The organism is Paraburkholderia heleia NBRC 101817, assembly GCF_000739775.1.
Taxonomy (GTDB): domain Bacteria; phylum Pseudomonadota; class Gammaproteobacteria; order Burkholderiales; family Burkholderiaceae; genus Paraburkholderia; species Paraburkholderia heleia.
In genome coordinates this window covers 1-55,791 of the sequence record NZ_BBJH01000031.1, presented here as the reverse complement: position 1 = coordinate 55,791, position 55,791 = coordinate 1, and the positions used below count along the sequence as shown (strand labels likewise).

Sequence of the window (55,791 nt, the reverse complement as noted above, 5' to 3'; positions counted from 1 at the left end):
AGCGCGGAATTCGCGCTCGAAGGCATCGCGGTCGGCCTGATCCGCCCCACCGAATTCTAAGCAATCCGTCTGCGCGCAGTTTCCAGCGCAGTTTCCACATTGTTTGCGCATCGCCTGGAGAGAGTCATGGAACGCCTTGCCCGCCTGCTGCCCTTCCGCCAATTCGGCCGTCTTCGCCATCTCCGTGGAATCGCGTCGTGCGCGGTCCGCGAAGTCCGCGATTCGGCTGTCGCACTGAACGGCTCGCTCTTCGACGACTCGCCAGAGATGGTGGCGGCCAGCACGGCCGACCTGCCCGTGCTGCCGTCGGCCCAGCCGGCGTTTGCGCGCGTATCGCTCAACAGCACGCTGAACACCGAACAGCCCATGCGCCGTGCACCCGTGCGCGTTTATCAGGGCCCGTCGCGGCTCATCCTCGTCGGCACGGTCGACGCGGTCTGCCGCGCGATCGACCGCTGCATCGCCGAGCAGCACAGCGACCTGCCCGGGGCACTCGCCAGGTAAGCGGCAACGTTGCGCAAATGTGAGAAGTGGTTACGGGCGGGATCGTTTGGCCTGGTTTGCGGTCAACACCCTGTTTGAACGATTTGCCCTATGCCGATGACGGAAAATCCCTCTACCCCGCGCAAGACCCACGGCTGGAAAAAGCCCGTAGCGATCACGGTTGCTGTCGCAATGGTGGTTGCCGCGCTCGGTTACGCCTATGCGTCGCCCTATATCGCGGTGAAACACATGAAAGCCGCCGCGGACGCGCGTGACGCCGTCGCGCTCGACGAATACGTCGATTACCCTGCGCTGCGCGTGAGCCTGAAACAGCAGGTGGGCGAAATGCTGCAGCGGCGCGTCGAGGGGCAGCACAGCAGCAACCCGTTGCTGATCCTCGGCGCCGTGATTGGCGCAGCACTGATCAGTCCACTCGTGGATGCCTACGCCACACCTGAGGGCGTGGCCGCCCTGCTCGATGGCATGCCGCCGACAGGCAAGCCCGGCGACCGGCCGCACGCGCCGCCGCCGGCGGAATCCGGCACGCAATCCGCCGAGCCGGCACAACCGACACCCGCCCCCGCCGCGCCACCGGCCCCGGCCGCATCCGGCAACCCCGCACCGGGGGCTCGGCCGGTTACCACGGCCGGCTATCGCGGCCTCAACGAGTTCGCGCTCACGTGGGACCGCGGCAGTACGGGCGAGCACTACGCCGCCATTCTGCAGCGTCACGGGCTCTTCTCGTGGAAGCTCTCGGCAGTCGAGCTAAACGAAGGAAACGTCTCGAACTGAGACAGGCCGGAGGCGACAGCGGATACAGGCCGGTTCTGTGCGAGCCGGCCTGCTTGATCCTGCTTGATCCCGCTTGGTCCCCTACGCAGCGGCCTGCTGCTGCTTTTCCTCGGCCGCCGACGAACACGCCACGAGAATGCTGCACGATACGCGGTCGAGCAGCGGTGTATTGCCCGCGCCCATCCACCAGCGCGAGAGTCCCGTGCGACAGCGATGGCCCACCACCACGAGGTCGGCATTCAGTTCGTTGGCCAGATTCGCGATTTCGTCGATCGGATGCCCGAACGCGAAGTGCCCCTGGGCGCGCACACCGCGCTCAGTCAGCCAGTCCACGCCTTCCTGAAGAATTTCGCGCGCCGTTTCCTCAAACCGGCCGCAGGCCACATCGGTCAGCAAGCCGGCGCTCTGGGCGATCGTCGAGCGCATGTCGACGACCGAGAGCAAGTGCGTTTCGGCCTTCAGATCGAGCGCAAGGTCGGCGCCGCAACGCAATGCCTTGCGGCCTTCGCGCGAGCCGTCGTAACAGAGCAGAATTTTTTTATAGCTCGCCATGATCGCTTCTCCCCGCCCGCGTGATTTGCAGGCTGTGCGATTCTCATGATGGTGCGCCGCAATTCCGCACGCAAGGGCTGGAAAACGCCAGGTGGGCATCGAAAAACGCCAGACGCATCGCGAACGGCGCACGTATCTTGCGCAGTGCCGGATGCTTGCCGCGACATGCATTTGCCCCCCATCGTCAAACCGCTTCGAAGCGCGGGCCGCCTCGCCACGCGGCAATGCACTAAAATGGGCCGCCTTGATTCGTGCGATTTTTCGATCGCTTTGCGTTCGACCCGCGCGATGCCCGTTCGACTCACGTTCAACCGGTCCATGCCCGCACCCGCCATCGAATTCGAGCAGGTCATCAAACATTACGGAGACAGGACGGTCGTCAACGGCCTGTCGTTCGACGTCGTTCCCGGCGAATGCTTCGGACTGCTCGGTCCGAACGGCGCCGGGAAAACCACGACGCTGCGCATGTTGCTCGGCATCGTTTCGCCCGATGCCGGGCGCATCAGCCTGTGCGGCGAGCCCGTACCGGCACGCGCACGCCACGCCCGCCGGCGCGTGGGCGTGGTGCCGCAGTTCGACAATCTAGACCCCGACTTCACCGTGCGCGAGAACCTGCTCGTGTTCGGCCGCTACTTCGGCTTGTCCGCGCGCGAAACACGCGATCTCGTCGCGCCGCTGCTCGAATTCGCGCGCCTCGAAAGCAAGGCCGACGCGCGCGTGGGCGAACTCTCCGGCGGCATGCGCCGTCGTCTCACGCTCGCGCGCGCGCTCGTGAACGACCCCGACGTGCTCGTGATGGACGAGCCCACCACGGGCCTCGATCCGCAGGCGCGGCATCTGATCTGGGAGAGGCTGCGCTCGCTGCTCGCGCGCGGCAAGACGATTCTCCTCACCACGCATTTCATGGAGGAGGCCGAACGGCTCTGCAATCGCGTCTGCGTGATCGAGGAAGGCCGCAAGATCGCCGAGGGCGCACCGAAGGCGCTGATCGAATCGGAAATCGGCTGCGATGTGATCGAGGTATACGGGCCGGACCCGGTCGCGTTGCGCGACGAACTCGCGGCCGATGCCAAGCGCACGGAGATCAGCGGCGAAACGCTGTTCTGCTATGTCGACGATCCCGCGCCCGTGCATGCGAAGCTGCGCCATCGTTCCGATTTGCGCTATCTGCACCGGCCCGCGAATCTCGAAGACGTGTTCCTGCGGCTCACGGGCCGCGAGATGCAAGATTAACGGCGGCGTACGAATCGCCAAGGACACCATGCAGACACGCACCAACAACCCGGCGCCCTCACGCCCCGTGCATGCGAGCGCGCGCGAGCCGCGCGCCGCGCTGCCCTCGAACGCCACGCACTGGGTGGCCGTGTGGCGGCGCAATTATCTGGTCTGGCGCAAGCTCGCCCTCGCGTCGATGTTCGGCAATCTCGCCGATCCGATGATCTATCTGTTCGGTTTGGGCTTCGGGCTCGGGCTGATGGTCGGACACGTCGACGGCGTCTCGTACATCGCGTTTCTCGCGGCGGGCACAGTGTCGTCTTCGGTGATGATGTCGGCGAGTTTCGAGTCGATGTACTCGGGCTTCTCGCGCATGCACGTGCAGCGTACGTGGGAAGCGATCATGCACACGCCGCTCACGCTCGGCGACGTCGTGCTCGGCGAAGTAATGTGGGCCGCGAGCAAGTCGATGCTCTCGGGCGCGGCGATCATGGTGGTGGCGGGCCTGCTCGGCTACGCGAGCTTTCCTTCCATGCTGCTCGCGCTGCCCGTGATCGCGCTCGCGGGTCTCGCGTTCGCGAGCTGCGCGATGATCGTCACCGCACTCGCGCCGTCCTACGACTTCTTCATGTTTTATCAGACGCTCGTGCTCACGCCCATGCTGCTGCTCTCCGGCGTGTTCTTTCCGATCGCGCAACTGCCCGCCGCCGCGCAGCACATCACGCTGATGCTGCCGCTCGCGCATGCCGTTGCGTTGATCCGCCCCGCCATGCTCGACCGGCCTGTCGAAGACGCCGGCCTTCACCTGCTCGTGCTCGCGATCTACGTGGTGGTGCCGTTCGCGATCGCATCCGTGCTGTTTCGCCGGCGCATGATGCGCTGAAGCCGCGCCGCGCGGCGTTCAGTCCTCGTCGTCTCCCCAGGGAATATCGACGTCCGAAATAAACGCGACCGTCGCGAACGGGCCGCCTTCCTGGCGGCCGACCTTGCCGTCGGCGCGATGCCATTCCACGCGGAACATCGTCGATTGGGTCTGGGCGAGCAAGCGCACCGTGCGGATCTCTTCGGGATCCGACTCCTCCACCGGGCCATCGAGCGATACCAGCAGCGACTGCGGCCAGAGACCATCGGCCGGGTCGTAGATGCGGTCGCCGTCGGGAATCGAGGTATCCGCCTCGACGCCGATGGTGGCCGAGGCCTCGACGATCATCTTGCCGAGCGCGCGCAGCACCGCCGTGGCGCGGGCCGAATTGGCCTGGCGGATGGCGAGATCGCCGCGCGTGAGCGCCTGCTCGAGTTTCGGATTGGTTTTTTGCTTTGCCATGCTGGTTTCGGGCCGCGGCCCGCTCCGTGGCGGACGGCGAACCGTCCGCGTTTTACAAGAATGCCAACGCTGAACGCATGGCGCCTGCCTGTGCCGGCGTCCCTAGAAGCCCAGGGCCACCGCCGCGAGCCCGGCGGCGATGCCGAAGAACACCACGGTCGTGCCCACGACGGCGAGCATGCGCGGCCGGAACGAGCCCGCCAGCATCGCGAACGACGGCACGCTCACGGGCGGCAGCGTCATCAGCAGCGCGCCCGCGGGACCCACGCCCATGCCGAGCGCGAGCATCGCCTGGATGATGGGGACTTCGCCGGCCGTGGGGATCACGAACAGCATGCCGACCACGGAGAACGTGATGATCCAGCCAAGGCTGTTCGTGAGCTCCGGGCCGATGTGCGGAAAGAGCCACGCGCGCGCGGCGCCGAGCAACAGCACCAGCACGATGTATTCCGGCACCAGCCGCACGGCCATGCGCACGAAGATACGCGCCCAGCGCACGAAGACGTTGCCGCCTTCGGCCTGCTGCTGGGCGAGTTGCGCGAGGCGGTCGTCGGCGGCACGCGATTCCTCGGGTGTCACGAGCCGGTTGCAGACCCAGCCGAGGCCGAACACCATCAGCAGGCCCAGCGTGAAACGCAGCGCGCTCCACTGCCAGCCGAGCACGAAGCCCATGAACACGAGCGTGGCGGGATTGAGCACCGAGTTGCCGAGCCAGAACGCAATCGCGCCGCCCGCCGATGCATTGCGCGCTCGCAGGCCCACGACCACGGGCGCGGCGCAGCAGGTGCACATCATGCCTGGCACCGCGAGCAGGCCGCCCGCGGCCACGCTGCCGAAGCCGCGCCGGCCGAGCACGCGCGCGACCCATTGCACGGGCAGCAGCGCCTGCACGCCGGAGCCGAGCAGCAGGCCGAGCACCATGGCCTGCCAGATCGCCTTGCCGTAGGCGTAGGCGTAATCGAGCGCGGCGGAAAACGAGGGATCGGGAGCCGTGGCCGAGCCGCCCATCAGGATCGATTTGCCGATCGAATGCGTTTGCTCGGCGGTGAATGCGCGATGATAGTACGGGAACCACTTCACGTAGAAGAGGCCGGCCACCGCCAGCAAAATGAAAATGGGCCAGCCGTAGGACGGGGGCGATTGCGCTGGACGTGCGCTCGTCATTGTGAATATTCTCCGGGATTGAGCGTAGGGACGACCGGCGGGGCGCCGTCACGCGAGGCGCGATGGCGCCCGGGCGGCGCATGCTGGATCGTAGTGTATGGCTTGCGAATCGCCAACGACTTTGCTGCGTTGGCGACTCGCGCGGCCCGGCAGGGGGCAGCGCAGTTCCCTCGCGTTCCCTTTAAGGGGCCGGGTTAGGCTGCTGCTCGTGCAGCGCGTCGATCTGCGCGAGGAGTTCGGGGGTGAGCTTGACGTCGGCGCTGGCGATATTTTCCTTCAACTGATCGAGCGAGGTCGCGCCGATCAGATTGCTGGTGAGGAACGGCCGGCTGTTGACGAACGCGAGCGCGAACTGCGCGGGCGTGTAGCCATGGGCCCGGGCGAGTTCCACATAACGCGTCGTCGCGGCCACCGATTCCGGCTTGCTGTAGCGCTTGAAGCGCTCGAACCGGGTAATGCGCGCGCCTTCCGGACGCGCCCCGCCCTCGTACTTGCCCGACAGCCAGCCGAACGCGAGCGGCGAATACGCAAGCAGGCCCACGCCTTCGCGGTGCGCGAATTCGGACAGGCCGCTTTCGAACGTGCGGTTGAGCAGGCTGTACGGATTCTGGATGCTGACGATGCGCGGCAGCCCGAGCTTTTCGGCCGCGCGCAGGAACTGCGCGACACCCCACGGCGTTTCGTTCGACACGCCGATATGGCGAATCTTCCCGGCCTTCACGAAATCGGCGAGCACGCTCAGCGTTTCCTCGATCGGCACCGTGTACGCATCTTCGAGATACGGATACATGCTGCGGCCGAACGTCATCGTGCTGCGATCGGGCCAGTGCAGCTGATACAGGTCGACGTAATCGGTCTGCAGGCGCTTCAGGCTGCCGTCGAGCGCTTCGGTCAGATTCTTGCGGTCGAACTGGTTCTGCGGCCCGCGAATGTGCTGCGGGTTGTGCGGCTGACGCGCCGGGCCCGCGATTTTGGTGGCGAGTACGATGCGCTCGCGCGCCGCGCGATGCTGCGCGAGCCACGTCCCGATGAAGCGCTCGGTCTGTCCCTGCGTCTGCGGGCGCGGCGGCACGGGGTACATTTCAGCGGCATCGACGAGCGTGACGCCCTGGTCGAGCGCGTAGTCGATCTGCTCGTGCGCCTCGCGCTCCGTGTTCTGCTCGCCCCACGTCATCGTGCCGAGCCCGATCAGGCTCACCTTGACGTCGGTATCGCCGAGTGTGCGGTATTCCATGGAAACGTTGTCCATCAGTTCGGTTAGGGGGAGCGCCGAAACTACCACGGCGCGGGAATTTTTTCAGGAGTTGCAGAATACGGCCGTATTTCCAGCGCAAGCGGCCGCGCATGGGCCGCGGCCGGTCACGGCGCCGCTCGGCGGCGGACGTGCCAGAATCCGCGCATGCGCCTATGAGGAGGCAGCGACATGGAAAACCGACGCAGCTACGAATATATGGGTTTCGACATGACAGCCGGCGTGGACGGCAGCCACGAAGCCGGCTTTTTCGTCTCGACGCAGATCATCCAGAGCCTCACGGATGCCGAAAACGGCAACGTGCCGGTCGACGGCATCGCCGCGGGCCGCTTTCCGACCCAGGACAATGCTTTCGACGCGGCCTTCGACCGCATTCGCGAGGCCATCGACAATCGCCTGCGCGCCGCTTCCTGAGCCTCGCCCCAGGACGAAACCAGAACGGACGCGGAAAAGCAAAAAGCCGGACGTCGCAATGACATCCGGCTTTCAGGCCGCCCGTCTCGCGGGCGGCTGGGCAATGAATCGGAAACTTCGGCGCGACTTACTGGCCGAAGAAGACCGATTGCGGGCCCGTGGCCTTCGCGTGGGTGCCCGACTGCGAAGCCGAGCCGGCGACACCGCCGTACGCCGTTTGCGCGCCTTGTTCCTCGACGCGTTCGGCGGCCACGGTCTGGACGCTCTGGCCACGCTGCGAAGCCGGCGCGCCGACGTCCGGGCGATAGAACGGGGCCGGGCCGTAGCCGCTGGCGAACGCCGGAGCGGCAACAGATGCGGTAGCGGCAACCAGCAGCGCTGCGATGAGTTTGGTCTTCATGGTGGACTCCAATATCAGGTTCAGTTGCGGATCGGGAAGGCGCCGCGCCTGGGAGGTCAGTGCCCATGAGCTGCGTCAACGAAACTCAGTGTATACACCTACTATCGGAAAATAATCGCGATAATCCGAAATTACTATTCTTCGTTCAACAACAATCCGCTCAGGCAATTCTGACAGGGCTGAGCGACGAACAGACCCTAAAAGTGCGCTCAAAAAAATTTGCGCGACGCAGCAAAATGCCCATGGATTACATAATGCGGGTAGGGTTTTTCGGCCAAAAATGGCTCTTTGGCGCGCTTCCTGCGACGGTAACCTGCATATTTGCGCGGTGCGCAAAGGGTACGAAGAGCGAGGCCCGTATGCGTTAAAATGCAAGGTTGATCCACGCCAGCCGTTATCCCCGGTTTCCCATCGCCATGTCCGCCAACCGTCAAGCCAGCCCCCGCCGCGTTTCTGTCGCGCCGATGATGGACTGGACCGATCGTCACTGCCGTTCGCTGCATCGCTTCATTTCCCGGCACGCGTGGCTGTACACGGAGATGGTGACGACGGGCGCCCTCCTCCACGGCGACGTGCCGCGTCATCTTGCGTTCACGCCGGCCGAGGCGCCGGTTGCACTCCAGTTGGGCGGCAGCGAACCCGACGACCTCGCGCGCGCCGCGAAGCTCGGCGAACAGTGGGGCTACGACGAGATCAACCTGAACTGCGGCTGCCCGTCCGAGCGCGTGCAGCGCGGCGCGTTCGGCGCGTGCCTGATGAACGAACCGCAACTGGTGGCGGACTGCGTGAAGGCAATGCGCGACGTCGTCTCCGTGCCCGTAACGGTCAAGCACCGCATTGGCGTGGATACGGTCGAGGACTATGCGTTCGTGCGCGACTTTGTCGGTACGATCGCCGAAGCGGGCAGCGAGGTGTTCATCGTGCACGCGCGCAACGCGATCCTGAAGGGCTTGAGCCCGAAGGAAAACCGCGAGATCCCGCCGCTCAAGTACGACTATGCGTACCGGCTCAAGCGCGACTTCCCGCAGCTCGAAATCATCATCAATGGCGGCATCAAGACGCTCGACGAAGTCGAGCAGCACCTGCAGCATGTCGATGGCGTGATGCTCGGCCGCGAGGCTTACCACAACCCCTACGTGCTCGCCGACGTCGATGCACGTTTCTATGGCGCAACCGGCGCCGCGCTCACGCGCGAGGAAATTGAAGCAAGGCTCATCGAGTACTGCGCGAGCGAAATCGCGCGCGGCACTTACCTGGGGGCGATCGTGCGCCATGCGCTGGGCCTCTATCGCGGCGTGGCCGGCGCGCGCGGATGGCGCCGCATCCTTTCGGACAACCGCAAGCTCGCGAAGGCAGATCTCGCGATCTTCGACGAGGCACGCGAATATCTGCGCGTTCCGGACGAAATTCTTGAGTAAAGGACTAGGCAAGCAAGCTTTGATATGTATATAATCTTGCTTCTTGATTGACGCCGCTTTCGAAGCAGCGTTAGTTGAGGAAAACAGCGGTGGCTGTAGCTCAGTTGGTAGAGTCCAGGATTGTGATTCCTGTTGTCGTGGGTTCGAGTCCCATCAGCCACCCCAAAGAATTCAGCAGTGAACAAATGAGCCCGCACTGGTTGCGGGCTTTTTTGCGTCTGCGCACGCGAGACACCCGGGAACGCCTTTGAGCTTCGAGGAATACTACAGGCGGCTGCGACTGCCGGAGACTGCGTCGCCGGCGGAGATCAAGCGCGCCTACCGTCAACTGCGCGCGGAGTACCACCCCGACCGCAACAAGGGGCGCGAGGCGGCAGTCGAGCCGGTGTTCAAACTCATTCAGGAAGCCTTCGAGATTCTGAGCGGCCGGCGCGTCGCGCCAGCGGCCAGGACATCCGGCGCCGCGGGTCCGGCCAGCAAGACCCGCAACGGCGAAGCGCCACCGCGCCAGCGCCGCGCGGCGCCGCCCATGCGCGGCGCCAACTGCCTCGTCGAGCTATTCGTGCCGCTCGAGGTCGCGCTCAATGGCGGCGGCGTTCAGGCCCGCTACCCTGTCAAAGGCCCGTGTCCCGCGTGCGAACAGGAAGATCGCGGCGTGCTCTGTGAACAATGTCACGGAACCGGCGTAAAAACGTGGCGCAAGTCGGAAGTCGTGGAGATTCCGCGCGGGGCATGGGACGGTCAGCGTCTCGTGGTGGCCGGCGGCGGCCATCCCGGCGTGGGCGGCGGCCCATCGGGAGACGCGACTTTCTCCGTCTCCATCGTTTGCGGCCCGGGCTTCACGCGCAACGGGCTCGATCTCGCTTGTGAGCTTCCCATCGAGTGCGTGACGGCCATGCTGGGCGGCAGCGTTCAGGCAAAGATCCTCGGCCGCACCTTCGAAGTGGACATTCCGGCGAACGCGAATGCACGCGCACCAATCCGTCTGCCGGGTGTCGGGCTCGCGGACCGCCACGGCGTGCGCGGCAACCTCACGCTGCACCTGGTGCTCACCATGCCGGCCGCCGCCGCACATCTGACCGGCGCCGAGCGCCAGCAGCTACGCGACATGTTCGCCGATGCAGCGCACCGCGCGAGCCTGTCGCCTGGCGCAGGCTCGCAGGGCAACCGCTAGCGCGCCTGCGCGCCGCGCGCATCGATCCACGCGCGCGCCGCTTCGAAACCCGCCTGCGCCGCCGCGTGCTCGGTGGACCAAAGGCGCGCGACAGGCACGAGTTGCCAGTCCTCCACGACCGTATCGCCCTTCAGCACGCGATAGTGCGCCTTCACGCCCGTGAGCACCTGCTCGACCGCGACTTCGATGTCGTAGTCCTTGTAGCGCTCCTGGTAGTCGCCCATGTCGATACCCTTCGGCTCCATGTTCGCCCCTCCGCCTTTCGCTGAAGGTTCATGCTAGCACTTGCGGCCGCCGCGACTCGCGGGCGGCGTCGACGCGCGGGAGCGCGTCACAGGCGCGCGATCGACACCTCCGTCGATTTCACCAGCGCGACCACTTCCGAGCCCACCTTCAACCCGAGTTCGTCGATCGAGCGCGTGGTGATGACCGACGTGACGATGCCGAATGCCGTGTCGACATCGACTTCCGAAACGACGGGCCCGCGAATGATTTCCTTGATCTTGCCGCGAAACTGGTTGCGCACGTTGACGGCGGTAATGCTCATAGGTTCGGCTCCGTGTGATCGAATAGAAACAAGAGAATTCCTGTGAATGATTCAGGCCATTGCGCCCGCTGGCCGCCCGGCGGCTTGCTGTGGGCCGTGGCCGAGCACGCGCTGCAGCACGCGCTCTTCGAGCGCGGCAAAACGCGCGTCGACGCGTGCACGCGGGCGCTCGAGCGGCACGCGCTGATCGAGCGCGATGCGCCCGGCCTCGACGAGCAAAATGCGGTCGCCCAATGCGACGGCTTCGTGCACGTCGTGTGTGACCAGCAGCGCGGTGAAACGATGCTCGCGCCACAGGCGTTCGATCAGCGCATGCATCTCGAGGCGTGTCAGCGCGTCGAGCGCGCCGAGCGGCTCGTCGAGCAGCAACAGGCTCGGACGATGCACGAGCGCGCGGGCAAGCGCTACACGCTGGCGCTGGCCGCCCGAGAGACGCGCAGGCCACTCGTCGGCGCGCGCGAGCAGGCCCACTTCGTCGAGCACCGCGCGGGCGTCGTCGCGCGCGGCGCGCCCAAGTCCTAGCATCACGTTCTGCAAGACGGTCTTCCACGGCAAGAGGCGCGCGTCCTGAAACATGATGCGCGTATCGAGCGCCGATCCTCCTGCGCCGCGGCGCTCCACCGCGCCCTCGTCCGGCGTTTCGAGGCCGGCGATCAGGCGCAGCAACGTGGACTTGCCGCAACCGCTGCGCCCGACGATCGATACAAAACTGCCGCGCTCGATCGCAAGGTCGAAGCCGGCGAGCACGGCGCGCCCGCCGTAGCATTTGCCCACGCCGCGCAGGGCAACGGCGGCGTCCACTTCGGACGTCTGTCTACGCGGTGCCGCGCCCTCGCGCGCCGCTTGCGTCGCGTCGCCCCATTCACGCGCATGCACGCGCCCGGCATCCCAACCCACGCCATAGTTCGGCGCCAACTGACTCGCACTCATGCTTCGTTCTCCTGTTGATAGGCGGGATGCCAGCGCAGCGCCACACGCTCGAGCAACTTCGCAAGCCAGTCGGCGAGCTTGCCGAGCGCCGCATAAAGCAGGATGCCGACCACCACCACATCGGTTTGCAGGAATTCGCGCGCGTTCATCGTCATGTAGCCAATGCCCGACTGCGCGGAGATCGTTTCGGCGACGATCAGCGTCACCCACATCAGGCCGAGCGCAAAGCGCACGCCGACGAGAATCGACGGCAACGCACCCGGCAATATCACCTCGCGATAGAGCGCGAAACCCTTGAGCCCATAGCTGCGCGCCATTTCGACGAGATGGGCGTCCACCGAGCGGATGCCGTGAAATGTATTCACGTACACGGGAAAAAACACGCCCAGCGCCACCAGAAAGACCTTCGCCTCCTCGCCAATGCCGAACCAGAGAATCACGAGTGGAATCATGGCGAGCGCGGGAATATTGCGGACCATCTGCACGGTCGAATCAAGCGCGGTCTCAACGGGCTTGAAAAGCCCTGTAGCCAGCCCGAGCACGAGACCGACACCGCCGCCGATCGCGAACCCCGAAAGCGCCCGCCACGTGCTCACGCGCACGTCCGCCCCCATTTCGCCCGACTCGATCAACGACCAGGCCGCCCGTACCACGGCGAGCGGCTCGGGCAGCACGCGCGTCGAGAGCGCGCCGCTCCTTGCGGCGAGCTCCCAGATCGCCAGCACCGCCAGCGGCACGAGCCAGGGGGCGAGCCGCCGCCGGCTCGCCCGTACGAATGCCCGCGCGGCGCGAAGCGTGCCGCCTCGCCTCGCGCGATTGCGCGCGGGTGCGGCCGTGACTGCCGATTGCGTCATCGTTGCGTCCTCCACGATTGCTGCCTGTCTCCCGCGCCTCAGCTCTGGCTCACTTTCGGCAGATAGTGATTGCCGACCACTTCGCCGAACGGCCCCGAAAGCGGGCCGCTCGCGCCCTTCGCCGCGCGCCCCGGCAGCAGCGGAAACACCAGTTCTGCAAACCGGTAGGATTCCTCGAGATGGGGATATCCGGACAAAATGAACGTCTCGATGCCGAGCTGCGCATATTCCTTCATGAGCGCGGCCACCTCTTCAGGATTGCCGACGAGCGCCGTGCCCGCGCCGCCGCGCACGAGCCCCACGCCCGCCCACAGGTGCGGATACACCTCGAGATCCTCGCGCGTGCCGCGCTTGCCGCCGTGCAGCGCGGCCATGCGGCGCTGGCCTTCCGAATCCATCTTCGCGAACGCGGCCTGGGCGCGCGCAACCGTTGCGTCGTCGAGGTGGCTGATGAGCTTGTCGGCGGCGGCCCACGCTTCATCCTCGGTCTCGCGCACGATCACGTGCAGTCGAATGCCGAAGCGCATCGTGCGTCCGTGTTCGGCGGCACGCGCGCGAATGTCGGCGATCTTGCGCGCGACAGCCTCGGGCGGCTCACCCCACGTCAGATAGGTGTCGATGTGCGCACCCGCCATGGCGTGCGCGGCCGGCGACGAGCCGCCGAACCACAACGGCGGATGCGGATGCTGCACGGGCGGATACAGGACCTTGCCGCCCACCGAGCGCAGATGGCGCCCCTCGAAGTCGATCGCCTCGTTCGCGTGCGATGCCGCGAGCAGCTTGCGCCAGATATGCAGGAATTCGTCGGTGATTGCGTAGCGCGTGTCGTGATCGACGAAGAGGCCATCGCCTTCCAGCTCGGCCGTATCGCCGCCCGTCACGACGTTGATGAGCAGACGGCCATTGGAGAGCCGGTCGAACGTAGCGGCCATGCGCGCGCAAAGCGCCGGCGACGAGAGGCCCGGACGGACCGCCACGAGAAACTTCAGGCGCCGCGTCGCGGCGATGAGGCTCGACGCCACGACCCATGCGTCCTCGCACGAGCGGCCCGTGGGCAGCAGGACGCCTTCGTAGCCGAGCGTATCGGCCGCGGCGGCGATCTGCTGGAAATACGCGAGATCGGCCGCCCGCGCCCCTTCGGTCGTGCCCAGATAGCGGCTGTCGCCGTGGGTCGGGATGAACCAGAATACATTCATGCGTTGCTCCTGCCTGGAATTTCGAAATGCGAATCCGGTGACTGACCGGTGACTGTGGGCCAGCGCGCGCGGGTACGCCGCGCAAACGAACGCGCCGCGCGTGGCTCGATTGAAAGGATTCGACAGCAGACGGAATGCGCCGGCGCGTTCCCCGTGCGACTCGCGAGAGCGCCCGGCGACGGCGGCGCCGTCTTCATGGGGAATCAGTCTAGGGATCGCCCGCACCCTTTAGAACGATTTTTTTGAGCTTAGGTTTTCCACTTTCGTGCTTTGCCCGACGCTTGAGCATCCGGCGCGCCTCGCGCGCACCGCGCGCCGATATAATGGCGCACGCACCCACAAAAACACCGGCACGCCGCGCGCACCGCTCCATGAGGCGCATTGCGCAGCGAGGCCAAGACGCTCTCGCAAGATTCCATGCAAAAACTGATTCTGCCGTTCGTATCCGGCTTTCTGGCGTCGCTCTTCTTTCGCGAGGCGACGCTCGCGCTCCTGCATGCCGCGCAGGTCATCGACGCGGCCGGATTTTCGACGGCGCCGTTCCAGCCGTTCGGGCTGCCCGAGTTCCTCGTGAATGCGATCTGGAGCGCCATCTGCGCCGTGCTGATGGCGTGGCTGCTGCGCGTGTCGCCATCGCGTCCCGCGCCGTGGGTTCAGGCCTTCGTGTTCGGCGGCATCGCGCTCACCGCGGCGATGGTGTTCGTCGTCGATCCGCTGCGCGGCATCTGGCCGACCGGCAACATGCTGCCACGGCTTGCCACGGGCTTCGCTTCGAATGCGATGTGGGGCTGGGGCGCACTGGTTTTCATGCGCGCGTTCATGAGCGAAACCGCCGAAGACTGACCCCGCCTGCGGGCCGTGCTCAACGCGCGGCCCGCGTTTTCCCGCCGCGCTTTTCCCTCACGGTTCTTCCGCCCGTCCCGCGCGCCTTGCTCGCGCCAGCCAGCTCACCCGGTGAGTTCGCGCAGCGGGTGCTCCATCAAGCTCCAGGGACTCTCGAACATCCGCTCGACGTCTTCGCGGCGCACGTCTTCGATATTCGCGAAGCGCCAGTGCGGATGATTGTCCTTGTCGATGATGCGCGCGCGTATGCCCTCCATCACGTCGCCAATCGCGAAGCTCGAGCGCGTAAGGTCGAGGTCGCGGCGCAGGCAGTCGGCCATCGTGCCTTCCGCGCGCGACACCACCTCGAGCGACACCGCCATGGAAAGCGGCGAACGCTCGCGCAGAACGTCCACCATCTGGGTGGCCCATTGCGCCTGCTCGCCTGAGCCCGCCGGGCGAGCGGCTTCGAGCGAAGCCAGCATGGCCGGCACGTCGGCGAGCGAGAAATGCCGGTCGATCCAGCCGCGCACCGTAGCCAGCAACGAACCTTCGGCGAGGCGCTGCAACTCGGGCGCGGGCACAGCCGCCCGGCGGATGCGCGCAACCACTTCCGCGCCGCTCGCAAACGGCTCGCTCTCCAGCGCATCGAGGAGCGCCGGCCACGCGGACTCGTCGAGCGACGCATCGGCGAGGCCCGCATAGACTGCGTCGGCCTGATCGAGCGTCTCGCCCGTCACCGCAAGATAGCGGCCGATCGCACCAGGCGTGCGCGCAAGGAACCAGCCCATGCCGACATCGGGAAAGAGGCCGATGCGTGTCTCCGGCATCGCCATACGCGTGGTCGGACCCACGAGCCGCAGGCCTCCCGTGCGATGTGCGCCCTGCGAGATGCCCATGCCGCCGCCCATGACCACGCCGTTGAGCATCGCGATGTACGGCTTCGGATACGTGAAGATGGCGTGGTTGAGGCGATATTCGTCGGCGAAGAACGTATCGAGCGCCGCCTGCTCGCCCGCGCGGTACGACTCGTACAGAAAGCGAATGTCGCCGCCGGCGCAGAACGCGCGCGCGTGGCGCGTACGCACGATCACGGCGAGCACGCCCGGGTCGTCGCGCCAGCGATCGAGCGCCGCGTGCATCGTGCGGACCATGGCGGTGGTGAGCGCATTGAGCGCCTGCGGGCGCTCGAGTTCGATATAGCCGATGCGGTTCGCGACGCGCGTCATCACATGCGAGTCGGCGTCGGCTGCGGTCGGGCTTGCGTTGGCTTCGTGTGACATGGCGATTGGCAAGACGGAACGATAAGCGGCGCCTGAATCGGGCGAGGCGCCATCACGGACTTTCTGAGGCTATCACGACGCCACTCCGGGCGCTCGCACGGTCGGCAACGGCGCCGCGTGCGCCGAACCAGGCATCGAGCGTGGCGTCGATCAACGGACCGGGCGCCGTGTGCTGAAAGCCGGCACGCGCGCGCGTGAGTATCACCACGCCGTGCAGCGTGGCCCAAAGCGACAGCGCAAGCAGAGAGCTGTCGACAGGCGCCCCGCTCGCCGGCGTCAGCACGGACAGCGTGGCGGCGAAGAACTGCGCGCCGCAGGCCGGCGCGGCGTCTGCTTCCGATGTGCCAGCCACATCGGCCAGCGCATCGCGCTGACGGCGTGCGGCCGGTCCCACGTGCTCCGGGTGCGCCTTGCCCGCCATGAAGATGAGTTCGTAGATCTGCGGATAATCGCAGCCGTACGCCACGTATGCGTGCGCGAGCGCATGAAGCCGCTCGCGCGCGTCGACGATCAGTGCCAGCGGTTCTAGCTGCGCAAGCAGTTGCGCGTAACCTTCGCGACCGAGCGCCTCGGCAATCTCGTCGCGGCCCGCGAAGTAAAGATAGAGGGACGCAGGCGAATAACCGATCGCCTCCGCGATCTTGCGCATGGAGAGCGCGGCGAGGCCTTCGCGCGTGACGATGCGGCGCGCAGCGTCGAGGATGCGCTCGCGCTGGTCGTACGCACGCGCGGCGTGTTTTGCGTGCAGTTCGCGGTCCTTGCGTTCGACAATGCCCATGGCGACGCTAGCCGGTTGCGGCAAACCGAAATGTCCCGAGACGCCCGAGCGGGGCGCGCCTTGCTGCGAGTACCCGCCTACGAGTCCAGGCGTCCGGGCGGAAAGTGACCGCTCTTGAGCAGCACCGGCGTGCCGTTGCTGAGTTCGAGATGGGCGCGTGCCACGGCTTCGATGCGTGGGCGGCCGGCGTCGAACGCCTGCATCCACGCGTCGCGGTTCGCGGGCAGCGCGCCGAAATGGTCCTCGAGCGCCTCGACGGAAATCGCGCACGGTACGCGTGTGCCGTCGACGAGTGCGGGAAAGACCACGGTCAGATTGGCGTCGCGGTAGAGCGGCGCGTCGGCGGGAAAACGAATGATCATGTCCAGCCCCGTGGAAAAATCGGCCAATAGCACTGCCGCCGGAGGACGACGCGGCGCACGGCGCTAACCGGCCATGTTACGCGCGAGGCGCGATGTCCGGCGCGAACGTGGCCGATGGGGCGGTAAGAGCTGGCCGGTTCGGCCGCCGTCTTTCAGTGCGCCTGCATCTTCGAGAACAGATTCAGCACGACCACGCCGGCCACGATGAGGCCGAGGCCGAGCACGGCCGGCAGATCGGGCACCTGCCGATAGAGCGCCATCGCCACGAGCGTGATGAGCACGATGCCCACGCCCGACCACACCGCATAGACGATGCCCACCGGCAAACTGCGCAACGTGAGCGAGAGCCCGTAGAACGCAATGCCATACCCCACCACGACGATCGCCGACGGCACGAGCCGCGTGAAGCCATCTGACGCGCGCAGTGCAGAAGTGGCGATGACTTCCGCGACGATCGCGATGACGAGCCAGGTCCAGGCCGAGAACGGAGGAATGCGCATCGTGTCAGACCTTCGCGAGCGCGAGCTGCGCGTAGTCGACATCGAGTTGTGCGCAGAGCGCTTCGACCACCAGTTCGTGATCGGCGCGCTGCGGCAGGCCCGAGACCGTGATCGAGCCGATCACGCCCGCACCCGCCACCATGAGCGGAAACGAACCGCCATGCGGCGCGAAATCGCTGATCGGCAGGCCGTGCTTGTCGGCAAGCGTCGTGCCGGTTTGCTGCATGCGCAAGCCGATCGCGTAGGAACTGCGCCGGAAATGCTCGACCACGCGCGACTTGCGGCGCACCCAGTCGGCGTTGTCGGGCGTGGCGCCGTCCAGCGCGCAAAAGAAAAGCTGCTGGCCGAAGGTGCGCACATCGATGGCGACGGGCAGCGCGCGAGCGCGCGCGAGTTCATGCAGATGCGAGCCAAGCTGCCAGGCGCGATCGGCGTCGAAACGGGGAAACACCAGCGCGTGCTCCTGAGCGGCTATCGATTGCAGATCGAGGGGAATGTCCATGGAAGAGGCAAATGAAGCGCGGTGCGCTGTAGAAGGCAAAGGCGCAGCGTGGACGTTGCAAAGAGCGTGCACGGCGCCGAACGAGACCCGATTCTATCCTGACGATTCGAGAAGCCCGATTCGAGAAGCCCCCGAGAAACCCCCATTACGCGCGCGCCCTGCAAACACTTTGCAAACGCATGGAAAGGCGCTCGTCATTGTTGTTGCAACGCGGCGCGAACTGTCGTATAATTTTTTCTTCGACGGACGCGGGGTGGAGCAGTCTGGCAGCTCGTCGGGCTCATAACCCGAAGGTCGTAGGTTCAAATCCTACCCCCGCAACCAGCAGAATTCGAAAGGGTTACAGGTCATCGGCTTGTAACCCTTTTTCCGTTTACGGTTTTAACGGCCACGCGAGTTTTAACGGCCGCGCGGGCACGGTTTCAAAGGCACGGCCTTCATCATGACACTGCGCACCTGAGCGAAGGCGCTCAGCGAAGCCACTGAGCGGTGATAAACTCGCATCACCCATCCCCCTATCGTGCCCATGAAATTCTGCTCGACTTGCGGTCAGGCGGTAAGCCTGCTCATTCCGCCCGGCGACAATCGCGAACGCTACGTCTGCTCGCACTGCGGCACCGTCCACTATCAGAATCCGCGCAACGTGGTCGGCACGGTTCCGGTCTGGGAAGACAAGGTGCTGTTGTGCCGCCGCGCGATCGAGCCGCGCTACGGCTACTGGACGCTGCCCGCCGGCTTCATGGAGATGGGTGAAACGACCGCCGAAGCCGCGGCGCGCGAGACGCTCGAGGAGGCCGGCGCGCGCGTCGAGGTGCAGAACCTCTTTTCGCTCCTGAACGTGCCTCGCGTGCACCAGGTGCATCTGTTCTATCTCGCGCGCCTGCTCGACATCGATATCGCGGCCGGTGAGGAAAGCCTCGAAGTGCGGCTTTTCGAAGAGCACGAAGTTCCGTGGGGCGACATTGCGTTCCCAACGGTCGGGCAGACCCTGCGCTGTTTCTTCGCCGATCGCCAGTCGGGCAGCTTCGGGCTGCACACCGGCGACGTCCTGCGCTCGCTGCGCGACGGCTGATCTCCCCTTCCGACTGCGCCCGCACCGATGGTCCCCTGGCTTTCGCCCGACGAACCGTTTCCCGCCGTCGAGCGCGCGCTCGGTGCGTCGAGCGGCGCGCCGGGCCTGCTCGCCGCGAGCGCGGACCTGCTCCCCGCGCGCCTCATCGACGCCTACCGGCGCGGCATTTTCCCGTGGTACTCCGACGGCCAGCCGGTGCTCTGGTGGAGCCCCGATCCGCGCATGATCCTGCGCCCAGACGAATTCAAGGTCTCGCCCTCGTTCAGGAAAACGCTCAAACGCGTGCTGCGTGAAAACGCGTGGGAAATTCGCGTCGACCACAATTTCGCCGCCGTGATGCGCGCGTGCGCGAGCGCGCCGCGGCGCGGCCAGCGCGGCACCTGGATCACCGGCGACGTGATCGACGCCTACTCCACCCTGCACCGCATGGGCGATGCGCACAGCGTCGAGGCCTGGTTCGGCGGCGAGCGCGTCGGCGGCCTTTATGGCGTGGCGCTCGGCACGATGTTCTTCGGCGAGTCGATGTTCGCCTCCATGACCGACGCCTCGAAGATCGCGCTCGCGGCGCTTGTCGCGCATCTGCGCCGCCACGGCGTCGAGTTGATCGACTGCCAGCAGAACACCGCGCATCTCGCCTCGCTCGGCGGGCGCGAAATCCCGCGCAAGGCGTTCATCGCGCACGTGCGCGCGCACGTGAACGCCGCGCCCATTCCCTGGACATTCGACAAAGCCGTGCTCGCCGATCTGCTAGGCGGGTCCGGCGCGCCCGACGAATTCTTGCCCGCTGCGTGAATGACCGATCCGCGTTGCCGGCGAGCAGCAAGTGAGTGGCGCATGAGCGATGCATAATCGCCCGCGTGCGCGCTAGCGACAGCCCGCGCAATTCGATGGATACATGTTCGGCGTCAATGTTAGACTGAATGGCGAGCCCGTCGCCGCCCGGCCTTGCCTGGCACGCCACGCGCGACGCGCCGCGTGGCCCGGCAAGGCTTGCGCGCGAGGCTGGCTGGGTGCGCGGCGCGCGCGCCATGCGACGATCCGAACTGCTACGAGAGCTGCCAACGTGACGCATCCAAACGAGCTGCCGCTTTCACCGCTTTCCGCGCTGCAATTCTATGCAACGGCGCCCTACCCCTGCAGCTACCTGGAGGGGCGCATCGCGCGCTCGCAGGTGGCAACGCCCAGTCATCTCATCAACTCCGACGTCTATACCGATCTCGTGAAGGCCGGCTTCCGGCGCTCGGGCGTGTTCACCTATCGTCCCTACTGCGACGGTTGCCGCGCATGCGTGCCGGTGCGCGTGCCGGTCGAGCGCTTCACGCCGAGCCGCACGCAGCGCCGCGCGTGGAAGCGGCACGGCGCACTCGTCGCCACGGTCGCGCCGCTGCACTACGACGAGGCGCACTATGCGCTCTACATGCGCTATCAGTCGGCGCGCCACGCCGGCGGCGGCATGGATCGCGACAGCCGCGACCAATACGAGCAGTTCCTGCTGCAAAGCCGGATCAACTCACGGCTGGTCGAGTTCCGCGAGCCGGACCCCGCGCAGCCTGACGAGCCCGGCACGTTGCGCATGGTGAGCATGATCGACATCCTCGGCGACGGACTCTCTTCGGTCTACACGTTCTTCGAGCCAGACACGCTCCACACGAGTTACGGCACCTACAACATCCTCTGGCAGATCGAGCAGGCCCGCAGCCTTCAGCTGCCTTACGTCTATCTCGGGTACTGGATCCGCGAAAGCCCGAAAATGGCCTACAAGGCGCACTTCCAGCCGCTCGAAGGCCTCTTCGACGGCGCATGGGCCGCGCTCACGCCCGAAGCCTGAACCCGCGGCGCGTCGCCCTGAGCCTGCGTTGCCGCTAAAATAGCGGGTTCCCATTTTCCGGCGCCCGCGCCTTCTTCCCGTGTTCAGCACCCTTTATCCGTTCGTCCGCGACCAGCTCTTTCGCATGGACGCCGAAGACGCCCATCACCTCTCGCTGCGCATGATCGGCGCCGCCGGCCGCACCGGCATGGCGGGCCTGCTCGCCCCGCGCGTGCCCGATTCGCCGCGCACCGTCATGGGCCTGACCTTCCGCAACCCGGTCGGCCTCGCCGCGGGCCTCGACAAGGAAGGAGCCGCGATCGACGGTTTCGCCGCACTCGGCTTCGGCTTCATCGAGGTGGGCACCGTGACGCCGCGCCCGCAGCCGGGCAATCCGCGTCCGCGCATTTTCCGGCTGCCGCAGGCGGGCGGCATCATCAACCGCATGGGGTTCAACAACCACGGCGTCGAGCAGTTCGTGAAGAACGTGCAGGCCGCGCGCTATCGCGGCATTCTCGGCCTGAACATCGGCAAGAACGCCGATACGCCGATCGAGCGCGCCGCCGACGACTATCTCTTCTGCCTCGAGCGCGTCTATCCGTTCGCGAGCTACGTGACGATCAATATCTCGTCGCCGAACACGAAGAATCTGCGCCAGCTGCAAGGCGGCGGCGAACTCGACGCCCTCCTCGCCGCGCTCAAGAACAAGCAGCAGCGTCTGGCCGACATGCACGGCAAGCTCGTGCCGCTCGCGCTCAAGATCGCCCCCGATCTCGACGACGAGCAGATCAAGGAAATCGCCGACACGCTCCTGCGCCACAAGATCGAAGGCGTGATCGCGACCAACACCACGCTCTCGCGCGCGGCGGTGGAAGGCATGCCGAATGCGAACGAAACGGGCGGCCTCTCGGGACGCCCGGTGTTCGAGGCCTCGAACAACGTGATCCGCAAGCTGCGCGCCGAGTTGGGCGCAGACGTGCCCATCATCGGCGTAGGCGGCATTTTCTCGGGCGACGATGCGCGCGCGAAGATCGCGGCCGGCGCCTCGCTCGTGCAGGTCTACACGGGCTTCATCTACCGGGGCCCGGCGCTCGTCGCCGAATGTGCGCGGGCGCTGGCCTCGGGCCGCGCGTAAAGCTATAGTGGCAGGCTAGTCGCGGCGCATCGGAGGCGCTGTGCGCTAGCACCAGAATCGCAGCAGCAGAACAAGAGGAAAACATGAAATCCGGTTTGCTGAAAAAACTCCTTGCACTTGCAATCGTTGGCGCATCGTTCGTCGCTGCCGGCGCCCACGCCGACGACCTGCTCGACCAGGTCAAGGCGCGCGGCACGCTGCGCATCGGTCTCGAAGGCACGTTTCCCCCGTTCGACTCGAAGGCGCCCAACGGCGAGCTGGTCGGCTATGACGTCGACATCGCCAAGGCCGTCGCCGCGAAAATGGGCCTCAAGCCCGAATTCGTCACGACTGAATGGAGCGGCATCATCGCGGGCCTGCAGGCAGGCAAGTTCGACGTGATCGTGAACCAGGTCGGCGTGACCGACCCGCGCAAGGCCGTGCTCGACTTCTCGCCGGCGTACACGTACTCGGCCGCACAGCTCATCCAGCGCAAGGACGACACGCGCCAGTTCAAGACGCTCGAAGACCTGAAGGGCAAAAAGCTCGGCGTCGGCCTCGGCACCAACTACATGGATATGGCCAAGTCGGTGCCGGGCATCGACGTGAAGACCTATCCGGGCGCCCCGGAATATCTGCGCGACCTCGCAGCGGGCCGCCTCGACGCGGCGCTCAACGACCGTCTGATGCTCGCCTACCTGCTCAAGAACTCGCAGCTGCCGCTGCGCACGGGCGCAACAGTCGGCGCGGGCAACCCGTCGGCCATCCCGTTCAGGAAGGGCAATCCGAAGTTCGCCAAGGCGATCGACGACGCGATGACGCAACTCGAAGCCGACGGCACCTTCACGAAGATCTCGGACAAATGGTTCGGCATCGACGTGACGAAGCCGATTTCGCAATGATCCGGCAATGATCGCGAGCGCCGCACAGTCCGGCTGACGCGAAGGGCGGCATCGCACGATGCCGCCCTTCGCACATCTGCATCCATTGCAAAACGCGCCACTTCAATTCGCTACCTACGCCCATGCCCATCTATACGCTCATCATCCAGTCGCTGCCGGTGCTCGCACAGGGCGCGGTGCTGACGGTCAAGTTCGCCGTGCTTTCGATGATCTTCGGGCTCATCGGCGGTGCCGTGCTCGCGCTCATGGGCATCAGCTCGAACCGCGCGCTCGTGTTCATCGCACGCGTGTATGTGAGCTTGATGCGCGGCACGCCGCTGCTCGTGCAGATCTTCGTCATTTATTACGGATTGCCGAGCATCGGCATCTCGCTCGACCCGACGCCCGCAGGCGTGATCGCGCTTTCCGCGAACGTGGCGGCATATCTCTCGGAGAGCATGCGCGGCGCGATTCTCGGCATTCATAGCGGTCAGTGGCTCGCGGCCTATAGCCTCGGCCTCTCGCGCAGCCAGACCCTGCGCTACGTGATCGCACCGCAGGCCCTGCGCATCGCGGTGCCGAGCCTCTCGAACAGCCTCATCAGCCTCATCAAGGACACGTCACTCGTTTCGGTCATCACCGTGACGGAACTGCTGCGCAGCGCGCAGGAAATCATCGCTTCGACGTATCAGCCGCTGCCGCTCTATCTCGCGGCGGCCGCCGTGTACTGGGTGCTTTGCCAGGTGCTCGAATGGGTGCAGCACTGGTACGAAAGGCGCCTCGCACTGCCTGCGCGCCACTGAGCTTGCGAGCCTGACCTCACGCGCGTTTTCATGCACGGCCCGCACATGCGGGCCGTGCCGCTTTCAAGCCGCCATCGAGCTTGTCACTCGCAGGGAAAACGCAGCCCGAGCGCCGCACGAGCGGCGTCTGCCATGGCGAGCATGCGGCGCGAGGTGTCGTGCGTCATCACCGGGCTTTCCAGCGCACCCGCGCGCAGCAGTTCGCAGAAGTGCGCAGTCTCGTAGTTGAGGCCACCGCCCTCGAACGGCTCGTCGAGTTCGACGACGCGGCCATCCACATAACGCACCGTCGCGCGCGCCGGATTCCACCAGTTCGCGTGTATCGTCACGTTGCCGAGCGGCCCCGCCAGCAGCGCGTCGCCATAGCCGTGCAGATCGAGCCCGCAGAATAGCTGCGCGATGCCGCGCTCATGCTGGCAATTGAGACTCGCGAAGGTATCCACGCCCGTCGAGCCGAGGCGGCCAACGGTCTGCACCTCGCGCGGCGCGCCGAGCCAGTCGACGGCAAGGAACATTTCGTACACGCCGATGTCGAGCAGCGCCCCGCCCGCCTGTTCGAACGAAAGCGAGGGGTGGCCGGCCGGCACGCTGGCCACCGAACACCCCGCGCGCACGAGCCCCACCGGCCCGATGGGATCGGCGTCAAGTTGCGCACGCAACTTTTGATAGAGGGGATAAAACGGCGGCTTCATCGCCTCCATAAAGAGGCGTTGCGCGCGGCGCGCCGCGTCGAGCACGCGTTCGAGCTGTACGCCGTTGACGGTGGCGGGCTTTTCGCACAACACGGGCAGGCCGGCTTCGAGCGCGGCAACGGCGTACCGGGCGTGACTGTCCTGCATCGTGGCGATATACACGGCGTCGATGCCGCTCGCGAACAGCGCATCCACGCTCTCGCACGCCTGTGCGCCGCAGGTGGCGGCAAGCGCCTGCGCGGTGGCCGCGCGCCGCGACCAGACCGCTTCGACGCGTGCATGCGGCACGTGCGCGACGCCCTGCGCGAAGCGGTGCGCAATACGGCCCGCGCCGACGATGCCCCAACGTATCGTTTGTGTTTCGCTCATGTGCTGCGTGCTCCGGCTGTGAGGTCCAGGGCCGCCGCATCACGTACATCACGCACGTCACGCGCGGCGCACCCAAAGACACGCACGATACCGGCACACGCTGCGCGCTGCAATGCGCTCGCGCGGGTCCGCGCGCAACGCGCGGTCCAACGCGAGCGAAGCGGTGCCGCCAACGGCCTTAGCGCTGCTCCAGCGCCTCGGGCGCGAGCGCGCGAGTGAGTTCGTCGGCGGTGTATTCGATCATGGCGAGCGCGGCCGCTTCGGCCTCTTTCGGCGCACGCCGTTCGATCGCATCGACGATGCGCCCATGCGCCGCCACGACGTTGCTCCAGCCGCCGTCACGCGTGCTGAGAATCGGATTCACGAGCGAGAGCGCGCCACGAATGATCGCCGCCATCTGCTGATAAAACTGATTTCCGCTCGCCGCGAGGATGCGCGTGTGCAGAAGCGCGTCGGCGCTCTGGAAACCCGGATCGTCGCTACTCGTCTGGCGCAAGGCCTCAAACGCCTCGCGGATGCCGGCAATGTCCGCCGCGCTTGCGCGCGTGGCCGCGAGCGCGCACGCCGCCGGTTCGATCAGGCCGCGAAACTCGATCACGTCGCGCAAAAACGTCTTGTCCGGTTTCGAACGGAAACGCCAGTTCACGACGTCCTCGTCGATCATGCGCCAGTCGCGCATGGGCCGGATGCGCGTGCCGATTTTCGGCCGCACGTCGAGCATGTGACGCGCGAGCAGCATGGAGAGCGCCTCGCGCATCACCGTGCGGCTCACATCGAACTCCTTCGAGAGGATGTCCTGCGGCGGCAGCACGGCGCCATACCGCTCCTCGACGATGCCTGAAATCAGCCCGTCCATCACCTTGCTGACGAGCGAACGTTCCTTGTTCCCCAGTTCCATGACCCTACCCCCCCCGATGTGGGCGTTGTCGCCCATGTTTGCCGGATACTGCGCGGGCCCTCGTGCGTCGTCGAACTTAGGTGTTACGTTGCCATGCGCTTCGCATAATTCGCCAGCCAGGATATCTCCTGACATGAGGCTTGCGCGCACGCATCGTGTTCGTATTTACGCGTGTTCCATCAGCCCTTGCGCCGCTGTTTTTGTAAGGCGATCGTATGAATCGCCCACTTACTTCAATCGACACGCTTTCAACTGGTTTCAAATCGATCGGCAGTCCCTGGCTGTGCATATACAGGGATGCCGGCGTGCATGTTTCTTCTACGCACGCTTTTTCGCGCGCGCTCCAACGTCGTGCCGTTCAACGTTGCGCCTGTTCAACGTTGTATCCGGCCGTACTCATCGTCGAATCGAACGATGTCGTCTTCGCCCAGATAAGCGCCCGACTGCACCTCGATGATCTCGAGCGGCGTCTTGCCCGGGTTCTCCAGCCGGTGTCTGACGCCCAGCGGAATGTAGGTCGATTCGTTTTCCGAAAGCAGGAAAACCTCTTCGCCGCGCGTGACGCGCGCCGTGCCGCGCACCACGGTCCAGTGCTCCGCGCGGTGATGATGCATCTGCAGCGACAGCCTCCCGCCCGGCTTCACGACGATGCGCTTGACCTGGAAGCGTTCGCCCTGATCGAGCGAGTCGTAGCAGCCCCATGGCCGCTCCACGCGCCGGTGATGCTGCGCGACCGCGCTGCGCTCCTGCCTGAGCTTGCCCACGATCGCCTTGACGTCCTGCACGCGATCTCTCGCCGCGACGAGGACCGCGTCGGCCGTTTCGACGACCACCACGCCGTGCACGCCCACGCAGGCCACGAGCCTTCCGTCCGAATGCGCGAACGTGTCCGTCACGTCTTCGAACATCACGCGCCCGCGGGCCACATTGCCGCTCCCGTCCTTGTTCGACACCTGCCACACCGCATCCCACGCGCCTACGTCGGACCAGCCGGCCACGAGCGGCACGACCACGCCCGTGAGCCGCGCGTCGGCGCCGAGCGACTCCATCACCGCGTAGTCGATGGAGTCGGACGGGCACGCAGCGAACGCCGCGGCATCGAGGTGCACGCTGCCGTCGGCGTCGATGGCGGCCGCCTCGAACGAGGCCGCGCATTGCGCCGCGATAGCCGGCCGGCAATGCGCAATCGCGGCGAGCCAGACCGATGCGCGCACCACGAAGATGCCGCTATTCCAGAGGTAATCGCCGCAGGCCACGTAACTCGCCGCGAGTTCGGCGCCCGGCTTTTCCACGAACCGCTCGATCACCCGTGCGCCGCTTGCGCCGAGCGCCGCACCCGCGCCGATATACCCGTAGCCGGTCTCCGCGCGCTGCGGCGGCACGCCCAGCGTGACGATCGCGCCGCGCGCCGCGTACCCCACCGCTTCCTCGAGCGCGGCGGCAAACGCCGCGCGATCCGCAATCAGGTGGTCCGCCGGCATGGCGATGAGCACGGGGTCGCTGTCGTATGCCGCATCCGCGCCGTCGCGGGCCAGCGCCGCCTCGTACCCAGCGCGCGCCGCCAGCGCCGCCACAGTGAGCGCGGGCGCCGTGTTGCGCGCAACCGGTTCGAGCACGACGCGAGCGGGCGTGCCGCTGCGGCCGAGCCGGTCGACGGTCATGAGCCGCAGTTCCTCGCTGCTCACGACCACAGGCGCGGCCTTGCGGATTGCCGCGCCCGCGCCGGCATACACCCCGTCGAGCCGCCGCACCGTGGCTTCGAGCAGCGACTCGCCGTCGAGCAGATCGATCAGCTGTTTCGGGCAATGCTCGCGCGAGAGCGGCCAAAGCCGCGTGCCCGAGCCCCCGGCCAGCACCACGGGCTGAACGATGAGCGCAACCTCGGCTTCATTGGCTGCCGCGATCAAGCCGTCAGGCGTCACGAGCTGATTCATGCAATGAACTCCCCGTTGAAATACGCCGGGTCACGTCGACGAATGCCGAGCCTGCCTGCCGGCGGGCTCGCCCGAAGCGTCACGCGCTTCCCCGACCTCTCAAGCCTCGCGAAGCCTTGAGGCTTTTTACGGACCTCATTGGAGCAAACCTCGGCATGCCAATCTGTACGCATACCCACACTGACCGCATGCGCACCGGCGGGGGCACCGCAAAGCCACTCGCGCGCGATGTTTCAGCGCCGAACGTTTTTTCGCCGGCTTCGGCTGCGTTGCAACAGAACTGAATCAAAACCGCTTGTTTTTTGGGCCACGGCACGAGTCGCCTCCGATGCATGTTTCAGCGAGGAGCCATTTCTGAATCCCCCGGTCGCCATGAGAAATAATTCAATTGAATCATTGGCTTGCGACTTTCAAAAAGGGGATGTGCGGCGCGGCGGCCCGCAAGGTCGCCGTACAAAAGTGAAACAAAAATGCGGCGTTACGCCGCGCTGCCGCATGACCGACTCTCGCTCAGCCGCTTGAATGCGTGCTTTCGCACTGACTGGCACACACCCTGCTAAAGAGGGATCGCCACACGAGCGCAGACGCGGACAACCGAAACCGCGCACAAACGCAAGCGAGTGGGCCCAGGCAGGACAGAGCGGGAAAGCAGGAAAGCGCACAAACAAGCGGGACTATGGGGCCGGCACGACGAACACATAAGCCGCACGGGAAGCGGCAGACAACAACGAGTTCGGCGAACGGAATCAAAAAACAGGAGGCGGCTCGCGCCGCTTCACACGAGGACCAGTCATGTTAACCCTTCAATCCGATCTTCACGGCAACCATCTGCTGGGCGCCCTCCCATCGCATGAATGGCAGGCTCTCGCCCCGCACCTCGAACTCGTTCATCTGCGCACGGAACAGTTGATTTGCGATTCCGGCCAGCGCATTCATCATGTCTACTTTCCGACCACCGCGATCGTCTCGCTGCTCTCGACGATGGAAGACGGCAGCTCGGTCGAAATCGCGGCGGTCGGCCGCGAAGGCATGACCGGCGTGCCCGTGCTCACGGGCGGCGAAACGATGCCGAATCGCGTGCAGGTGCAATGCGCGGGCTTCGCCTATCGCATGAGCGCGCAAGCCCTCAAGCAGCAATTCGCGCGCTCGGACTTCCTGCGCCGCCTCATGCTGCTTTACATGCACGCGCTGCTCACGCAGGTCGCACAAACCGCTGCGTGCAATCGTCACCACTCGCTCAGCAAGCAGTTGTGCCGCTGGCTCCTGATCGAAGTGGACCGCGTGGCGTCCAACGATCTCAGCGTGACGCAGCAGCTGATCGCCGACATGCTCGGCGTGCGCCGCGAAGGTATCACCGAAGCCGCCGGCAAGCTGCACGACGAAGGCCTGATCCATCACAGCCGCGGCCATATCCGCGTGCTCGATCGCGCGGGCCTCGAAGCTCGTGCCTGCGAGTGCTACGGGCTCGTGCGGCGCGAATTCGACCGGCTGCTGCCGCGCCTGCACCAGGCGGAAACGCTCGCGTGAGCGCGTGATCGAATCGATCCTGTCTCGCCGCACTGGCTGAAGGGAACAGGAGCGCACCCTTTATCTCTTCAGCCCTGCGGCTCTCAATGTCAACGGGTCGCAGGCACGAGCGCCTGCGCAAGCGGCAACGCGGGCAAATTCTCGCGTTCGCGCACGAACGGATCGGTCGGCTCCTGAAGCTTCGGATCCGGGCTCGTATCGGCGTTGCGCAATTGCACGGGCGCGCCGTCGCTCTTCGCGACCTTGCGATTGTCGCCGCAAGGATGATCGGTCAGCGCGGCGGCCTCACGGAAATCGTCTTCCTGACACATGATGTTGAACGCAATGTCCTTGCGGTCCATGCGCCATGCCACGGCCGCATTCAGGCGCTTGTTGCAATCCATATCCTTGATGGTGCCCGCGGCCGTCGCGCCCACGCCCACCACCGACACCGCGGCGGAAATGCTGCCCCAGCAGGTCTCGGTCACCGAGGCCGTCAAGGCCGGCGCGTAGACCGTGGGCGTCGTGCGCACATCGTAACCGCCGTGGTACGTGACGTCCGACGTCCCGCCGCCCGGCAATACGACGGTATTGGCAACGGTGCTCGTCTGGCTCGACGTGGACGTGGTCCCCGATGTCATCGTCGGCGTGGTTTGCGCCCACGCGGCACCTGCGTACAGCAACACCCCGGCAACGGCCATTTTTTGTTTCAGCTTGCTCATTCTTCTCTCCGTGAACGGAAAGGGGGCTGCGCCCCCCATCCGACGCGCTAGTGAACGGCTGACCCGTTCCGATTACCAGTGCATGCCGCCCGTGAGCGAACCCGAACCGCCCGCTGCAACGATGCCGACGCCGCCGTCTGCATTGGCCGTGCCGGTACCGTTCGCGGTCGCGTTCGACATGAAACCCGAGCCGCCGTAGCTGCCGCCGGAACCTGCGAACGACGTGTCGATCACCGACGAGTTGAAGTTCTGCGAACCCGACTGCGTGGCGCTCGTGAAGCCGAGCGTCGACGAATTCTGGTTCGTGGTCGTCGTGCCGGTCTGGCCAACGTAACCGTTAGCCGTCTGGCCGTAGGTCTGCGAGTTGCCGTTTTGCGTCGTGTAGCTCGAACCAAACGTGAGGCTCGCGTTCGAGAACGACTGGTTGCCTTGCGACACGGTAGCGTCGATATGACCCGGCACCGTCAGCGCCGACGTGAAGCTGCCGTTGACCGACGAGGTCGAGTTCGACGTGAGTGCCGTTGAGCCAAAACCGACGCCCGCTGCGCCTACCGCCGACGTGGTGGACGAAGACGGCGCGCCCATACCGCCGGGACCGCCAGCAAATGCGGCAGCCGAACCGAGAGAAAGCATGGCGGCGAGCGAAATGGCCTGAATCTTCTTCATGATTATGGTCTTCCTGATAAAGCAGGGGAACGTTGGATGAATGCGCCCGCACGCCCCCTGATAGCGCGGGCGCATTTAACACGACTTCAATTGCAATGCCGATAAAATCACTGCATTTAAAACGCGCGAATATCCCCGCGGACCAGCCCGATATCGGGGAGACCGTTTAACGGAGTCACCAGATAGAACTCGCGCACAGAACACCCTCAGGCTTTACGCATTCGCGTAAATCAGGCGGTCATACAGGATTGAAAATCTGGATAACAGAAAGGAATACCTCGTAGAACCCCGTACGTTTCGCGGACCCTACTGAATAGTAGTCCGATGCAAATCGTCCAGCACCTGCTGTTGTCATTATTTCCCCGTATGCCGCGCGGCGTACGCCAACCACGCGACGCACTGCCTGACAGAAACGCTCGAGCCGCTGCGCATTTCGGCACGCCGCCCTCCCCGTCCGGTCGCTTCAACGTCTCTTTTAGCGAACCGTTTGCATAACATCGCCGGACGGTTGAATTTATATCCCAGACAGTCAGACTATTGCTACGTCATTCGCGCGCTTTGTGTGCGGTTCTCAACGTAGTGAATTGCGAAGGCCTTGAATTCGGGAATTTTCTTTCAAAAATAATCGAAAGGCGAATTGAAGTTTCAGATGGATGCACGGACAACCAGATCCGGAAAATCGCTTTCTTTTAATGATTAATCGCGACTTTCGGTTCGGCAGGCCACGCAGGCCTGCCGGAATTAAGAGCGGCAACGCACAGGCAAAATCGGCGCAAGCCTGTTGCACGCGCCGCTCGCGCGAGGCCGCTCAGGCCTTGCGGTATTCGATGCGCTCCACACCGGTTTCACCGCCGAGCAGGCAGAAGTCCGCGCCGCGCGCGGCGAACAGACCCACAGTCACCACGCCCGGCCATGCGTTGACATGCGCCTCGAGCGTGCGAGGGTCGCTGATGCGCAGGCCCTTGACGTCGAGGACCTCGTTGCCGTTGTCGGTGATAAAGGGCGAGCCGTCCTTTTGCACGCGCAGCACCGGCACGCCGCCGAGCGCCGTCACGCGGCGGCCAATGGCCGTGCGCGCCATCGGCACGACTTCGATGGGCAGCGGAAACCGGCCGAGCACGTCGACGCGTTTGCTCGCATCGGCGATGCAGACGAACACGTCCGACACCGACGCGACGATCTTCTCGCGCGTGAGCGCGCCGCCGCCGCCCTTGATCATGGCGCCGGCGCCGTCGATTTCATCGGCGCCGTCCACGTACACGGGCAGCGATTCGATCTCGTTGAGGTCGAAAATCCTGAAGCCGTGCGCTTCCAGGCGCGCGGTGGTCGCCACCGAGCTCGACACGGCGCCGCGGTAGCGGCCCTTGCTCGCCACGAGCGCGTCGATGAAACAGTTCGCGGTAGAGCCCGTGCCGACGCCGATCACGGCGCCTTCCGGCACGTTCGCGTTGACATAGTCGGCGGCGGCCTGACCGACCAGTTGCTTGAGTTCGTCTTGAGTCATGGGAGTACAGCCCGAGGAGGAGAAAAACGCGGAATCCGCATAGTTTACCGGAGATGCGGGCACGGGCTGCCCGCATCTCGCAGGATCGCGCGACAGGCGATTGATTGTTGATCGATGGGCGGCTGGGCGATCAGCGCGCCGCCGAGCGTTGGCGCACCGCTTCGAACAGGCACACGCCCGAAGCCACCGAGACGTTCAGGCTTTCGACCGTGCCTGCCATCGGAATCTGCATGACTTCGTCGCAGGTTTCGCGCGTGAGGCGGCGCATGCCCTCGCCTTCGGCGCCCAGCACGAGCGCGACCGGACCGTCGAGCTTCGTCTCGTAGAGGCTCGCGCTCGCGTCGCCGGCGGTGCCGACTACCCAGATGCCCGCGTCCTTGAGCTCGCGCAGCGCACGCGCGAGATTCGTCACGGTGATGTAGGGCACGGTATCCGCCGCGCCGCTCGCCACCTTCGCGGCCGTGGCGTTCAAACCCACGGCACGGTCGCGCGGAGCGATCACCGCGTGCGCGCCGGCCGCGTCGGCCACGCGCAGGCACGCGCCGAGATTGTGCGGATCGGTCACGCCGTCGAGCACGAGCAAGAGCGGCGAGCCCTGGATGCCGTCGAGCAGCTCCGCGAGGTTCTGCGCGAGCGGCAGATCGTGCACGCGCGCCACTACGCCCTGGTGACGCTCCGTATGCGCGAGACCCCAGAGGCGCGTTTCGTCGGCTGCGATCACGCGCGCGCCGGCTTCCTTCGCGGTGTGCAGGAAGTCCTGCATGCGGCGGTCGCGGCGCGTCGGATCGTAGTAGACATCCTCGACCGTGGACGCGTCGTGCCGCAAGCGTGCGGTCACCGCATGAAACCCGTAAAGAACCTTGAGACGTGACATGACTGAGACAACCCCTGATGAACGTTTTGCAGCGCAGACACGGCGCCGCCGGCAACGATAGTCAGCCGGCCGCGTCGTGCGGTCCGGCGTAGGCAAGCCGCGCCTTCATATGGCCAAACCCGGCGCGTCATGCAAGTGAAAAAACCGGGCGCGCGCACGGCGGCGCGGCCCGGATATGCAACGGCTGCGCAGCGCGTTGGCGCTGCGCATGCACGGCGCTCAGCGCTTCTTGCGCGGCGCCTGCTTCTTGGGCGTCGGCTTCACGGCCGAGCGCTTCTTCGCGGTCTTGGCGGCGCCGCGTGCCGCGCGCGCCTCCTTCACCGCGACATTCGGCGCCGGCGCTGCCTTCTTCTGGCGCGCCATGTCGCCGCCCGGCAGCGCACGCACGCGTGGCCCCCCCTCCATGCCGCCCTTGTCGACCGGCATCGGCCGGTTGCCGCCCGGCTTCACGGGCGTATCGCGCACGAGGCGGAAGTCGATCTTGCGCGCGTCGAGATCCACGCGGCTCACCTGCACGCGCACGCGGTCCGACAGGCGATAGCGAATGCCCGTGCGCTCGCCGCGCAGCTCGTTCTTGATCTCGTCGTACTGGAAGTAATCCGAACCCAGTTCCGTCACGTGCACGAGGCCTTCGATGAAGAGCGCGTCGAGCTGCACGAAAATGCCGAACGACGTCACGCCGCTCACCATCCCGCCATACTCTTCGCCGAGCTTGTCGCGCATGAAGTAGCACTTGAGCCAGGCCTCGACATCGCGCGAGGCTTCGTCGGCGCGGCGCTCGTTCGCCGAGCAGTGCAGGCCCAGTTCCTCCCAGATCGCCGTGTTGGCGCCCCGGGCGCGCTTGCCGCGCTTTTCCTCGTCCTCGGCCTGCAGCGCGCGGGCGCGCGGGGAGAGCGCGGTATTGAGCTCGACGCCCTCGGGCGCCTGCGGCTGGTACTTCTTGCCCTGCAGGATCGCGTAGATCGCGCGGTGCGTGAGCAGGTCGGGATAGCGGCGAATCGGGCTCGTGAAGTGCGCGTAAGCCTCGTAGGCAAGACCGAAGTGGCCGATATTGTCCGGGCTGTACACCGCCTGCTGCATCGAGCGCAGCAGCATGGTCTGCAGCATCTGCGCGTCGGGCCGGTCGCGGATGTGCGCCATCAGCGCGGCGTAATCGCTCGCGTGCGGCGTGTCGCCGCCGCCGAGCGTAAGGCCCATGCCGCGCAGGAAGGTGCGCAGGTTTTCGAGCTTTTCGGCGGTCGGCCCCGCATGTACGCGGTACAGGCCCGGGTGCTTGTGGCGCTTCATGAAGTCGGCCGCGCACACGTTGGCCGCGAGCATGCACTCTTCGATCAGCTTGTGCGCGTCGTTGCGCTGGCGCGGCACGATCTGCTCGATCTTGCCTTGCGCATTGCAGACGATATACGTCTCGGTCGTGTCGAAATCGATCGCGCCGCGCTTCTGGCGCGCCGCGAAGAGCGACTTGTACACGCCATACAGATTCTGCAGTTGCGGCAGCAGCGCCGCGCGGCGCGTGGCCTCGGGGCCCTTGGTGTTGGTCAGCACCGCCGCGACTTCGGTATACGTGAGGCGCGCGGCCGAATGCATGACGCCCGGATAGAACTGATACGCCTTGATCTCGCCGCGTGCGGTGATCACCATGTCGCACACGAGCACACAGCGGTCGACGTGCGGATTGAGCGAACAGAGCCCGTTCGAGAGCTTCTCGGGCAGCATCGGAATCACGCGGCGCGGGAAGTACACCGACGTGCTGCGCTCGATCGCGTCCACATCGAGTCCGCTGCCCGGCAGCACGTAATGCGAGACGTCGGCGATGGCGACGATCAGGCGAAAACCCTCGCCACGGCCGACCTGCATCGGCTCGCAATACACGGCGTCGTCGAAGTCGCGCGCATCTTCGCCGTCGATGGTGACGAGCGGCACGTCGCGCAAGTCCACGCGATAACGAATGTCGGTCGGGCGCACGGCGTCGGGCAGCTTCGCGGCTTCGTCGAGCGCGGGCTTGCTGAACTCGTGCGGCACGCCGTACTTACGCACGGCGATCTCGATCTCCATGCCCGGATCGTCGATGTCGCCGAGCACTTCCATCACCCGGCCGAGCGGCTGCGAATGGCGGCTGGGGAAGTCGGTGAGTTCGACGACCACGACCTGGCCGACCTTGGCCTTCTTGGGATTCTGCGTGACGAGGATATCGTGGCCGATGCGCTTGTCTTCCGGCGCGACGATCAGCGCGCCGTTCTCGTTGAGCAGGCGCCCGATGACACTGCGGTTCGCACGGTCGGTGACTTCGACGATATGCCCTTCCGGCCGCCCGCGCCGGTCATAGCCGACGATGCGCGCGAGCACGCGGTCGTTGTGCATGACCTTCTGCATTTCGCCTTGCGGCAGGAACAGGTCGTCCTGGCCGTCGTCGCGCACGAGGAAGCCGTAGCCGTCGCGATGCCCCTGCACGCGGCCCGCGACGAAATTCGAAGGATGGGCGAGCTGGTAGTGGCCGCGCGCGTCGAGCCGGATCTGCCCGTCGCGTTCCATGGCGGCGAGCCGCCTGAAGAACCCTTCACGCTCCTGGCGCTTGATGGCGAGCGCCTCGGCGATATCGTTCGCGGTGCAGGGCGAGTCGCTGGTCCGCAGCACGCCGAGAATCTCTTCGCGGCTGGGAATCGGATACGGATATTTGCTCAAGGGCTTGTCGATGGTTGTTCTCGTTGCGTGGACGTCGGATTGTGCGCGGCCCGAACTTGCAGTCCATACGGGCGGCGCCCCGGTCTTCGAGTGCTGCAATCTGTCGGCCCGTACGTGGACTGCCTGACCGCTCGCACTGCGTGCGCCACGCTGCACGCAGCACCTGAATCCCGTACTTGTGCCGGCGGAACTTCTGCGAGGCATTCTAACACCCGCATCGCACCCTACGAGCCGTGGGAACGGCCTCGCGGCGCCATGAGACGGCCACCCGACACGCTCGGCAACGCTTCGGCCGCCGCGTTTCGGCGCCTCGCACAAAACGCTTGACAGGCGTCCTGCACCCGCTATAATTTTGGTCTTTGCTGCACAACACGTTGAACAGCAAACGACACCTTGCCCAGGTGGCGGAATTGGTAGACGCACCAGGTTCAGGTCCTGGCGGTGGCAACACTGTGGAGGTTCGAGTCCTCTCTTGGGCACCAGATTCAAAAGGCCGGCTCCACGCCGGCCTTTTTCATTTCGGGCCAATTCCATTTCGAGCGATAGCGGCGAGTACAACTACCCCGCCATTGCGCAAAACACAGCAGCGGCGTTCCCGGTATGACGTTTTTCGTAAAAAGATCGATTGACAGACACACGAAATCGCGCCATAATTTCTTTCTAGCTTGAAGATGTGCCCAGGTGGCGGAATTGGTAGACGCACCAGGTTCAGGTCCTGGCGGTGGCAACACTGTGGAGGTTCGAGTCCTCTCCTGGGCACCACGTCTCTCAAGCAGAACTGGCAGTACCCAGGATTCATCGAAAAAGCCCGCAACTTTGCGGGCTTTTTTGTTTTGCGTGTTTTGCGTTAAACGCGCTCACTCATGCGACCCTAGCGGCGAAGGAACGAACGCCGAATCGGCAATCCTCGCCTGCTCACCCGACTGAAAGATCCAGCGTCGGCGCATCGGCTGCAAGATCACCTTGGCGCTCACGCCAGCCATCATTGCCACGCAGGCAACCATGTCGAACACCATGTTCCAGCCGCCGTGAATCGCCAGCAGCGTAGCGACAGGCACGAGCATTGCCGCGGTGCCCTTCGCGGTGTAGAGCGTGCCGGCATTGCCGGCCGCGTATTTCGCCCCGAATGTATCGGCGCAGGTCGCCGGAAAATTCGAAAAAATATCGCCGTAGAACAGGAACACGAGCCCTGAGAACAGTATGAAGAGATACGGGTCGTGGCCAAACGCGCGCAAACCCAGCAGCGCGAGCCCCTCGCCGAGAAACGTGATGAACATCGTATTTTCGCGGCCGATGCGATCCGAAATCAACCCGCACAACGGCCGCGTGAAGCCGTTGCAGAGATTGTTGATCGAGAGCGTCATGGTGAGCAGCGGCAGCGTCGCCGCGACCAGGGTGACCGGCATCGACGCGAAACCGTAGCTCTTCGCGATCGGGCCGATCTGCGCCGTTGCGATGATGCCGCCCGCCGCCACGCAGACGAACATCGCGTACATCACCCAGAATACGGGTGCGCGAACCATTTGCTTCGTCGTATAGTCGGTCTTCGTCGCCACGATACGCTTCATGCCCGCCGCGTGTGCGGGAGGCTTCGGCCGAACCATCACCAGCGCGAGCGCCATGATGCAGGCACCCTGAAGGAGTCCGAAGAACACGAATGCGCGCTCATAGCCGGACCGCTGGATCATGTTCGAGATCGGAATGACCGTGAGCGCCGCGCCTGCGCCAAAGCCTGCCGCGGTCATGCCGGCGGCGAGACCGCGCCGGTCGGGAAACCATTTGAGCGCGGTGCCGACGCACGTGCCGTACACGCAGCCCGCGCCGATGCCCGAGATCACTGCCGCGACGTAGAGCACCGGCAGCGCGGGCGCCCATGCGTCGAGCACCCAGCCTAGCGCCACGCAGCACGCTCCGCCCATGACCACGGGGCGCGGGCCGAAACGGTCGACCAGCCAGCCCTCAACGGGCACGAGCCAGGTTTCCGTCACGATGAAAAGGGAAAAGGCGAGCTGGATCGCCGCCTGCCCCCAGTGATGCCGTGCGTCCATCGGCACGACGAAAAGCGTCCACGCATATTGCAGGTTCGCCACGAGTCCCATGCAGAGAATGCCGGCGACGAGCTGCACCCAGCGGTTGTGCCGCCGGGCCGTGTAGCCGCCATCGATGCGATCGGTATTTGCCACGTTGTCTGTCTCCGTCCGTTGTCAAATCGCGCGGGCTGGTTTCACATCGCCTCGACGCCGATGCGTGCGCCATTTCCCGCGTTATAACCAGCGCGGCGGACGCAAGTCCGCTGCGCCATGCTGCAAATGTCAAGCCGCTTCGAGTTGCCGCAGCAGCGCATCGACGCTGCCCTTCGCATCGCCAAACAGCATTCGTGTGTTGTCCTTATAGAAGAGCGGATTGTCCACGCCGGCATAACCCGTCGCCATGCTGCGTTTGGAGACGACCACGGTGCGCGCCTTCCACACCTCCAGCACCGGCATGCCGGCGATCGGGCTGCCCGCGTCCTCCTGCGCGCCCGGATTGACGATATCGTTCGCGCCGATCACGAGCACGACGTCGGTGCTCGTGAAGTCCTCGTTGATTTCGTCCATTTCGAGCACGATATCGTAAGGCACCTTCGCTTCCGCGAGCAGCACGTTCATGTGGCCCGGCAAGCGCCCCGCAACGGGGTGAATGCCGAAACGCACACGAATGCCCAACGCGCGCAGCCGCCGCGTAATCTCGCTGATGGTGCCTTGCGCCTGCGCGACGGCCATGCCATAGCCCGGCACGATCACAACCTCCTGCGCGTCGCGCAACAGCGACCCGACTTCGTCCACGCTGGTCGCCACGACTTCGCCTTGCGGGGCTTCGCTTGCCGTGGCGCTCACCGCGCCGAAGCCGCCGAGGATCACCGAAACGAAACTGCGATTCATCGCGCGGCACATGATGTAGCTGAGAATCGCGCCGCTCGATCCAACCAGCGCCCCCGTCGTGACGAGCAGATCGTTGTCGAGCATGAAGCCCGTTGCCGCTGCCGCCCAGCCCGAATAGCTGTTGAGCATCGAAACCACCACGGGCATGTCCGCGCCGCCGATCGCCATCACGAGGTGCACCCCGAGCGCCGCCGCCAGCACGCACATCACGATCAGCGCGTAGAGTGCGTCGCCGGCGCCAGGAGCACTGACGAAGCGATAGCCGAGCGCGATGCACGCGCCCAGCACGACCGCGTTGAGCAGATGCCGCGCGGGCAGCACGAGCGGCTTGCCGCTCACCGTGCCCTGCAGCTTCAGGAACGCCACAATCGAACCGCTGAACGTGACCGTGCCGATGAAGGCGCCGACATAAATCTCGGTGTCGTGAATCGCGCGCTCTACGCCGCTCATCGCGGCCCTGGGCGAGAGAAAGTTCGCAAAGGCGATCAGCGTGGCCGCCAGGCCGACGAAGCTGTGCAGCACCGCGACGAGCTGCGGCATCTGCGTCATCTCCACGCGGCGCGCGAGTACCGCGCCGAGCCCGCCGCCCACCAGCGCGGCGATGAGCGCGACTTGCAGGCCCGCGCCGCCCGTGACGAGCAGCGTGGCGAGCACGGCGATCACCATGCCCGTCACGCCATAGAGATTGCCGCGCCGGGCGCTGGCAGGATGACTCAGCCCGCGCAGGCTGAGGATGAAGAGCGTCGCCGCGCCAAGCCACGCCATGTTGCCGATTCCGTTGAGCATGACGTCTCCTCAGGTCCGTTGGAACATCTTCAGCATGCGCTGGGTGACGAGAAAGCCGCCCGCGATGTTGATGGTCGCGACGACGAGCGCAACGCCCGCCAGCACGGTCACGATCGTGCCGGCGTTGCCCGGATGCAGCAACGCGCCGATCACGATGATCCCGCTGATCGCATTCGTCACGCTCATGAGCGGCGTATGCAACGAGGGCGTGACGTTCCAGACCACCTGATAGCCGACGAATACGGCCAGCACGAACACGGTGAAGTGCGCAACGAACGCGCTCGGCGCGACCGCGCCGAGCGCGAGCAGCAGCAACGCGGCAACGACCAGCACCGCGAGCGACCCGATGCCGTTGCGGCGCGCGGCCTGTGCGCTGGCTTCTTTCGCGTTGCCGCTCGCGACGGCAACGGGCTTCGGCTCGGTGGCCGCCTGCGGCGTCGTCGAAACCTGCACCGGCGGCGGCGGCCAGCACACCTGGCCACGCTGCATGACGGTGGTGCCGCGCTGCACGACGTCCTCCATGTCGAGCGAGAGTTCACCGTCTTTTGCGGGTGTGAGATCGGTCAGCAAATGGCGGATGTTGGTCGCGTAGAGCTGGCTCGACTGGTTCGCCATGCGGCTTGGCAAATCCGTGTAACCGATCACGGTCACACCGTCCGCATTCACGACTTCACCCGGGCGAGTGAGTTCGCAGTTGCCACCCTGCTCGGCCGCCATGTCGACGATCACGCTGCCCGCGCGCATGCATGCCACCGTCTTCGCGTCGATGAGGCGCGGCGCCGGCTTGCCTGGAATCAGCGCCGTCGTGATGATGATGTCGACATCGCGCGCCTGGGCCTCGAAAAGCGCCATCTCCGCTTCGATGAACTTCGCGCTCATTTGTTTGGCGTACCCGCCCGTGCCGCCGCCCTCCTCCTCGATATCGATGCTCAGGAACTCCGCGCCCATGCTTTCGACCTGCTGGCCGACTTCGGGGCGCGTATCGAACGCCCGCACGATGGCGCCGAGACCGCGCGCGGCGCCGATCGCCGCGAGCCCGGCCACACCCGCGCCGATCACGAGCACCTTGGCGGGCGGCATCTTGCCGGCCGCCGTGATCTGCCCCGTGAAAACGCGGCCAAAATGCTGGGCCGCTTCGACGACCGCGCGATAGCCGGCCATGTTCGCCATCGAACTCAACGCGTCGAGCTTCTGCGCGCGCGAAATGCGCGGCACGCAGTCCATCGCGAGCACCGTTGCCTCGCGCGCCGTCAGTTGTTCGAGCAGCGTGGCGTTTTGTGCCGGCCAGATAAAGCCGATAAGCGTGGCGCCAGGCTTCAGGCGCTGTACTTCTTCGCTCGAAGGCGCACGCACCTTGATGACGATATCGGCGCCGCTCAAGAGCGCATGGGCGTCGTCTACGACGCGCGCGCCCGCCGCACGGTAGGCGTCGTCCGGGTAAGAAGCCCTGACGCCTGCCGTCGTTTCGATTTCGACGACATAGCCCAGTTTGATTAGTTGTGCCACGCTTTCCGGCGTCGCCGCGACGCGTCGTTCGCCTTCGTGTGTCTCGCGGGGGACCGCAATCGTCAACGCCATGTTGCGCCTCCGTGCTTCATAAAGGAGCGCGCTGCGGCGGGAACAAACGGAATCGGCGGCGCGCCAATACACCTGGCGCGCCGAAAGCGTAGCCACGACTTCATGAAACGTCTCCTGTGTCGGCCGGATCTAGTGCGCGAGCGCTGACTCCGGCCCCATGTTGGAATGCTTGATATGCCGCGGCTCGATGAGGGCTTTGCCCTATGACACGCCCAGGCCCGGCGAATTGCCGCTCTTCAGAAATGCAAGCGCCGCCTCGCGCGCACCGGCAATGGCGGCCGCCTCGCTTTCGAATACGGTTTCGTCGACTACCCATTGGCGGGGCAAGACTGCGGCCGCCGATGCGTCGGCAGCGGGCTCGACCGCGTGGATCGCGGCGAACGCGGCCCAGCCGCCGTTGTGAATCATCTGCCGGGCCGAGAGTTCGACCTCGAAATGTCCGAGTCTTTCGGTGTGCATCGAAGAGCTCCCGAGGTTTCAGGATTGCTGGGCCTGTGCTTCGAGTTCGGTGATGCGTTTCTTGAGCGCGCGCTCCTCCTGGAAGCGCACCGTTTCATCGCGGATCACGGCGACGATGCCGTCGAGTTCACCCTGCGGCGAGTGCAGCAACGCCACGGTGAAGGCAATGGAAAGCGGCTTGCCCGCCTTGTCCACGGCCGGCACGCGCAGCACGTCGTTGCCGTAGCGCGTCTGGCCGGTCGCCATCGTCTTGTGATAGCCCTCCCAGTGACGGCCGCGCAGCCGCTCGGGAATGATCAGGTCAAGCGTCTTGCCGAGCGCCTCTTCCTGCGTATAGCCGAACATGCGCGTGGCCGCGGGATTCCAGAACGTGATGTCGCCGGCTGCGTCCGAGATGACGATGGCGTCCCCGATGGCGTTTGCGAGCTGCTCGAAATCGATGGCGGATTGCATGGCGATGACTATGTGGGGTGAGTCGTTTATCTTCGCCGCGCGGCACGCACATGCCGCGCGGCGTCTTGCCTGCCAGGCTGTCACGACGGGTGCTGCACGGGCGCAGCGTTGGCCGCGCCCGCTTCCTGCAATCAGCTTGTGAAACGCGAGGCGGAACTCAGACCGCGCGCATCTCGTGCAGCGCCGCGATCTGCTGCGGCGTGTAGCCGAGGTCGGCCAGCACCTCGTCGGTGTGCTCGCCGAGCAGCGGCGAACCCGTGATCTCCGGCTTCAGGTCCGAGAACTTGATCGGGCTGCCCACCGTGAGGTACGAGCCGCGCTCCTTGTGCGGCACTTCGACGATAGTACCGCTAGCGCGCAGCGACGGGTCATTAGCAATTTCCTTCATGCTGAGCACCGGCGCGCACGGAATGTCGAACTTGCGCAGGATGTCGACGGCTTCGTACTTGGTCTTGTCGGCGAGCCACGCTTCGATCGTCGCGAAGATGTCGAAGATATGCGGCTGACGCGCTTGTGCCGTGTTGTAGTTCGGGTCGTCGATCCATTCGGGCTTACCCAGGGCGCGGCAGATCGGCTCCCACGCATGGCCCTGCACCGTGAAGTAGATGTACGCGTTCGGGTCCGTCTCCCAGCCCTTGCACTTGAGCACCCAGCCCGGCTGGCCGCCGCCGCCTGCGTTGCCGCCGCGCGGCACGACATCGCTGAACGTGCCGTGCGGGTACTGCGGGTATTCCTCGAGGAAGCCCACGCGATCGAGACGCTGCTGGTCGCGCAGCTTCACGCGGCACAGGTTGATCACGCTGTCCTGCATCGACACGGCCACCTTCTGGCCCTTGCCGGTTTTATCGCGGCCGATCAGCGCCGTGAGAATGCCGATGGCGAGGTGCATGCCCGTGTTGCTGTCGCCGAGCGCGGCGGCGCTGACCGTGGGCGGACCGTCCCAGAAGCCCGTGGTCGAGGCCGCGCCGCCCGCGCACTGTGCGACATTCTCATAGACCTTGAGGTCGTCGTAGTGGTGGCCTTCGCTGAAGCCCTTCACCGAAGCAACGATCATCTTCGGATTCAGTTCCTTGATGCGCTCCCACGTGAAGCCCATGCGATCCAGCGCGCCGGGGCCGAAGTTTTCGACCATCACGTCCGATTCGCGAATCAGCTTTTCCAGCACTTCCTTGCCTTCGGGCTTCTTCGTGTCGAGCGTGAGCGAGCGCTTGTTGCTGTTGAGCATGGTGAAGTACAACGCATCGGCTTCGGGGATGTCGCGCAGTTGCGAGCGCGTCACGTCGCCGGCGCCCGGGCGCTCCACCTTGATCACGTCCGCACCGAACCACGCGAGCATCTGCGTGCAGGCGGGACCGGCCTGTACGTGCGTGAAGTCGATGATCTTGATACCGTCGAGGGGTTTGCTCATTTCTCGTATCTCCTGGTCTACCTGATCTACCTGATCTATGGGGGGCTTATTTCTTCATCGCCGCGCTTTGCGGATTCAGATTCGTGAGACGGCCGCTTTCGGTCCCGGCCGATTCGTCGATGATTGCGTTGATCAACGTGGGCTTGCCCGACGCGATCGCTTCGAGCAGCGCGCTCGTGAGTTCTTCAGGGGTCGTCGCCTGATGGCCGATGCCGCCGAACGCCTCGATCATCTTGTCGTAGCGCGCGTTCTTGACGAACACCGTCGGCGCGACGTCACAGCCGCCGCTCGGGTTGACGTCCGTGCCGCGATACACGCCGTTGTTGTTGAACACGATGGTGCAGACCGGCAGGTTGTAGCGGCAGATCGTTTCGAGTTCCATGCCCGAGAAGCCGAACGCGCTGTCACCCTCGATCGCCACGACCTGCGTGCCGCTCGTGACGGCCGCGCCGATCGCGAAGCCCATGCCGATGCCCATGATCCCCCACGTGCCCGAGTCGAAGCGCTTGCGCGGCTGGTACATGTCGATGATGCTGCGCGCGTAATCGAGCGTGTTCGCGCCTTCGTTGACCACGTTGATGTCGGGGCGCGTCTTGAGTACGTCGCGGATGGCGCGCAGCGCGCTGTGGAAGTTCATCGGCGACGGGTTCTTCGCGAGCGTCGCGGCCATCTTTTCGAGGTTCTTGTCCTTGCGTTCGGCCACGGCTTCGAGCCACTCGGCGGGCGGCTTCGGAAAATCGTTGCCGAGCCCTGCAACGAGCGCTTCCACGCATGAACCGATGTCGCCGATCACGGGCGCTTCGATGGCGACGTTGCTATCGATTTCCGTCGGCGCAATGTCGATCTGCACGAACTTCTTCGGTCCGGCGGCCGCGCCCCAGGTCTTGCCCTTGCCATGCGAGAGCAGCCAGTTCAGGCGCGCGCCGATCAGCACCACGGCGTCCGACTCGGCCAGCACGAACGAGCGCGCGGCCGACGCCGACTGCGCGTGCGTGTCGGGCAGGAGACCCTTGGCCATCGACATCGGCAAATACGGAATGCCGCTCTTCTCGACCAGTTCGCGGATTTGCGCGTCGGCCTGGGCATAGGCGGCGCCCTTGCCGAGCAGGATCAGCGGGCGTTTCGCATTCCTGATCACATCGATCGCGCGTTGCACCGCATCCGGTGCGGGAAGCTGGCGCGGCGCCGCGTCGACGACCTTGATGAGCGACTGCTGTCCCTTCACCGCGTCGATGGTCTGCGCGAGCAGCTTGGCCGGCAGGTCGAGATACACGCCGCCGGGGCGGCCCGAAACGGCTGCGCGAATCGCACGCGCCACGCCGACGCCGATGTCCTCGGCATGCAGCACGCGATACGCCGCCTTGGCATAAGGCTTCGCCGCGTTGAGCTGGTCCATCTCTTCGTAGTCGCCCTGCTGCAGGTCGACAATCTCGCGCTCGCTCGAGCCGCTGATGAGGATCATCGGAAAGCAGTTCGTGGTCGCGTTGGCCAGTGCCGTGAGGCCGTTCAGGAAACCCGGTGCGGAGACGGTCAGACAGATGCCCGGCTTCTTCGTCATGTAGCCCGCCACGGCCGCGGCATTGCCAGCGTTCTGCTCATGCCGGAAGCCGATGAAGCGCATGCCCTCCGCCTGCGCGAGACGGGCGAGATCGGTAATCGGAATACCGACGAGACCAAAGATCGTGTCGATATCGTTGAGTTTCAGCGCGTCGATGACAAGATGAAAACCATCGGTCGTTTGCTGCGCTTCCGGCACAGGGTTCTGCTGTGCCTCGTTGATGCCTGCTTCTGCCATGACGTCTCCTCTTTGGCGGGGCGTTGTGTGATTCGTGATATACAATATTCCACACACAATATTAGTCAAGACGTTTTTTTACCCATGCTGCGTTTGCTGCACTGCGTCGCGCCGCGCTGCACTGTGGTTGCCGCGTGCGAGCGCTCACCAGGCGGCAATCCTTGATGCGGCACACCATGGGCAAACACGCTCGATCGGCTCAAACGTCCTGACAAATTTGTTACGGAGTCCATACTTTCCTTTCAGCATCGCGACGCTCATTCAGACAATTTGCGTATGGATGCCGCTTACTCATGCGTCGAGCCGAACTGAACCGGTGGTTCGACGCGGCGCGCCCTGCGCTTCAATCCAGAAAATCGCAGTTGGCTTCCACGAACAGCGCGAGTTCGATCGAGTGCTGCCGCACGAGTTGCTCGACGCGCTCGGTGTCGCGGGCCTCGAGCGCCTCGATAATGCGCATGTGCTCGACGATCGAGCGCGACGCGCGATCGCTCTGCGCGATCGTCATGCGCCGGATCGCGCGCACATGCATGAAGATGTTCTTGATGGTGTCGACGATGATGGGCGACTTCGAAAGCTCCACCAGTGACTGGTGAAACATGATGTTCGCTTCCGAGTATTCCTCTATATGGTCCGAGGGCGTCGAATCGCCGAAGGTCGCGAACATGCGCCGCAGGTCCGCGATGTCGTCGTCCGAAGCGCGCTGTGTGGCGAGGCGCGCGGCGATGCTTTCGAGCGCGGCCCACATATAGATCATCTCCACGATCTCCTTGCGCGTCTTGCGCAGGATATAAACACCGCGTCGCGGCACCGTGCGCAGAAAGCCCTCCTGTTCCAGCAGCGTCATCGCTTCGCGAACCGGTGTCCGGCTCACGCCGAGCTTCTCGGTCAATTCCTTCTCGTCTAGCCGGATCTCGTCTCGCGAGCGGTAGATGTCGGTTTCGGCAATAGCCTGCTTGAGCTTCGCGTAAGCCTGATCGCGTAGCGAAGCCGTTGCGTTGATCGGCTCCAGCGTCAGGGTGACCGGGGGCATCCCGGTAACGAGTTCTCTTTCGGCGGACATCGGTCGTTTGTCTCCAACGTTCTGTTTAGCCGGCGCTACTCGGAAATTTCATATTTCCAATACAATATATCAGCAACTCGCTTATCGCTAAGCGGGGTTTACGCCTACCGTGTGCGTGCCTCGCTCGATTTGCGGGCTTGCCCGCAATCCATACATCTTTACTTATATTTTTCGAAAAAAACTTTAACTATCGCTTATTCATTGGCGCTTCTACTCTTGTTTCACGCCACTCGACATGAGGAGACAGCCATGAGCCACCTGGACACCCGCCACGATCGTCAACTGGACGCGCAGCTGTGCGCGTTCAATACGGCATTTGCCGAACTGGGTCTGCGTTTTCGCTGGGATGCGCGTACCCTCTACTCGCTCGCATCGATTGCCGGTGAACATGCGCGCGTGGCCGCCTATATCGAGACGAATCACCCGCATCTGCTGAAGGCCTACAGCATGGAATTTCTGTGCGAGGCGATCCTGGCGCGCAAAAACGCGCAGGCGCCCGGTGAATGGCCGCTGACGACGTCCGCTCAGCGCGGCTCACAGGAATCGGGCATGGCAGCCGCCATGGAGCAGGATTGGCGCGAAGGCGGTCTGCCGGCGCTTGCCGGCGCCTGATGCGTGCGCACAACGTCCGGCACCGATAAAGACGAAACCCGTCTGGATTAGGGCGAACTGGCGCACGATCCAGACGGGTTCGATTTCGAAGGAGAACGCAGGCGCGCTGCGCAAGCCAGCGCGCTCAGGCGTCGCCGCGCGCCCCGGCCTCTTCTTCCTGCAGCTTGCGCCACAGAATCTTGCCGCTGCCCGACTTCGGCAGCGCCTCCACAAACTGCACGATGCGCGGCGCCTTGTATGCGGCCATGTTGTCGTGCGCCCAGGCGATGATGTCGGCTTCGTTCACGCTGCCGGCCTGCTGCGGATCGAGTACGACCACGGCCTTGACGGTCTCGCCGCGGCGCGCATCCTGGGTACCGATGATGCACACCTCGTTGATCGCCGGATGCCGGTACATCAGTGCCTCGACCTCGGCCGGCCAGACCTTGTAGCCCGACGCGTTGATCATGCGTTTCAGGCGGTCGGTCATGAAGTAATAGCCTTCTTCGTCGCGCCGCACGAGGTCGCCGGTACGCAGGAAACGCTTGCCGTCGCGTTCGATGAACGCTTCGCTCGTCGCCTTGGGGTTGCGCCAGTAGCCCAGCATCACCTGCGGCGCATGCATGATCAGCTCGCCCGCATCGCCTGGCGGCACCTCCTCCAGCGTGATCGGATCGATCACGCGCGAGTCGACGTCGAATACCGGAATGCCGAGACACTGCGGCTTGGGACGCTGCGGCGGATTGATATGGGTGGCCGCCATGGTCTCCGACATGCCGTAGCCTTCGACGAAGTCGAGCCCGGTGAGATCCTTGAGCTTCTTCACCACCGCGTCGGGCATCGTCGCGCCGCCGCCTCGCATCCAGGCGAGGCTGGACAGATCGTACTCGTGAATGCGCGGGTTCGAGATGAAGTCCACCACCATCGTCGAGATCGCCTGCCAGCCGTTGATGCGGTAGTGCTCGATCGCACGCGCCGCGGCGTCGCGATCCCAGCGCGGCAGCAATACCACGGTCGAGCCGTTGTAGATCGGGCTGTTCATGCCGCCCTGCATGCCGGTGACGTGAAAGAGCGGCAGCACCGAAAGCTGTACGGCATCCTGATTACTTCCGAACCAGTTGCAGCCACCCACGGCCGTCGCCATCACACTGCGATGCGTGTGCATGCAGCCTTTGGGCTTACCCGTCGTGCCCGAGGTGTACGGCATCACGCAGAGGTCGTCGGGGCCGGCGGTGAGCGCGCCGGGTATGCAGCGCGCCTCGAGCACGTCGGCCCAGTGCGCAACGCCCGGGCCGCTCACGGCGCGCGGCGCGCTCACGAATTCGGGCGGCGGCGAGAACGGCTCGCACTTCAGGTAATCGCTGTACGTCGCGACGAGCAGATGCTTCAAGCCCGCGTCTTCCTGCACGAGCGGCGCAATCCGCGGGTAGAGATCCTGCGCGACGAAAGCGGTGGTCGCGCCGCTGTCTTCCACGTAATGCGCGAGTTCCTCGGTGAGGTTCATCGGGTTGACTGGCACCACCACTGCATTGGCGCGCAGGATGCCGTAGTAGGCGATGATCCACTGCGGACTGTTCTGCATGTAGAGCAGCACGCGGTCGCCGGCCTTCACGCCGCATTCCTGCTGCAGATAGCCGGCTACGCGCTCGGCCTCGTCCTTGAACTGCGCAAACGTCACGGGCGTGTCGTAGAACACGATGAACGGCTTGTCGGGATAACGCGCCGCCGAGACTTCCGCGTTATAGAAGAGATTCGTTTGCGGAATGCTCAGATGCGGCGAAAGATGCGCGGGCCAATGCGGCGAGGCCGGCTGCGGGGATGACGGCGAATGTGCAGAAAGCGTCGGGGCGGACGTGGACATGGCGGGCTCCGTCAGGCAAGACTTGTGAAGAACGCGGGCGCCAGCCGCTCGCGTACGGCCGGCGCTGCGTACCGTGCGTAATCAGACGATGCTGGCGCCGCCATCCACGGCCAGATACTGGCCCGTCATGTGCCGCGACGCCTGGCTTGCGAGAAACACCACGGCGCCCTTGAGATCGCCGTCGTCGCCGAGACGGTGCAGCGGCGTATGGTCGATCACGACCTGGCCCAGCTTGTCGAGCAGGCCCGCCGACATCTTCGACGGAAAGAAGCCTGGGCAGATCGCGTTCACGTTGATGTTGTACTTGCCCCATTCGGCAGCCAGCGCACGCGTGAAATGGATGGCCGCGGCCTTCGAAGTGTTGTACGCGATGGTCTGCATAGGCCCGAGCGACCCCTTCAGGCCGGCAATCGAAGCCACGTTGATGATCCTGCCACGCTGGCGCGGGATCATGCTGCGCTTGCCCACTTCACGCGCGAGAAAGAACGGCGCGTTCACATTGAGGTTCATGACCTTGTGCCACGCCTCGTCGGGATAATCCTCGGCGGGGGCGCCCCACGTCGCACCCGCATTGTTCACGAGAATGTCGATCTGGCCGCAGGCCGCCAGCGTCTCGTCCACGAGCGGCTTCGCAGCCTCGGCGCGCTGCAGGTCGCTCACGATCGTGGTCGCCTTGATGCCGAGCGCCTGCAGCTGGCCCGCGGCCTCGGCCAGTTCGTCGGCCTTGCGTGCCGCGAGCACCACGTGGCAGCCCATCTCGCCGAGCGCCTGCGCCATTTGCAGACCCAGCCCGCGCGAGCCGCCGGTGATGAGTGCGACCTGACCACCCAGCTCGAACATTTCCCTGACCCGCATGCTTTTGTCTCCTTGATATCTGCCGACCGGCCGAAGTTCCGCATTGCGGAACGCGACGAATGCTAACGATTCTAGCCGGGCCCGCCAGTCAGAAAAATAGGGAAAAGCACGACCGTTCATTAAACGGCATTTGTGCTTTTCCCGCTGAACGTATGCGGGCTGGGTACCCTGAAAAGGAAACAGGTGAGTAGGCTTCTCGGGCAACATTCCGGCCACATGGGCGCGGGCAACATGATCGGCCTGACGGCGTCGTACACGACCGGCCCGATCAGCGTCATCGCGGGCTTCCAGCAGAACAGCGACAACTCGAACAATAAGCAGCAGTCAGACCGGCATCTCGATCGGCCTTTCGCACATTTAATCGCCTTCTTTTAAATTACATTTAAATTACTAATAAAACAAATAGCTTTCACATTCAGTCGAATTCCCCAGGGATTACTACGGGTTCCAGCCTGGATGCATGCAAATGTTTAATGCCGGGCGTACACTGCTGGCGCGCGGCCCGTTGCGGGGGGGCCGCACCAAGCCATACAAACAAGCCACACAAGGCAATGCCGACGCGTGCATGAGATTGCGTGAGGCGCACAAGCGCTCACTGCGACCGACAGCTTTGCATGGGGTCGCAGTAAGCGCTGAAGCGCTAACTGCGACCGACAGGAGACATGGCATTGCCCGCAGTATCACAGGAGAACAATCAACATGAGCTGGACGCGTGAACAGAAGAACGTCACGATCGCGGCGTACCTGGGATGGACGCTCGATGCATTCGATTTCTTTCTGATGGTTTTCGTTCTGAAAGACATCGCCACCGAATTCAACACCAAAATCCCGGCAGTGGCTTTTGCCATTACGTTGACACTGGCCATGCGCCCGCTCGGCGCGCTGATATTCGGCCGCCTCGCCGACAAATACGGCCGCCGTCCCACGCTGATGATCAACATCGCGTGTTACTCGCTGCTCGAGCTGCTCACGGGCTTCTCGCCCAACCTCGCGACCTTCATCGTACTGCGCGGGCTCTTCGGCGTCGCGATGGGCGGCGAATGGGGCGTGGGCTCGGCGCTCACCATGGAAACCATTCCGCCCAAATCGCGCGGCATCGTTTCCGGGCTGCTGCAGGCGGGTTATCCGAGCGGCTATCTGCTCGCCTCGATCGTGTTCGGCGTGCTGTATCAGTACATCGGCTGGCGTGGCATGTTCTTCGTCGGCGTGCTGCCCGCGCTGCTCGTGGTCTATGTGCGTATGCACGTGCCCGAGTCGCCGGCCTTCAAGGAAATGGAAAAGCGCGCGCGTCCGAGCCTCATCACCACGCTCAAGCACAACTGGAAGCTTTCCCTGTACGCCATCGTGCTGATGACGGCGTTCAACTTCTTCTCGCACGGCACGCAGGACCTGTATCCGACCTTCCTGCGCGAACAGCACCACTTCGATCCGCACACGGTTTCGATCATCACCATCGTGCTCAATATCGGCGCGATCGTGGGCGGCCTCTTCTTCGGCCGCGTTTCGGAAAGCATCGGCCGCCGCAAGGCGATCTTCATCGCCGCGCTGATCGCGCTGCCGGTGCTGCCGCTGTGGGCGTTCTCGCAAGGGCCCGTGCTGCTCGCACTCGGCGCGTTCCTCATGCAGATCTCGGTTCAGGGCGCCTGGGGCGTGATTCCGGTGCACCTCAACGAAATCTCGCCTGACGAAGTGCGTGCGACCTTCCCGGGCCTCGTCTATCAGCTCGGCAACCTGTTCGCTTCGGTGAACGCCACGCTGCAGGCGTCGCTCGCCGAAACGCACAACCAGGACTACTCGATGGCCATGGCTATCGTCGCCGGCACGGTCGCCATCGTGATCGCAGTGCTGATCCCGTTCAGCCGCGAACGTCGAGGCATCGACATGACGCAGACCGCGAAAGCGGTGTCGGGCGTCTGACATGCCGCACGCGGCGGCCCCCGCAACGAAACGCCGCCGCACCGCAGCAACACAACGAAAGGCCGTGCCGGGTTCGCCCGCACGGCCTTTTCGCTGGTTCTGACGACGCTCGAGCACCCGCACATCGGGTAAGACCTCCTGGCTGCAGGGCGCGCGGCGTTGCATGATGAAAGGCATCCGCCTGCCCTACCGCCCGGAGATCCACCATGAGCGAAACGCCCCAGCCTGATCCGGCGAGCCCCGTGGCAGCTTCCGCACCTCAGGCAGCCCCATCTCGGCCGGCCGCACCTCAGGCGGCCCCTCCCGACACCGACGGCATCTGGTACGCCTCGTACCCTCGCGGCGTGCCGCGCGAAATCTCCGCTAGCCGGTACGCCTCGCTCACCCACTTCTTCGACGACTGCACGGCGCGCTTCAGCGAGCGCGTCGCCTATGTGAGCGCCGGTTCGCCAATGACCTACGCCGCGCTTGCCCGCAGGGCCACGGCGTTCGCGTCCTGGCTCCAGGGCGCGGGCGTGCAGCCAGGCGAGCGCGTCGCGATCATGCTGCCCAACACCCTGCAGTATCCGGTTGCCCTCTTCGGGGCGCTCAAGGCCGGCGCCGTGGTCGTCAACGTCAACCCGCTCTACACCGCGCGCGAGCTTGCGCATCAGTTGCAGGACAGCGGCGCGCAGACCATCGTCGTGTTCGAGAATTTCGCCGCCACACTCGAAGCAGCGCTGCCCGGCACGCGGGTGCAACGCATCCTCGTGACGGCGCTCGGGGATTTGCTGGGCGAAGGACTGAACCTCAAGGGCCGCTTCGTCAACCTCATGCTGCGCCACGTGAAGAAGATGGTGCCGCCCTACCGTCTGCCGCGTGCGGTGCGCCTGCTCGATGCACTCGCGCAAGGCGCGCGCGCCCCACGCGCGCCGGTGGCGACCCACGCCGACGATCTCGCGCTCCTCCAGTACACGGGCGGCACCACGGGTATCGCGAAGGGCGCGATGCTCACGCACGGCAACGTGCTCGCGAACGTGCAGCAGGCGAAGGCCTGGGTCGGCAACCAGCTCGACGCCAACGCCGAGACGGTGCTCACGCCGCTGCCGCTCTATCACATCTATTCGCTCACCATCAATGCGCTGATCTTCCTCGCGCTCGGCGGACGCAACATCCTGATCGCCAATCCACGCGACATGAAGCGCGTGATGAAGGTGCTGCAGCACGAGACGTTCAGTTGCATCAGCGCGGTCAACACGCTCTACAGCGCGCTGCTCGACAACGCGGCATTCCGCCAGCGCGACTTTTCGGGCCTCAAGCTCGCGATGGCGGGCGGCATGGCCATGCAGAAGGCCGTCGCCGACCGGTTCCGCGCCGTGACGGGCAAGCCCGTCGTGGAAGGCTACGGTCTCACCGAGTGCTCGCCGATCGTCTCGATGAATCCCGTGGATATCGCGGGTGCAGACGCCGGTCAGCCGCCTCCGGAAGGCTCGATCGGGCTGCCCGCGCCTTCCACACAAGTGCGCTTTCGCAAGGACGACGGCACGTGGGCCGGCATCGGCGAACCAGGCGAACTCTGCGTCAAGGGCCCGCAAGTGATGAGGGGCTACTGGAACCGCCCCGACGAGACGGCAAAGGTGTTTGCCGACGGATGGCTCACGACCGGCGACATCGGCGTGATGGACGCGCGCGGCTATATCCGCCTCGTCGACCGTAAGAAGGACATAATTCTCGTGTCGGGTTTCAACGTGTATCCGAACGAGATCGAGGATGTGGTGGCGATGCACCCCGGCGTGCGCGAGGTGGCGGCGATCGGCGTGCCCGATCCAGTGCTGGGCGAGCGCGTGAAGGTATTCATCGTGAAGCGCGATCCCGCGCTCACGCAAGCCGCGCTGATCCAGTTCTGCCGCCAGCAGCTCACGGGCTACAAGGTGCCGCGCATCGTGGAGTTCCGTGCGTCCCTGCCTCAGTCGACCGTCGGCAAGATCCTGCGCCGCCAGCTGCGCGACGAAGAAATCGCCAAAGCGGCGAACCGATCCCGGACGTGAGATGTCGCTGCGCGTTCGCCAAGGTGATCTAAGGGAAATCGCGAAGCGTCACCCCGCGCGCGCATGCGAGCCGCGCGAGCACGAAACGGTCCGAGGGACGCAACGCGCCGATCAAGGCCGCGCCTGACTCGATACCCTGCGCGATGCGCATGTGCCACAGGGTGCCGATGTCGTTATCGGGCACGTCGGCACAGCCGTCGCCCAAGCCCCACGCAACGCATCCCGCGCTCGCCGCGGCGCGCGCGAGCACGCGGCCCTCGGCGAGCGCCGGGTCGTACACCGCTGCGCGAGGCGCAAACGCTGCGCGGGGCGCAAACGCTGCGCTAGCACGAGGCGCGCGCTCGCCAAACGCAACGCCAAGCGCATGCGCCTGCCATGCCGCGCCTAGTGCCACGGCACCGGCATCGCAGAGAAAAGCCCGCCTGTTCATCGAGTCCTCCGTGCGCTTGCCAATCACCTGCCAATCACTACGCAGTCTTGATTAAATCGATCACGTATAGCCACGCTGCGCACGCCACGCCTCGGGCCAGATGCCCTGCTTGCCCGGCGAGAGCACCCCCTGCGGATCGAGTGCGTCTTTCACCGTTTGCGCGAGACGCAACAGCGCGCCGTTGTTGAAGGCGTACTGCGCCGCGGCGTAGTCCATGTAGAGCAGATGCGAGCGGTAGACGCCGTAGCCGGCCGCGCCCGCGTCGCTCATCAGCGAGCGCAGCAGGTCCCCCGCGCGTGCCGCATCATCACGGCGCTCACGCGCGAAGATCGCCGCGAATATATGGTGCAGATGGCGCCCCGCCGCCGTGAAGCCGCCGTAGTAATCGAAACCGTACTCGGCTGCGCGCGCCTTGACGAGCGCGTACTGGCGCAGCGCGTCGCGGCCATCGGCGGGACAGAGCGGCGAAAAGTCCACGTGCCCACCGTCGCCGCCGCGCCAGTCGAGCATGCGAAACGCGCTCATCGCGGGAATGCCGGCGAGATTGCGGTCGCCGCCGCCCTGCGGTTCGTCGCCTTCAGCATAGCGCCGCGCCGAGAAACGCACGTCAGGCACGCCGGCAAACGCACGCTCGACGATGCGCCGCTCCACGTCGATCACTTCGGGCGCGCCATAGAGCGCGTAATGCAGATTCCAGCGGCCCACGCCCAGATCGCGCTGCATCGCGGCAACGGCGGCCTCGGGCATCGCGCCCTCGCCTTCGTACCAGCGCTCGCGCGGCGCGAGGCTCGCGGCGCGGCGGATCGCGCCTTCGATCACCGCGTGCTGGCGTATCGTGCCGCCAAGCTGCAGCGCGCGCAGCGTATCGACGAGCACGCCGAGATCGTCCTCGCGCGCGAACTGGATTTCACCAATCACGAATGCCTGCGGGGCCGGCATGAGCCAGAGCCCCATCTTCGTGACGACGCCGTAGTTCGACTGCGTAAAAAGCGCATCGAACGAAGGTCCATAGCCCGGCCGGTAGAGTTGCCACGCCGTGCCGTTCTCGATCGCGCCCATGCCGGTGCGCACCACGTCGCCGTTGGCCAGCACGACCTCCATGCCGCACTGCGACGCGGCGTGGTCGCCGTACGCGGTCGTACCGAAGCCGCGCTCGAGCGTATTGCCGACCACGCTGCCCCAGCCTGCCGCGGGTGGATCGACCCACAGACGCAGATGCTGCTCGCGCAGATGCGCGTGCAAATCGAAGTAGCTCACGCCTGGCTCGACGCGCGCCCACGCGAGGCGCTCGTCCACCTCGAGGATGCGGTTCAGGCGCTGCAGGTCGAGCACGACCGAGCCCGGCAGACGCGGCGCCGCACCGCCGTAGGCGAAGTTGCGCCCGGTGGACACGGTCCACAGCGGCACGCGCGTTTCGTTCGCGACGCGCAGGATCGCGCGGATCTCCTCGACACTCGCCGGGAGGATCGCCGCCGAAGGCGCGAAGGCATGCGCATCGGCGAGCGGCACGAACGGATCGAAATACGGATCGAGCGCCGCGCCGACGCGGCAGACGTTCGGCGCGCCCACGATGCCTTCGAACGCAGCGAGCGCACGCGCGAAACGGGCCTCGTCGATGCCGGGAGGCAAGGTGGGCGCGGGATGGCGCGCGGGATCGCTCATGAGCCCACTCCGCCGGCGTCGCGCATCACCACTGCCCGGGCTTGCCGCCCAGCGCGCCGCATACGTCCAGTGCGATCTCGCGCAGCCTGGATTCTGTCTGCGGCCCCGAGAGCGCATAGCCCGTGCGCTCGGTGCTCCAGTAGAACGTGCGGCGGTTGCCGTCGCGCAAGAGGCGCACGGGGTCGCGCTCCGCAGCCGAACTGCCGACATAGAGCGTGAGGCGCTCGCCCGCGTCGTTCTCATACATGAATTGCGCGGCTGGCCCCGTGTTGCCGGGCAAGAGACGCCCGCCCACGAGCGTGTAACCGTACTCGTCCAGCGACGGCACCGAGAGCGGCTTGCCGAGCCGCCTGGAAAGCCACGCGACGAGATGCGCCTCGTCGGCCGCGCCCACTTCGACGGGATGCCGCTGCTCCGGCGAATACACCGCGTACGCGATGTCGGCGCGGCGCGCGAACGCTTCGGGCGTTTCGGCGCGCGCGGCCGCCGGCGTCGAGAC

At 65.3% G+C, this 55,791-nt stretch carries 56 protein-coding genes and 4 tRNA genes (1 of these 60 only partly in view); 24 read left to right on the top strand and 36 right to left on the bottom strand.

Annotation, left to right across the window (positions count from 1 at the left end):
* From lexA to BHE01S_RS24520, 3 genes are all read left to right on the top strand, one after another.
* Positions 1-60, top strand: the final stretch of a protein-coding gene (gene lexA, locus BHE01S_RS24530; protein WP_042268621.1) for a transcriptional repressor LexA. Its footprint begins 591 nt before the window's first position; 60 of the gene's 651 nt are visible here — the last part of the coding sequence; its start codon lies off the left edge, out of view; its stop codon occupies positions 58-60.
* Positions 61-126: 66 nt separating this feature from the next.
* Entirely contained in the window at positions 127-504 is a 378-nt protein-coding gene (locus tag BHE01S_RS24525) for a hypothetical protein (RefSeq protein WP_042268620.1), read from the top strand.
* A gap of 90 nt (positions 505-594) precedes the next feature.
* On the top strand, positions 595-1,275 hold the full coding sequence (locus BHE01S_RS24520) for a DUF2939 domain-containing protein (protein ID WP_407669548.1): 681 nt from the start codon (positions 595-597) through the stop codon (positions 1,273-1,275).
* An 81-nt stretch (positions 1,276-1,356) separates the two neighbouring features.
* Here BHE01S_RS24520 and BHE01S_RS24515 read toward each other — a convergent pair whose 3' ends face one another.
* Positions 1,357-1,827 carry a universal stress protein gene (locus BHE01S_RS24515; protein WP_042268619.1) on the bottom strand — a complete coding sequence of 157 codons (471 nt, stop codon included), beginning with the start codon at positions 1,825-1,827 and terminating at the stop codon, positions 1,357-1,359.
* Between the two features lie 318 nt (positions 1,828-2,145).
* Here BHE01S_RS24515 and nodI point away from each other — a divergent pair, with 318 nt between their 5' ends.
* The gene (nodI, locus tag BHE01S_RS24510) at positions 2,146-3,060 is read left to right on the top strand and encodes a nodulation factor ABC transporter ATP-binding protein NodI (RefSeq protein ID WP_042268689.1); all 915 of its coding nucleotides are present in this window, start codon (positions 2,146-2,148) and stop codon (positions 3,058-3,060) included.
* Positions 3,061-3,088: 28 nt separating this feature from the next.
* Entirely contained in the window at positions 3,089-3,925 is an 837-nt protein-coding gene (locus tag BHE01S_RS24505; protein WP_042268618.1) for an ABC transporter permease, read from the top strand.
* Positions 3,926-3,943: 18 nt separating this feature from the next.
* On the opposite strand, the gene BHE01S_RS24500 is transcribed toward BHE01S_RS24505, so the two are convergent.
* The 3 genes from BHE01S_RS24500 to BHE01S_RS24490 all read right to left on the bottom strand — a co-directional run bounded on the left by BHE01S_RS24500 (position 3,944) and on the right by BHE01S_RS24490 (position 6,764).
* A complete protein-coding gene (locus tag BHE01S_RS24500; RefSeq protein ID WP_042268617.1) occupies positions 3,944-4,366 on the bottom strand; it encodes a hypothetical protein in 423 nt (140 codons plus the stop codon).
* 102 nt (positions 4,367-4,468) lie between these two features.
* Positions 4,469-5,530: a permease gene (locus BHE01S_RS24495; RefSeq protein WP_042268616.1), complete on the bottom strand. Its 1,062-nt coding sequence runs from the start codon at positions 5,528-5,530 to the stop codon at positions 4,469-4,471.
* A gap of 181 nt (positions 5,531-5,711) precedes the next feature.
* Positions 5,712-6,764 (bottom strand): NADP(H)-dependent aldo-keto reductase, encoded by a 1,053-nt coding sequence (locus BHE01S_RS24490; protein ID WP_042268688.1) that lies wholly within the window; start codon positions 6,762-6,764, stop codon positions 5,712-5,714.
* 189 nt (positions 6,765-6,953) lie between these two features.
* On the opposite strand from BHE01S_RS24490, the gene BHE01S_RS24485 reads away from it, so the two are divergent.
* On the top strand, positions 6,954-7,196 hold the full coding sequence (locus BHE01S_RS24485; protein WP_042268615.1) for a hypothetical protein: 243 nt from the start codon (positions 6,954-6,956) through the stop codon (positions 7,194-7,196).
* Between the two features lie 127 nt (positions 7,197-7,323).
* Here BHE01S_RS24485 and BHE01S_RS24480 read toward each other — a convergent pair whose 3' ends face one another.
* On the bottom strand, positions 7,324-7,596 hold the full coding sequence (locus BHE01S_RS24480) for a hypothetical protein (protein WP_042268614.1): 273 nt from the start codon (positions 7,594-7,596) through the stop codon (positions 7,324-7,326).
* Between the two features lie 416 nt (positions 7,597-8,012).
* Here BHE01S_RS24480 and dusA point away from each other — a divergent pair, with 416 nt between their 5' ends.
* From dusA to BHE01S_RS24465, 3 genes are all read left to right on the top strand, one after another.
* Complete coding sequence (dusA, locus tag BHE01S_RS24475) at positions 8,013-9,014, top strand: tRNA dihydrouridine(20/20a) synthase DusA (RefSeq protein WP_042268613.1); 1,002 nt, start codon at positions 8,013-8,015, stop codon at positions 9,012-9,014.
* A gap of 89 nt (positions 9,015-9,103) precedes the next feature.
* A tRNA-His gene (locus BHE01S_RS24470) sits at positions 9,104-9,179 on the top strand.
* 82 nt (positions 9,180-9,261) lie between these two features.
* Positions 9,262-10,188: a DnaJ C-terminal domain-containing protein gene (locus tag BHE01S_RS24465; protein ID WP_042268612.1), complete on the top strand. Its 927-nt coding sequence runs from the start codon at positions 9,262-9,264 to the stop codon at positions 10,186-10,188.
* On the opposite strand, the gene BHE01S_RS24460 is transcribed toward BHE01S_RS24465, so the two are convergent.
* From BHE01S_RS24460 to ssuD, 5 genes are all read right to left on the bottom strand, one after another.
* A complete protein-coding gene (locus BHE01S_RS24460; protein WP_042268611.1) occupies positions 10,185-10,433 on the bottom strand; it encodes a DUF6566 family protein in 249 nt (82 codons plus the stop codon). The two genes, BHE01S_RS24465 and BHE01S_RS24460, sit on opposite strands and share 4 nt — an antisense overlap.
* A gap of 86 nt (positions 10,434-10,519) precedes the next feature.
* The gene (locus BHE01S_RS24455) at positions 10,520-10,735 is read right to left on the bottom strand and encodes a TOBE domain-containing protein (protein ID WP_042268610.1); all 216 of its coding nucleotides are present in this window, start codon (positions 10,733-10,735) and stop codon (positions 10,520-10,522) included.
* A gap of 51 nt (positions 10,736-10,786) precedes the next feature.
* On the bottom strand, positions 10,787-11,665 hold the full coding sequence (locus tag BHE01S_RS24450) for an ATP-binding cassette domain-containing protein (protein WP_084069170.1): 879 nt from the start codon (positions 11,663-11,665) through the stop codon (positions 10,787-10,789).
* On the bottom strand, positions 11,662-12,519 hold the full coding sequence (ssuC, locus tag BHE01S_RS24445) for an aliphatic sulfonate ABC transporter permease SsuC (RefSeq protein WP_042268609.1): 858 nt from the start codon (positions 12,517-12,519) through the stop codon (positions 11,662-11,664). Before ssuC ends, BHE01S_RS24450 begins: the two co-directional genes overlap by 4 nt.
* Before the next feature lie 38 nt (positions 12,520-12,557).
* Positions 12,558-13,715, bottom strand: coding sequence for an FMNH2-dependent alkanesulfonate monooxygenase (gene ssuD, locus BHE01S_RS24440; protein WP_042268608.1), 1,158 nt, complete (start codon positions 13,713-13,715; stop codon positions 12,558-12,560).
* 417 nt (positions 13,716-14,132) lie between these two features.
* Between ssuD and BHE01S_RS24435 the strand changes: the two genes are divergently transcribed.
* Positions 14,133-14,558 (top strand): hypothetical protein, encoded by a 426-nt coding sequence (locus tag BHE01S_RS24435; RefSeq protein ID WP_042268607.1) that lies wholly within the window; start codon positions 14,133-14,135, stop codon positions 14,556-14,558.
* A gap of 104 nt (positions 14,559-14,662) precedes the next feature.
* Here BHE01S_RS24435 and BHE01S_RS24430 read toward each other — a convergent pair whose 3' ends face one another.
* The 5 genes from BHE01S_RS24430 to BHE01S_RS24410 all read right to left on the bottom strand — a co-directional run bounded on the left by BHE01S_RS24430 (position 14,663) and on the right by BHE01S_RS24410 (position 17,962).
* On the bottom strand, positions 14,663-15,820 hold the full coding sequence (locus tag BHE01S_RS24430) for an enoyl-CoA hydratase/isomerase family protein (RefSeq protein WP_042268606.1): 1,158 nt from the start codon (positions 15,818-15,820) through the stop codon (positions 14,663-14,665).
* 52 nt (positions 15,821-15,872) lie between these two features.
* Positions 15,873-16,598 (bottom strand): TetR/AcrR family transcriptional regulator, encoded by a 726-nt coding sequence (locus BHE01S_RS24425; RefSeq protein WP_052406075.1) that lies wholly within the window; start codon positions 16,596-16,598, stop codon positions 15,873-15,875.
* 77 nt (positions 16,599-16,675) lie between these two features.
* The gene (locus BHE01S_RS24420; protein ID WP_042268605.1) at positions 16,676-16,960 is read right to left on the bottom strand and encodes a DUF1488 family protein; all 285 of its coding nucleotides are present in this window, start codon (positions 16,958-16,960) and stop codon (positions 16,676-16,678) included.
* 152 nt (positions 16,961-17,112) lie between these two features.
* Positions 17,113-17,460: a DMT family transporter gene (locus tag BHE01S_RS24415; RefSeq protein ID WP_042268604.1), complete on the bottom strand. Its 348-nt coding sequence runs from the start codon at positions 17,458-17,460 to the stop codon at positions 17,113-17,115.
* A gap of 4 nt (positions 17,461-17,464) precedes the next feature.
* Entirely contained in the window at positions 17,465-17,962 is a 498-nt protein-coding gene (locus BHE01S_RS24410; protein ID WP_042268603.1) for a heme-degrading domain-containing protein, read from the bottom strand.
* Between the two features lie 247 nt (positions 17,963-18,209).
* Between BHE01S_RS24410 and BHE01S_RS24405 the strand changes: the two genes are divergently transcribed.
* From BHE01S_RS24405 to BHE01S_RS24375, 7 genes are all read left to right on the top strand, one after another.
* A tRNA-Met gene (locus BHE01S_RS24405) sits at positions 18,210-18,286 on the top strand.
* A 202-nt stretch (positions 18,287-18,488) separates the two neighbouring features.
* Positions 18,489-19,034: an NUDIX hydrolase gene (locus tag BHE01S_RS24400; RefSeq protein WP_042268602.1), complete on the top strand. Its 546-nt coding sequence runs from the start codon at positions 18,489-18,491 to the stop codon at positions 19,032-19,034.
* A 27-nt stretch (positions 19,035-19,061) separates the two neighbouring features.
* Complete coding sequence (gene aat / locus BHE01S_RS24395) at positions 19,062-19,826, top strand: leucyl/phenylalanyl-tRNA--protein transferase (protein ID WP_042268601.1); 765 nt, start codon at positions 19,062-19,064, stop codon at positions 19,824-19,826.
* Positions 19,827-20,097: 271 nt separating this feature from the next.
* Positions 20,098-20,862 carry an arginyltransferase gene (locus BHE01S_RS24390; RefSeq protein ID WP_042268600.1) on the top strand — a complete coding sequence of 255 codons (765 nt, stop codon included), beginning with the start codon at positions 20,098-20,100 and terminating at the stop codon, positions 20,860-20,862.
* Positions 20,863-20,941: 79 nt separating this feature from the next.
* Positions 20,942-21,976, top strand: a complete 1,035-nt coding sequence (locus tag BHE01S_RS24385; protein WP_042268599.1) for a quinone-dependent dihydroorotate dehydrogenase — start codon at positions 20,942-20,944, stop codon at positions 21,974-21,976.
* A gap of 83 nt (positions 21,977-22,059) precedes the next feature.
* A complete protein-coding gene (locus BHE01S_RS24380) occupies positions 22,060-22,857 on the top strand; it encodes a transporter substrate-binding domain-containing protein (RefSeq protein WP_042268598.1) in 798 nt (265 codons plus the stop codon).
* Between the two features lie 122 nt (positions 22,858-22,979).
* Positions 22,980-23,639: an amino acid ABC transporter permease gene (locus BHE01S_RS24375; protein ID WP_042268597.1), complete on the top strand. Its 660-nt coding sequence runs from the start codon at positions 22,980-22,982 to the stop codon at positions 23,637-23,639.
* An 83-nt stretch (positions 23,640-23,722) separates the two neighbouring features.
* Here the strand turns inward: BHE01S_RS24375 and BHE01S_RS24370 are convergent, their stop codons facing one another.
* From BHE01S_RS24370 to BHE01S_RS24360, 3 genes are all read right to left on the bottom strand, one after another.
* The gene (locus BHE01S_RS24370) at positions 23,723-24,700 is read right to left on the bottom strand and encodes a Gfo/Idh/MocA family protein (RefSeq protein ID WP_042268596.1); all 978 of its coding nucleotides are present in this window, start codon (positions 24,698-24,700) and stop codon (positions 23,723-23,725) included.
* A gap of 178 nt (positions 24,701-24,878) precedes the next feature.
* A complete protein-coding gene (locus tag BHE01S_RS24365; protein ID WP_042268595.1) occupies positions 24,879-25,598 on the bottom strand; it encodes a FadR/GntR family transcriptional regulator in 720 nt (239 codons plus the stop codon).
* 374 nt (positions 25,599-25,972) lie between these two features.
* On the bottom strand, positions 25,973-27,532 hold the full coding sequence (locus BHE01S_RS24360; RefSeq protein ID WP_042268594.1) for a mannose-1-phosphate guanylyltransferase/mannose-6-phosphate isomerase: 1,560 nt from the start codon (positions 27,530-27,532) through the stop codon (positions 25,973-25,975).
* Positions 27,533-28,324: 792 nt separating this feature from the next.
* Between BHE01S_RS24360 and BHE01S_RS24355 the strand changes: the two genes are divergently transcribed.
* Positions 28,325-29,059, top strand: a complete 735-nt coding sequence (locus tag BHE01S_RS24355) for a Crp/Fnr family transcriptional regulator (protein ID WP_042268593.1) — start codon at positions 28,325-28,327, stop codon at positions 29,057-29,059.
* 89 nt (positions 29,060-29,148) lie between these two features.
* Here the strand turns inward: BHE01S_RS24355 and BHE01S_RS24350 are convergent, their stop codons facing one another.
* The 5 genes from BHE01S_RS24350 to rnr all read right to left on the bottom strand — a co-directional run bounded on the left by BHE01S_RS24350 (position 29,149) and on the right by rnr (position 35,909).
* Positions 29,149-29,760, bottom strand: a complete 612-nt coding sequence (locus BHE01S_RS24350) for a hypothetical protein (protein WP_042268592.1) — start codon at positions 29,758-29,760, stop codon at positions 29,149-29,151.
* A 72-nt stretch (positions 29,761-29,832) separates the two neighbouring features.
* Entirely contained in the window at positions 29,833-30,426 is a 594-nt protein-coding gene (locus tag BHE01S_RS24345) for a hypothetical protein (RefSeq protein ID WP_042268591.1), read from the bottom strand.
* An 808-nt stretch (positions 30,427-31,234) separates the two neighbouring features.
* On the bottom strand, positions 31,235-31,930 hold the full coding sequence (gene rpiA / locus BHE01S_RS24340; protein WP_042268590.1) for a ribose-5-phosphate isomerase RpiA: 696 nt from the start codon (positions 31,928-31,930) through the stop codon (positions 31,235-31,237).
* A gap of 130 nt (positions 31,931-32,060) precedes the next feature.
* Positions 32,061-32,804: a 23S rRNA (guanosine(2251)-2'-O)-methyltransferase RlmB gene (gene rlmB / locus BHE01S_RS24335; protein ID WP_042268589.1), complete on the bottom strand. Its 744-nt coding sequence runs from the start codon at positions 32,802-32,804 to the stop codon at positions 32,061-32,063.
* Between the two features lie 219 nt (positions 32,805-33,023).
* Entirely contained in the window at positions 33,024-35,909 is a 2,886-nt protein-coding gene (rnr, locus tag BHE01S_RS24330) for a ribonuclease R (protein WP_407669547.1), read from the bottom strand.
* Between rnr and BHE01S_RS24325 the strand changes: the two genes are divergently transcribed.
* Both BHE01S_RS24325 and BHE01S_RS24320 read left to right on the top strand, forming a co-directional pair.
* A tRNA-Leu gene (locus BHE01S_RS24325) sits at positions 35,882-35,968 on the top strand. The two genes, rnr and BHE01S_RS24325, sit on opposite strands and share 28 nt — an antisense overlap.
* A 193-nt stretch (positions 35,969-36,161) precedes the next feature.
* Positions 36,162-36,248, top strand: a tRNA-Leu gene (locus BHE01S_RS24320).
* A gap of 95 nt (positions 36,249-36,343) precedes the next feature.
* Here BHE01S_RS24320 and oxlT read toward each other — a convergent pair.
* The 8 genes from oxlT to BHE01S_RS24280 all read right to left on the bottom strand — a co-directional run bounded on the left by oxlT (position 36,344) and on the right by BHE01S_RS24280 (position 45,949).
* A complete protein-coding gene (oxlT, locus tag BHE01S_RS24315) occupies positions 36,344-37,669 on the bottom strand; it encodes an oxalate/formate MFS antiporter (RefSeq protein ID WP_042268587.1) in 1,326 nt (441 codons plus the stop codon).
* A gap of 129 nt (positions 37,670-37,798) precedes the next feature.
* On the bottom strand, positions 37,799-39,193 hold the full coding sequence (locus tag BHE01S_RS24310) for an NAD(P)(+) transhydrogenase (Re/Si-specific) subunit beta (protein WP_042268586.1): 1,395 nt from the start codon (positions 39,191-39,193) through the stop codon (positions 37,799-37,801).
* Positions 39,194-39,202: 9 nt separating this feature from the next.
* On the bottom strand, positions 39,203-40,771 hold the full coding sequence (locus tag BHE01S_RS24305; RefSeq protein WP_042268585.1) for a Re/Si-specific NAD(P)(+) transhydrogenase subunit alpha: 1,569 nt from the start codon (positions 40,769-40,771) through the stop codon (positions 39,203-39,205).
* A gap of 201 nt (positions 40,772-40,972) precedes the next feature.
* Positions 40,973-41,230, bottom strand: a complete 258-nt coding sequence (locus BHE01S_RS24300) for a hypothetical protein (RefSeq protein WP_042268584.1) — start codon at positions 41,228-41,230, stop codon at positions 40,973-40,975.
* Positions 41,231-41,248: 18 nt separating this feature from the next.
* A complete protein-coding gene (locus BHE01S_RS24295; RefSeq protein ID WP_042268583.1) occupies positions 41,249-41,683 on the bottom strand; it encodes a PAS domain-containing protein in 435 nt (144 codons plus the stop codon).
* 157 nt (positions 41,684-41,840) lie between these two features.
* Positions 41,841-43,091, bottom strand: a complete 1,251-nt coding sequence (gene frc / locus BHE01S_RS24290; RefSeq protein WP_042268582.1) for a formyl-CoA transferase — start codon at positions 43,089-43,091, stop codon at positions 41,841-41,843.
* A gap of 46 nt (positions 43,092-43,137) precedes the next feature.
* Positions 43,138-44,886, bottom strand: coding sequence for an oxalyl-CoA decarboxylase (gene oxc, locus BHE01S_RS24285; protein WP_042268581.1), 1,749 nt, complete (start codon positions 44,884-44,886; stop codon positions 43,138-43,140).
* 343 nt (positions 44,887-45,229) lie between these two features.
* Entirely contained in the window at positions 45,230-45,949 is a 720-nt protein-coding gene (locus tag BHE01S_RS24280) for a GntR family transcriptional regulator (RefSeq protein ID WP_042268580.1), read from the bottom strand.
* Between the two features lie 249 nt (positions 45,950-46,198).
* On the opposite strand from BHE01S_RS24280, the gene BHE01S_RS24275 reads away from it, so the two are divergent.
* The gene (locus BHE01S_RS24275) at positions 46,199-46,561 is read left to right on the top strand and encodes a hypothetical protein (RefSeq protein WP_042268579.1); all 363 of its coding nucleotides are present in this window, start codon (positions 46,199-46,201) and stop codon (positions 46,559-46,561) included.
* Positions 46,562-46,685: 124 nt separating this feature from the next.
* Here BHE01S_RS24275 and BHE01S_RS24270 read toward each other — a convergent pair whose 3' ends face one another.
* On the bottom strand, positions 46,686-48,401 hold the full coding sequence (locus BHE01S_RS24270; RefSeq protein ID WP_042268578.1) for a long-chain fatty acid--CoA ligase: 1,716 nt from the start codon (positions 48,399-48,401) through the stop codon (positions 46,686-46,688).
* An 81-nt stretch (positions 48,402-48,482) separates the two neighbouring features.
* Positions 48,483-49,256: an SDR family oxidoreductase gene (locus BHE01S_RS24265; protein WP_042268577.1), complete on the bottom strand. Its 774-nt coding sequence runs from the start codon at positions 49,254-49,256 to the stop codon at positions 48,483-48,485.
* A gap of 183 nt (positions 49,257-49,439) precedes the next feature.
* Here BHE01S_RS24265 and BHE01S_RS39905 point away from each other — a divergent pair, with 183 nt between their 5' ends.
* From BHE01S_RS39905 to BHE01S_RS24255, 3 genes are all read left to right on the top strand, one after another.
* Positions 49,440-49,631 carry a hypothetical protein gene (locus BHE01S_RS39905; protein WP_407669546.1) on the top strand — a complete coding sequence of 64 codons (192 nt, stop codon included), beginning with the start codon at positions 49,440-49,442 and terminating at the stop codon, positions 49,629-49,631.
* 324 nt (positions 49,632-49,955) lie between these two features.
* Positions 49,956-51,173, top strand: a complete 1,218-nt coding sequence (locus BHE01S_RS24260; RefSeq protein WP_042268576.1) for an MFS transporter — start codon at positions 49,956-49,958, stop codon at positions 51,171-51,173.
* Positions 51,174-51,379: 206 nt separating this feature from the next.
* Positions 51,380-53,200, top strand: a complete 1,821-nt coding sequence (locus tag BHE01S_RS24255) for an AMP-binding protein (RefSeq protein WP_084069165.1) — start codon at positions 51,380-51,382, stop codon at positions 53,198-53,200.
* A gap of 28 nt (positions 53,201-53,228) precedes the next feature.
* Here BHE01S_RS24255 and BHE01S_RS24250 read toward each other — a convergent pair whose 3' ends face one another.
* The 3 genes from BHE01S_RS24250 to BHE01S_RS38515 all read right to left on the bottom strand — a co-directional run.
* Complete coding sequence (locus BHE01S_RS24250) at positions 53,229-53,630, bottom strand: hypothetical protein (RefSeq protein WP_157025607.1); 402 nt, start codon at positions 53,628-53,630, stop codon at positions 53,229-53,231.
* Positions 53,631-53,690: 60 nt separating this feature from the next.
* Entirely contained in the window at positions 53,691-55,292 is a 1,602-nt protein-coding gene (locus tag BHE01S_RS24245; RefSeq protein WP_042268574.1) for an FAD-binding oxidoreductase, read from the bottom strand.
* Between the two features lie 25 nt (positions 55,293-55,317).
* On the bottom strand, positions 55,318-55,791 hold a 474-nt coding region (locus BHE01S_RS38515; protein WP_042268573.1), incomplete at its 5' end, for an anti-sigma factor family protein.

Coding starts and splice junctions, on each gene's coding strand:
- BHE01S_RS24525 (WP_042268620.1), top strand. CDS start 127: ATGGAACGCCTTGCCCGCCTGCTGCCCTTCCGCCAATTCGGCCGTCTT.
- BHE01S_RS24520 (WP_407669548.1), top strand. CDS start 595: ATGCCGATGACGGAAAATCCCTCTACCCCGCGCAAGACCCACGGCTGG.
- BHE01S_RS24515 (WP_042268619.1), bottom strand. CDS start 1,827: ATGGCGAGCTATAAAAAAATTCTGCTCTGTTACGACGGCTCGCGCGAA.
- nodI (WP_042268689.1), top strand. CDS start 2,146: ATGCCCGCACCCGCCATCGAATTCGAGCAGGTCATCAAACATTACGGA.
- BHE01S_RS24505 (WP_042268618.1), top strand. CDS start 3,089: ATGCAGACACGCACCAACAACCCGGCGCCCTCACGCCCCGTGCATGCG.
- BHE01S_RS24500 (WP_042268617.1), bottom strand. CDS start 4,366: ATGGCAAAGCAAAAAACCAATCCGAAACTCGAGCAGGCGCTCACGCGC.
- BHE01S_RS24495 (WP_042268616.1), bottom strand. CDS start 5,530: ATGACGAGCGCACGTCCAGCGCAATCGCCCCCGTCCTACGGCTGGCCC.
- BHE01S_RS24490 (WP_042268688.1), bottom strand. CDS start 6,764: ATGGAATACCGCACACTCGGCGATACCGACGTCAAGGTGAGCCTGATC.
- BHE01S_RS24485 (WP_042268615.1), top strand. CDS start 6,954: ATGGAAAACCGACGCAGCTACGAATATATGGGTTTCGACATGACAGCC.
- BHE01S_RS24480 (WP_042268614.1), bottom strand. CDS start 7,596: ATGAAGACCAAACTCATCGCAGCGCTGCTGGTTGCCGCTACCGCATCT.
- dusA (WP_042268613.1), top strand. CDS start 8,013: ATGTCCGCCAACCGTCAAGCCAGCCCCCGCCGCGTTTCTGTCGCGCCG.
- BHE01S_RS24460 (WP_042268611.1), bottom strand. CDS start 10,433: ATGGAGCCGAAGGGTATCGACATGGGCGACTACCAGGAGCGCTACAAG.
- BHE01S_RS24455 (WP_042268610.1), bottom strand. CDS start 10,735: ATGAGCATTACCGCCGTCAACGTGCGCAACCAGTTTCGCGGCAAGATC.
- BHE01S_RS24450 (WP_084069170.1), bottom strand. CDS start 11,665: ATGAGTGCGAGTCAGTTGGCGCCGAACTATGGCGTGGGTTGGGATGCC.
- ssuC (WP_042268609.1), bottom strand. CDS start 12,519: ATGACGCAATCGGCAGTCACGGCCGCACCCGCGCGCAATCGCGCGAGG.
- ssuD (WP_042268608.1), bottom strand. CDS start 13,715: ATGAATGTATTCTGGTTCATCCCGACCCACGGCGACAGCCGCTATCTG.
- BHE01S_RS24435 (WP_042268607.1), top strand. CDS start 14,133: ATGCAAAAACTGATTCTGCCGTTCGTATCCGGCTTTCTGGCGTCGCTC.
- BHE01S_RS24430 (WP_042268606.1), bottom strand. CDS start 15,820: ATGTCACACGAAGCCAACGCAAGCCCGACCGCAGCCGACGCCGACTCG.
- BHE01S_RS24425 (WP_052406075.1), bottom strand. CDS start 16,598: ATGGGCATTGTCGAACGCAAGGACCGCGAACTGCACGCAAAACACGCC.
- BHE01S_RS24420 (WP_042268605.1), bottom strand. CDS start 16,960: ATGATCATTCGTTTTCCCGCCGACGCGCCGCTCTACCGCGACGCCAAT.
- BHE01S_RS24415 (WP_042268604.1), bottom strand. CDS start 17,460: ATGCGCATTCCTCCGTTCTCGGCCTGGACCTGGCTCGTCATCGCGATC.
- BHE01S_RS24410 (WP_042268603.1), bottom strand. CDS start 17,962: ATGGACATTCCCCTCGATCTGCAATCGATAGCCGCTCAGGAGCACGCG.
- BHE01S_RS24400 (WP_042268602.1), top strand. CDS start 18,489: ATGAAATTCTGCTCGACTTGCGGTCAGGCGGTAAGCCTGCTCATTCCG.
- aat (WP_042268601.1), top strand. CDS start 19,062: ATGGTCCCCTGGCTTTCGCCCGACGAACCGTTTCCCGCCGTCGAGCGC.
- BHE01S_RS24380 (WP_042268598.1), top strand. CDS start 22,060: ATGAAATCCGGTTTGCTGAAAAAACTCCTTGCACTTGCAATCGTTGGC.
- BHE01S_RS24375 (WP_042268597.1), top strand. CDS start 22,980: ATGCCCATCTATACGCTCATCATCCAGTCGCTGCCGGTGCTCGCACAG.
- BHE01S_RS24370 (WP_042268596.1), bottom strand. CDS start 24,700: ATGAGCGAAACACAAACGATACGTTGGGGCATCGTCGGCGCGGGCCGT.
- BHE01S_RS24365 (WP_042268595.1), bottom strand. CDS start 25,598: ATGGAACTGGGGAACAAGGAACGTTCGCTCGTCAGCAAGGTGATGGAC.
- BHE01S_RS24360 (WP_042268594.1), bottom strand. CDS start 27,532: ATGAATCAGCTCGTGACGCCTGACGGCTTGATCGCGGCAGCCAATGAA.
- BHE01S_RS24355 (WP_042268593.1), top strand. CDS start 28,325: ATGTTAACCCTTCAATCCGATCTTCACGGCAACCATCTGCTGGGCGCC.
- BHE01S_RS24350 (WP_042268592.1), bottom strand. CDS start 29,760: ATGAGCAAGCTGAAACAAAAAATGGCCGTTGCCGGGGTGTTGCTGTAC.
- BHE01S_RS24345 (WP_042268591.1), bottom strand. CDS start 30,426: ATGAAGAAGATTCAGGCCATTTCGCTCGCCGCCATGCTTTCTCTCGGT.
- rpiA (WP_042268590.1), bottom strand. CDS start 31,930: ATGACTCAAGACGAACTCAAGCAACTGGTCGGTCAGGCCGCCGCCGAC.
- rlmB (WP_042268589.1), bottom strand. CDS start 32,804: ATGTCACGTCTCAAGGTTCTTTACGGGTTTCATGCGGTGACCGCACGC.
- BHE01S_RS24310 (WP_042268586.1), bottom strand. CDS start 39,193: ATGCTCAACGGAATCGGCAACATGGCGTGGCTTGGCGCGGCGACGCTC.
- BHE01S_RS24305 (WP_042268585.1), bottom strand. CDS start 40,771: ATGGCGTTGACGATTGCGGTCCCCCGCGAGACACACGAAGGCGAACGA.
- BHE01S_RS24300 (WP_042268584.1), bottom strand. CDS start 41,230: ATGCACACCGAAAGACTCGGACATTTCGAGGTCGAACTCTCGGCCCGG.
- BHE01S_RS24295 (WP_042268583.1), bottom strand. CDS start 41,683: ATGCAATCCGCCATCGATTTCGAGCAGCTCGCAAACGCCATCGGGGAC.
- frc (WP_042268582.1), bottom strand. CDS start 43,091: ATGAGCAAACCCCTCGACGGTATCAAGATCATCGACTTCACGCACGTA.
- oxc (WP_042268581.1), bottom strand. CDS start 44,886: ATGGCAGAAGCAGGCATCAACGAGGCACAGCAGAACCCTGTGCCGGAA.
- BHE01S_RS24280 (WP_042268580.1), bottom strand. CDS start 45,949: ATGTCCGCCGAAAGAGAACTCGTTACCGGGATGCCCCCGGTCACCCTG.
- BHE01S_RS24275 (WP_042268579.1), top strand. CDS start 46,199: ATGAGCCACCTGGACACCCGCCACGATCGTCAACTGGACGCGCAGCTG.
- BHE01S_RS24270 (WP_042268578.1), bottom strand. CDS start 48,401: ATGTCCACGTCCGCCCCGACGCTTTCTGCACATTCGCCGTCATCCCCG.
- BHE01S_RS24265 (WP_042268577.1), bottom strand. CDS start 49,256: ATGCGGGTCAGGGAAATGTTCGAGCTGGGTGGTCAGGTCGCACTCATC.
- BHE01S_RS24260 (WP_042268576.1), top strand. CDS start 49,956: ATGAGCTGGACGCGTGAACAGAAGAACGTCACGATCGCGGCGTACCTG.
- BHE01S_RS24255 (WP_084069165.1), top strand. CDS start 51,380: ATGAGCGAAACGCCCCAGCCTGATCCGGCGAGCCCCGTGGCAGCTTCC.
- BHE01S_RS24250 (WP_157025607.1), bottom strand. CDS start 53,630: ATGAACAGGCGGGCTTTTCTCTGCGATGCCGGTGCCGTGGCACTAGGC.
- BHE01S_RS24245 (WP_042268574.1), bottom strand. CDS start 55,292: ATGAGCGATCCCGCGCGCCATCCCGCGCCCACCTTGCCTCCCGGCATC.